The 56,161-nt window shown below is 61.4% G+C and carries 55 protein-coding genes and 2 riboswitches (2 of these 57 running past the window's edge); of the genes, 26 read left to right on the top strand and 29 right to left on the bottom strand.

Translation table 11 applies throughout. The features are described 5' to 3' along the window. The 5 genes from pheT to ACXZ1M_RS00750 form a co-directional block, all read left to right on the top strand. Positions 1–2,383, top strand: the 3' portion of a protein-coding gene (pheT, locus tag ACXZ1M_RS00770) for a phenylalanine--tRNA ligase subunit beta (protein WP_459051346.1). Its footprint begins 44 nt before the window's first position; 2,383 of the gene's 2,427 nt are visible here — the last part of the coding sequence; its start codon lies beyond the left edge, outside the window; it ends in the stop codon at positions 2,381–2,383. A gap of 152 nt (positions 2,384–2,535) precedes the next feature. After that, positions 2,536–2,883 (top strand): integration host factor subunit alpha, encoded by a 348-nt coding sequence (locus tag ACXZ1M_RS00765; RefSeq protein WP_019919772.1) that lies wholly within the window; start codon positions 2,536–2,538, stop codon positions 2,881–2,883. 17 nt (positions 2,884–2,900) lie between these two features. After that, positions 2,901–3,320, top strand: a complete 420-nt coding sequence (locus tag ACXZ1M_RS00760) for a MerR family transcriptional regulator (protein WP_459051345.1) — start codon at positions 2,901–2,903, stop codon at positions 3,318–3,320. A gap of 132 nt (positions 3,321–3,452) precedes the next feature. Further along, positions 3,453–4,085, top strand: coding sequence for a response regulator (locus ACXZ1M_RS00755; RefSeq protein ID WP_373987435.1), 633 nt, complete (start codon positions 3,453–3,455; stop codon positions 4,083–4,085). Between the two features lie 101 nt (positions 4,086–4,186). Continuing rightward, positions 4,187–5,737, top strand: coding sequence for a CHASE3 domain-containing protein (locus ACXZ1M_RS00750; RefSeq protein ID WP_459051344.1), 1,551 nt, complete (start codon positions 4,187–4,189; stop codon positions 5,735–5,737). Here ACXZ1M_RS00750 and ACXZ1M_RS00745 read toward each other — a convergent pair. Beyond that, positions 5,634–6,410, bottom strand: a complete 777-nt coding sequence (locus ACXZ1M_RS00745) for a Crp/Fnr family transcriptional regulator (protein ID WP_459053946.1) — start codon at positions 6,408–6,410, stop codon at positions 5,634–5,636. The two genes, ACXZ1M_RS00750 and ACXZ1M_RS00745, sit on opposite strands and share 104 nt — an antisense overlap. Before the next feature lie 193 nt (positions 6,411–6,603). On the opposite strand from ACXZ1M_RS00745, the gene ACXZ1M_RS00740 reads away from it, so the two are divergent. The 9 genes from ACXZ1M_RS00740 (at position 6,604) to ACXZ1M_RS00700 (ending at position 17,948) form a co-directional block, all read left to right on the top strand. Then, the gene (locus ACXZ1M_RS00740) at positions 6,604–7,272 is read left to right on the top strand and encodes a response regulator transcription factor (RefSeq protein WP_459051343.1); all 669 of its coding nucleotides are present in this window, start codon (positions 6,604–6,606) and stop codon (positions 7,270–7,272) included. Next, positions 7,269–8,255, top strand: a complete 987-nt coding sequence (locus tag ACXZ1M_RS00735; protein ID WP_459051342.1) for a sensor histidine kinase — start codon at positions 7,269–7,271, stop codon at positions 8,253–8,255. The genes ACXZ1M_RS00740 and ACXZ1M_RS00735 overlap by 4 nt, the downstream gene beginning before the upstream one ends. A gap of 112 nt (positions 8,256–8,367) precedes the next feature. After that, positions 8,368–8,796 (top strand): type IV pilin protein, encoded by a 429-nt coding sequence (locus ACXZ1M_RS00730; protein WP_459051341.1) that lies wholly within the window; start codon positions 8,368–8,370, stop codon positions 8,794–8,796. Next, positions 8,784–9,428 (top strand): prepilin-type N-terminal cleavage/methylation domain-containing protein, encoded by a 645-nt coding sequence (locus tag ACXZ1M_RS00725; protein ID WP_459051340.1) that lies wholly within the window; start codon positions 8,784–8,786, stop codon positions 9,426–9,428. Before ACXZ1M_RS00730 ends, ACXZ1M_RS00725 begins: the two co-directional genes overlap by 13 nt. Next, complete coding sequence (locus tag ACXZ1M_RS00720; protein WP_459051339.1) at positions 9,425–9,862, top strand: type IV pilus modification PilV family protein; 438 nt, start codon at positions 9,425–9,427, stop codon at positions 9,860–9,862. Before ACXZ1M_RS00725 ends, ACXZ1M_RS00720 begins: the two co-directional genes overlap by 4 nt. A 1-nt stretch (position 9,863) precedes the next feature. Further along, on the top strand, positions 9,864–11,078 hold the full coding sequence (locus tag ACXZ1M_RS00715; protein ID WP_459051338.1) for a PilW family protein: 1,215 nt from the start codon (positions 9,864–9,866) through the stop codon (positions 11,076–11,078). Then, entirely contained in the window at positions 11,075–11,659 is a 585-nt protein-coding gene (locus ACXZ1M_RS00710; protein WP_459051337.1) for a pilus assembly PilX family protein, read from the top strand. Before ACXZ1M_RS00715 ends, ACXZ1M_RS00710 begins: the two co-directional genes overlap by 4 nt. Positions 11,660–11,668: 9 nt before the next feature. Continuing rightward, entirely contained in the window at positions 11,669–16,219 is a 4,551-nt protein-coding gene (locus tag ACXZ1M_RS00705; protein ID WP_459051336.1) for a pilus assembly protein, read from the top strand. Positions 16,220–16,277: 58 nt separating this feature from the next. Continuing rightward, positions 16,278–17,948, top strand: a complete 1,671-nt coding sequence (locus ACXZ1M_RS00700; RefSeq protein ID WP_459051335.1) for a peptide chain release factor 3 — start codon at positions 16,278–16,280, stop codon at positions 17,946–17,948. Positions 17,949–18,054: 106 nt separating this feature from the next. Here the strand turns inward: ACXZ1M_RS00700 and ACXZ1M_RS00695 are convergent, their stop codons facing one another. Genes ACXZ1M_RS00695 through xth form a run of 3 tightly spaced genes read right to left on the bottom strand, consistent with a single transcriptional unit; the run spans position 18,055 to position 20,491 of the window. Beyond that, entirely contained in the window at positions 18,055–18,948 is an 894-nt protein-coding gene (locus ACXZ1M_RS00695) for an NAD(P)H-hydrate dehydratase (protein WP_459051334.1), read from the bottom strand. After that, positions 18,945–19,709, bottom strand: coding sequence for a histidine phosphatase family protein (locus ACXZ1M_RS00690; protein ID WP_459051333.1), 765 nt, complete (start codon positions 19,707–19,709; stop codon positions 18,945–18,947). The genes ACXZ1M_RS00695 and ACXZ1M_RS00690 overlap by 4 nt, the downstream gene beginning before the upstream one ends. Then, positions 19,709–20,491: an exodeoxyribonuclease III gene (gene xth, locus ACXZ1M_RS00685; protein WP_459051332.1), complete on the bottom strand. Its 783-nt coding sequence runs from the start codon at positions 20,489–20,491 to the stop codon at positions 19,709–19,711. Before xth ends, ACXZ1M_RS00690 begins: the two co-directional genes overlap by 1 nt. Positions 20,492–20,681: 190 nt before the next feature. On the opposite strand from xth, the gene ACXZ1M_RS00680 reads away from it, so the two are divergent. The 3 genes from ACXZ1M_RS00680 to ACXZ1M_RS00670 are packed head-to-tail and all read left to right on the top strand — an operon-like array spanning position 20,682 to position 23,208. Beyond that, positions 20,682–21,068, top strand: coding sequence for a GntR family transcriptional regulator (locus tag ACXZ1M_RS00680; RefSeq protein WP_459051331.1), 387 nt, complete (start codon positions 20,682–20,684; stop codon positions 21,066–21,068). Beyond that, on the top strand, positions 21,065–21,784 hold the full coding sequence (locus tag ACXZ1M_RS00675; RefSeq protein WP_459051330.1) for an ABC transporter ATP-binding protein: 720 nt from the start codon (positions 21,065–21,067) through the stop codon (positions 21,782–21,784). Before ACXZ1M_RS00680 ends, ACXZ1M_RS00675 begins: the two co-directional genes overlap by 4 nt. Then, positions 21,781–23,208, top strand: coding sequence for a hypothetical protein (locus tag ACXZ1M_RS00670; RefSeq protein ID WP_459051329.1), 1,428 nt, complete (start codon positions 21,781–21,783; stop codon positions 23,206–23,208). The genes ACXZ1M_RS00675 and ACXZ1M_RS00670 overlap by 4 nt, the downstream gene beginning before the upstream one ends. Here ACXZ1M_RS00670 and ACXZ1M_RS00665 read toward each other — a convergent pair. Together ACXZ1M_RS00665 and ACXZ1M_RS00660 are read right to left on the bottom strand one after the other, a co-directional pair. Continuing rightward, entirely contained in the window at positions 23,205–23,915 is a 711-nt protein-coding gene (locus tag ACXZ1M_RS00665; RefSeq protein WP_459051328.1) for a hypothetical protein, read from the bottom strand. The two genes, ACXZ1M_RS00670 and ACXZ1M_RS00665, sit on opposite strands and share 4 nt — an antisense overlap. A 79-nt stretch (positions 23,916–23,994) precedes the next feature. Beyond that, positions 23,995–24,339, bottom strand: coding sequence for a hypothetical protein (locus ACXZ1M_RS00660; protein ID WP_459051327.1), 345 nt, complete (start codon positions 24,337–24,339; stop codon positions 23,995–23,997). Positions 24,340–24,435: 96 nt separating this feature from the next. Here ACXZ1M_RS00660 and ACXZ1M_RS00655 point away from each other — a divergent pair, with 96 nt between their 5' ends. Beyond that, a complete protein-coding gene (locus tag ACXZ1M_RS00655) occupies positions 24,436–24,870 on the top strand; it encodes a cache domain-containing protein (protein WP_459051326.1) in 435 nt (144 codons plus the stop codon). Positions 24,871–24,876: 6 nt separating this feature from the next. After that, positions 24,877–26,529, top strand: a complete 1,653-nt coding sequence (locus ACXZ1M_RS00650; RefSeq protein WP_459051325.1) for a methyl-accepting chemotaxis protein — start codon at positions 24,877–24,879, stop codon at positions 26,527–26,529. Between the two features lie 11 nt (positions 26,530–26,540). On the opposite strand, the gene ACXZ1M_RS00645 is transcribed toward ACXZ1M_RS00650, so the two are convergent. Genes ACXZ1M_RS00645 through ACXZ1M_RS00635 form a run of 3 tightly spaced genes read right to left on the bottom strand, consistent with a single transcriptional unit; the run spans position 26,541 to position 27,587 of the window. Then, entirely contained in the window at positions 26,541–26,987 is a 447-nt protein-coding gene (locus ACXZ1M_RS00645) for a hypothetical protein (protein ID WP_459051324.1), read from the bottom strand. Positions 26,988–27,014: 27 nt separating this feature from the next. Further along, on the bottom strand, positions 27,015–27,251 hold the full coding sequence (locus ACXZ1M_RS00640) for a hypothetical protein (protein WP_459051323.1): 237 nt from the start codon (positions 27,249–27,251) through the stop codon (positions 27,015–27,017). Positions 27,252–27,260: 9 nt separating this feature from the next. After that, positions 27,261–27,587, bottom strand: a complete 327-nt coding sequence (locus ACXZ1M_RS00635) for an ArsR/SmtB family transcription factor (protein ID WP_459051322.1) — start codon at positions 27,585–27,587, stop codon at positions 27,261–27,263. A gap of 154 nt (positions 27,588–27,741) precedes the next feature. Between ACXZ1M_RS00635 and lpxO the strand changes: the two genes are divergently transcribed. Further along, positions 27,742–28,641: a lipid A hydroxylase LpxO gene (lpxO, locus tag ACXZ1M_RS00630; RefSeq protein WP_459051321.1), complete on the top strand. Its 900-nt coding sequence runs from the start codon at positions 27,742–27,744 to the stop codon at positions 28,639–28,641. 231 nt (positions 28,642–28,872) lie between these two features. Here the strand turns inward: lpxO and ACXZ1M_RS00625 are convergent, their stop codons facing one another. The 18 genes from ACXZ1M_RS00625 to gcvT all read right to left on the bottom strand — a co-directional run bounded on the left by ACXZ1M_RS00625 (position 28,873) and on the right by gcvT (position 43,421). Further along, positions 28,873–29,283, bottom strand: coding sequence for a hypothetical protein (locus tag ACXZ1M_RS00625; RefSeq protein WP_459051320.1), 411 nt, complete (start codon positions 29,281–29,283; stop codon positions 28,873–28,875). A gap of 170 nt (positions 29,284–29,453) precedes the next feature. Next, positions 29,454–29,840: a hypothetical protein gene (locus tag ACXZ1M_RS00620; protein WP_459051319.1), complete on the bottom strand. Its 387-nt coding sequence runs from the start codon at positions 29,838–29,840 to the stop codon at positions 29,454–29,456. Between the two features lie 655 nt (positions 29,841–30,495). Then, positions 30,496–30,849 (bottom strand): CPCC family cysteine-rich protein, encoded by a 354-nt coding sequence (locus ACXZ1M_RS00615; RefSeq protein WP_459051318.1) that lies wholly within the window; start codon positions 30,847–30,849, stop codon positions 30,496–30,498. 57 nt (positions 30,850–30,906) lie between these two features. Continuing rightward, a complete protein-coding gene (locus ACXZ1M_RS00610) occupies positions 30,907–31,263 on the bottom strand; it encodes a hypothetical protein (RefSeq protein ID WP_459051317.1) in 357 nt (118 codons plus the stop codon). 111 nt (positions 31,264–31,374) lie between these two features. Beyond that, entirely contained in the window at positions 31,375–31,866 is a 492-nt protein-coding gene (locus tag ACXZ1M_RS00605; RefSeq protein ID WP_459051316.1) for a hypothetical protein, read from the bottom strand. 55 nt (positions 31,867–31,921) lie between these two features. Then, the gene (locus ACXZ1M_RS00600; RefSeq protein WP_459051315.1) at positions 31,922–32,305 is read right to left on the bottom strand and encodes a hypothetical protein; all 384 of its coding nucleotides are present in this window, start codon (positions 32,303–32,305) and stop codon (positions 31,922–31,924) included. 76 nt (positions 32,306–32,381) lie between these two features. Further along, positions 32,382–32,900 (bottom strand): hypothetical protein, encoded by a 519-nt coding sequence (locus ACXZ1M_RS00595; RefSeq protein WP_459051314.1) that lies wholly within the window; start codon positions 32,898–32,900, stop codon positions 32,382–32,384. A 262-nt stretch (positions 32,901–33,162) separates the two neighbouring features. Continuing rightward, entirely contained in the window at positions 33,163–34,164 is a 1,002-nt protein-coding gene (locus ACXZ1M_RS00590; protein WP_459051313.1) for a hypothetical protein, read from the bottom strand. A gap of 262 nt (positions 34,165–34,426) precedes the next feature. After that, positions 34,427–34,930 (bottom strand): hypothetical protein, encoded by a 504-nt coding sequence (locus ACXZ1M_RS00585; RefSeq protein ID WP_459051312.1) that lies wholly within the window; start codon positions 34,928–34,930, stop codon positions 34,427–34,429. A gap of 6 nt (positions 34,931–34,936) precedes the next feature. Next, positions 34,937–35,359: a hypothetical protein gene (locus ACXZ1M_RS00580; RefSeq protein ID WP_459051311.1), complete on the bottom strand. Its 423-nt coding sequence runs from the start codon at positions 35,357–35,359 to the stop codon at positions 34,937–34,939. Between the two features lie 72 nt (positions 35,360–35,431). Then, positions 35,432–35,794: a hypothetical protein gene (locus ACXZ1M_RS00575; RefSeq protein WP_459051310.1), complete on the bottom strand. Its 363-nt coding sequence runs from the start codon at positions 35,792–35,794 to the stop codon at positions 35,432–35,434. A 73-nt stretch (positions 35,795–35,867) separates the two neighbouring features. Next, positions 35,868–36,134 (bottom strand): hypothetical protein, encoded by a 267-nt coding sequence (locus ACXZ1M_RS00570; RefSeq protein WP_459051309.1) that lies wholly within the window; start codon positions 36,132–36,134, stop codon positions 35,868–35,870. Positions 36,135–36,815: 681 nt separating this feature from the next. After that, a complete protein-coding gene (locus ACXZ1M_RS00565; protein WP_459051308.1) occupies positions 36,816–37,241 on the bottom strand; it encodes a hypothetical protein in 426 nt (141 codons plus the stop codon). A gap of 81 nt (positions 37,242–37,322) precedes the next feature. Beyond that, the gene (locus tag ACXZ1M_RS00560; RefSeq protein WP_116991045.1) at positions 37,323–37,658 is read right to left on the bottom strand and encodes a hypothetical protein; all 336 of its coding nucleotides are present in this window, start codon (positions 37,656–37,658) and stop codon (positions 37,323–37,325) included. Positions 37,659–37,904: 246 nt separating this feature from the next. Continuing rightward, positions 37,905–38,690 (bottom strand): hypothetical protein, encoded by a 786-nt coding sequence (locus ACXZ1M_RS00555; RefSeq protein ID WP_459051307.1) that lies wholly within the window; start codon positions 38,688–38,690, stop codon positions 37,905–37,907. Positions 38,691–38,876: 186 nt separating this feature from the next. After that, on the bottom strand, positions 38,877–41,771 hold the full coding sequence (gene gcvP / locus ACXZ1M_RS00550; protein ID WP_459051305.1) for an aminomethyl-transferring glycine dehydrogenase: 2,895 nt from the start codon (positions 41,769–41,771) through the stop codon (positions 38,877–38,879). 108 nt (positions 41,772–41,879) lie between these two features. Beyond that, on the bottom strand, positions 41,880–42,260 hold the full coding sequence (gene gcvH / locus ACXZ1M_RS00545; protein ID WP_459051304.1) for a glycine cleavage system protein GcvH: 381 nt from the start codon (positions 42,258–42,260) through the stop codon (positions 41,880–41,882). Between the two features lie 33 nt (positions 42,261–42,293). Further along, positions 42,294–43,421, bottom strand: coding sequence for a glycine cleavage system aminomethyltransferase GcvT (gene gcvT, locus ACXZ1M_RS00540; protein ID WP_459051303.1), 1,128 nt, complete (start codon positions 43,419–43,421; stop codon positions 42,294–42,296). Between the two features lie 61 nt (positions 43,422–43,482). After that, positions 43,483–43,583, bottom strand: a riboswitch (glycine riboswitch). A 6-nt stretch (positions 43,584–43,589) separates the two neighbouring features. Next, positions 43,590–43,676: riboswitch (glycine riboswitch) on the bottom strand. Between the two features lie 131 nt (positions 43,677–43,807). Between gcvT and ACXZ1M_RS00535 the strand changes: the two genes are divergently transcribed. Further along, entirely contained in the window at positions 43,808–44,368 is a 561-nt protein-coding gene (locus tag ACXZ1M_RS00535; protein WP_459051302.1) for an ATP-dependent Clp protease proteolytic subunit, read from the top strand. Between the two features lie 62 nt (positions 44,369–44,430). Here the strand turns inward: ACXZ1M_RS00535 and ACXZ1M_RS00530 are convergent, their stop codons facing one another. Further along, entirely contained in the window at positions 44,431–44,622 is a 192-nt protein-coding gene (locus tag ACXZ1M_RS00530; RefSeq protein WP_459051301.1) for a hypothetical protein, read from the bottom strand. Between the two features lie 123 nt (positions 44,623–44,745). Next, positions 44,746–46,227 carry a methyl-accepting chemotaxis protein gene (locus ACXZ1M_RS00525; protein ID WP_459051300.1) on the bottom strand — a complete coding sequence of 494 codons (1,482 nt, stop codon included), beginning with the start codon at positions 46,225–46,227 and terminating at the stop codon, positions 44,746–44,748. 217 nt (positions 46,228–46,444) lie between these two features. Between ACXZ1M_RS00525 and ACXZ1M_RS00520 the strand changes: the two genes are divergently transcribed. From ACXZ1M_RS00520 to ligA, 5 genes are all read left to right on the top strand, one after another. Beyond that, positions 46,445–49,162 (top strand): DUF1631 family protein, encoded by a 2,718-nt coding sequence (locus tag ACXZ1M_RS00520; protein WP_459051299.1) that lies wholly within the window; start codon positions 46,445–46,447, stop codon positions 49,160–49,162. 347 nt (positions 49,163–49,509) lie between these two features. Beyond that, positions 49,510–50,139: a phosphatase PAP2 family protein gene (locus ACXZ1M_RS00515; protein ID WP_459051298.1), complete on the top strand. Its 630-nt coding sequence runs from the start codon at positions 49,510–49,512 to the stop codon at positions 50,137–50,139. Between the two features lie 94 nt (positions 50,140–50,233). Beyond that, positions 50,234–53,761: a chromosome segregation protein SMC gene (gene smc, locus ACXZ1M_RS00510; protein ID WP_459051297.1), complete on the top strand. Its 3,528-nt coding sequence runs from the start codon at positions 50,234–50,236 to the stop codon at positions 53,759–53,761. After that, positions 53,758–54,924, top strand: coding sequence for a cell division protein ZipA C-terminal FtsZ-binding domain-containing protein (locus ACXZ1M_RS00505; RefSeq protein ID WP_459051296.1), 1,167 nt, complete (start codon positions 53,758–53,760; stop codon positions 54,922–54,924). The genes smc and ACXZ1M_RS00505 overlap by 4 nt, the downstream gene beginning before the upstream one ends. 12 nt (positions 54,925–54,936) lie before the next feature. Further along, positions 54,937–56,161, top strand: the 5' portion of a protein-coding gene (ligA, locus tag ACXZ1M_RS00500) for an NAD-dependent DNA ligase LigA (RefSeq protein ID WP_459051295.1). It continues 1,118 nt past the right edge of the window; 1,225 of the gene's 2,343 nt are visible here — the first part of the coding sequence; it begins with the start codon at positions 54,937–54,939; the stop codon falls past the right edge of the window.

The raw sequence follows: 56,161 nt of genomic DNA, 5'->3' as shown, positions 1-56,161 counted from the left end.
GATGACTTCGGACGAGCTGGCCCATCTGTTGACCATGTCCGGCCTGGAAGTGGAAGAAGTGGAGGCCGTGGCGCCGCCGTTCTCCAACGTGGTGGTGGGCCTGGTGCGCGACATGGCCAAGCACCCGAACGCCGACCGCCTCAACGTCTGCCAGGTGGACGTGGGCACCGGCACGCTGCTGAACATCGTCTGCGGCGCGCCGAACGTGCGCCCGGGCCTGAAAGTGGTGTGCGCCATGGCCGGCGCCGTGCTGCCGCCGGGCGCCGATGGCAAGCCGTTTGAAATCAAGGTGGGCCAGCTGCGCGGCGTCGAGTCGCAAGGCATGCTGTGCTCGGCCAAGGAACTGAAATTGTCGGAAGAGGGCAGCGGCCTGCTGGAACTGCCGGACGACGCGCCGGTCGGCCAGAACTTCCGCGATTACTACGCACTGAACGACCTGAAATTCACCATCAAGCTGACCCCGAACAAGGCGGACTGCCTGTCGGTGCTGGGCGTGGCGCGTGAAGTGTCGGCCCTGACCGGTGTGGCGCTGCACGCGCCGACCTTCCGCGCCGCCACCGTCAACACGGATGAAAAGCTGCCGGTGAAAATCTCGGCGCCGGACCTGTGCGGCCGTTTCTCGGGCCGCGTGATTCGCAAGCTGAACGCCAAGGCCGTCACCCCGGACTGGATGAAGCAGCGCCTTGAGCGCAGCGGCCAGCGCCCGGTATCGGCGCTGGTGGACATCTCCAACTACGTGATGCTGGAGCTGGGCCGTCCGTCGCACGTGTTCGACCTGGACAAGATCCACGGCGGGCTGGACGTGCGCTGGGGCCGCAAGGGCGAATCGCTCAAGCTGCTCAACGGCAGCACCGTCGAGATCGACGAATGGGTGGGCGTGATCGCCGACGACAAGGAACTGGAATCGCTGGCCGGCATCATGGGCGGCGACGCCACCGCCGTCTCGCTGGACACCACCAACATCTACCTGGAAGCAGCGTTCTGGTGGCCGAGCGCCATCCAGGGCCGCGCCCGCAAGTACAACTTCTCGACCGACGCGGCGCACCGCTTCGAGCGCGGCGTCGACTACGCCACCACGGTCGAGCACATCGAGCGCATCACCGCGTTGCTGCTGGAAATCTGCGGCACGCCGGCCACCCAGGTCGGCCCGGTGGATGACCAGATCGCCAAGCTGCCGCAACGCGAGCCGGTCAAGCTGCGCACCGCGCGCGCGCAGAAGGTGATCGGCGTGGCGCTGGACGACAAGGTCATCGCCGACATCTTCACCCGCCTGGCGCTGCCGTTCACGCTGGAAGACGGCGTGTTCTCGGTGACCGCACCGTCGTACCGCTTCGACATCGAGATCGAGGAAGACCTGATCGAGGAAGTGGCGCGCGTCTACGGCTTCGAGAATATCCCGACCGTGGCGCCGGTGGCCGCCAACACCATGATCATCGCGCCGGAAAACACCCGCTCGCTGTTCGCGGTGCGTCACCAGCTGGCCGACCTCGGCTACCAGGAAGTGGTCAACATGAGCTTCGTGGAAGCGGCCTGGGAGCAGGATTTCGGCGGCAACGCCAACCCGATCAAGCTGCAGAACCCGATCGCCAGCCAGATGAGCGTGATGCGTTCGACCCTGGTCGGCAGCCTGGTGGCCAATGTGCGCTACAACCTGAACCGCAAGACCAACCGCGTGCGCGCGTTCGAAATCGGCGCCATCTACCAGCGCGACGACAGCGTGGCCGACGGCCCGCTGACCGTGGGCGGCTACCACCAGCCGAAACGCGTGGCCGGCATCGCCTACGGCGGCGCGGCGGACGAGCAGTGGGGCCAGGACAACCGCGCGGTCGACTTCTTCGACGTCAAGGCCGACCTGGAGCACCTGTTCGCACCGGTGCAACTGCGTTTCGTGAAGGCGGAGCACCCGGCGCTGCACCCTGGCCGCTCGGCTCATGTGTTGCTGGATGGTAAAGTCATCGGCTTCATCGGCGAGCTGCATCCGCGCTGGCTGCAGAAATATGAGCTGCCGCATGCACCGGTAGTGTTCGAGGTCGAAGCGTTTGCCTTGCAGCAACGACCTGTGCCAAAGTATGATGAGATTTCCAAGTTCCCAGGCGCCACCCGCGACTTGGCCGTGGTAGTCAAGCAAACGGTTCCGGCACAGGATTTGCTGGATGCATTTAATGCTGCTGTGCAAGCAAGTCCACAGGGCAAGATTGTGCAAGCCATTGTTTTGTTTGATGAATATCGTGGTAAAGGTTTGGAGGCGGACGAAAAATCGCTTGCTTTCCGCTTTAGCTTGCAAGATACTCAAAACACGCTGCAAGACGATGTGGTGGAGGCCGTAATGGCAGCCGCCGGCGACGCCGCCAAGCAACAACATGGCGCGCGCCTGCGTACTTGAGCGCAACTAAAGCGTTACCTTTTTGACCAATCGGGAGTCCGGCGCATGCCGGACTCAGTCATTTTTATATAAGGCAGGGCTGGAAAATTAATAACAACGACGTTGATTCCGCCGTACTCCAATCCGCATTGGCTGCCGATCTGCACCGGGCCATGCAGGTTGCCAAGGTGCGCCAGGATGCTGAAAAAGATTTGCCGACGCTGACCAAGGCGGAACTGGCCGAACTGTTGTTCGAGCAAGTGGGCCTGAACAAGCGTGAGGCCAAGGACATGGTGGAGACCTTCTTTGACGAGATCCGCAACGCGCTGGAGCGCGGCGAAGCCGTCAAATTGTCCGGTTTCGGCAACTTCCAGCTGCGCGACAAGCCGCAGCGGCCGGGCCGCAACCCCAAGACCGGCGAAGAAATACCGATTACCGCGCGCCGCGTGGTGACCTTCCACGCCAGCCAGAAACTCAAGGGCATGGTCGAAGAGAGCAATCCGATGGCGCGCGCCGCCTGATTGGGAACTGAGCTGCCATGAACGATCGTCTCGCCAAGTCCGAACTGGTCGTCCTGCCGCCGATCCCGGCCAAGCGCTACTTCACCATCGGCGAAGTGAGCGAGCTGTGCGGCGTGAAGCCGCACGTGCTGCGCTATTGGGAGCAGGAGTTCACCCAGCTCAAGCCGGTCAAGCGCCGCGGCAACCGCCGGTATTACCAGCACCATGAGGTGCTGCTGATCCGCCGTATCCGCGAATTGCTGTACGAGCAGGGCTTTACCATCAGCGGGGCACGCAACAAACTCGATAGCAGGGCATACGATAGCGCCGCCACGGAGTATGATGGCGGGTCCGGCGTCAACGGCGCGCCGCCATCGGCCGTTGTTCCTCCGCTGGACCGCGACTTTATCCGCAGCGAGCTGCTGTCGATACTCGGTCTCTTAAGGACGACTGAATAGCAGCGCACCGCTGCCGCAAGAAGCGGCTGGCGATATGATTGCTGCTATACTTTCAATATTATTCGATTATCAGCGACGCTGATGCACGGTGGCGGACAGCCCGGCATTGATCGGGCACGACGAGAGGAAAGAATGATACGCGTTGCCATTTGTGACGACCATCAAATTGTAAGAGCAGGGTTTAAACAGATTTTTTCGTCCTCGGATGATTTCGAGGTGGTGGCGGAAGCCGGTACCGGGCGCGAGGCCTTGGATATCGCCCGCCGTGAAATTTGCGATGTGCTGCTGCTCGATATCGCCATGCCGGATCAAAGCGGCATCGATACCTTGCGCACCATCCGCCAAGGCCAGCCCGACCTGCCGGTGCTGATCCTGTCCGGCTATCCGGCGCAGCAGTACGCGCTCAACCTGTTCAAAATGGGCGCCAACGGCTACCTGAACAAGGAGTGCGAGGCCGATGAACTGATGACCGCCGTGCGCACCGTGTACCAGGGCCGTCGCTACGTCAGCTCGACCGTCGGCGAACTGCTGGCGCAGAGCTTCGACCGCGATCCGAATACGGCGCTTCATACGGAACTGTCGGACCGCGAGTTCCAGGTGTTCCTGCGCCTGGCGCGTGGCGCCACGGTGTCGGACATCGGCGTGGCGCTGTCGCTGAGCATCAAAACCGTCAGTACCTACCGCACCCGCATCATGGAAAAAATGGGCATGCAGTCGAATTCCGACCTGACCTACTACGCCATGAAAAATAATCTGTTGGATTAAAGCGCACGCTTGCAGTGTGCGCGAGCGCACTGATTTTTCTTCCAGTCTATAATTTGAGTGGCATGGCCCCATTGGGCATGCGACCAATCGGAAGGAAATGGATGTATTTCACCGTCGAAACGGCGCCGTATCTACGCTTGCCGCTGTACAAGACCGTCCTGGGCGTGACTTGTGCGTTGCTGCTGATCGTCAACGGTTTCAGCCTGTTCCACAATTTGCAGGCGCTGCGCGGCGCCCAGGTGCTGCTGAGCCAGACCGCGCGCGTGGCCGACCGCCTGCAATACCTGAACGTGCTGGTACTCGATGCCGAGAGCAGCATGCGCAGCTATTTCCTGTCCGGCCGCGACGCCTATCTCGGCCCCACCCGCACCGCGCTGACCGATAGCGAAACCGAATTCAAGGAACTGCAGAAGCTGCTGGCGGACAATCCGTCGCAGCTGAAGAACCTGGCGCAATTGCAGACGCTGGTGCGCCGCCGCCTGGGCATCATGACCCAGGCCATCGACGTCTACCGCGATGGCGGCCTGCAGGAAATCGTCAACATCGCCAAGCTCAGCGACGACCGCTCCAGCATGGATGAGATCCGCCTGCTGGTGGTCATCATGGAGCAGGAACAGAACGAAACGCTCAACGCGCGCAGCGCCCTGTTCTACGAGCAGTACCACAAGGCGGTGCTGCTGGGGATGGGTATCAACGCCGTCGCCATCGTGGTGCTGATCATGTTCTACCAGCTGGTGCGGCGCAGCTTCGCGCACCGGGCGGCGGTGGAGCACGCGCTGCAAAGCGCCAACGAAAACCTGGAGTCGACGGTTCAGCAGCGCACCGAGCAGCTATCGGTATTGTCGCGCCATCTGATCAGCATCAGCGAGGAAGAGAAGGTGCGCTTGTCGCGCGAATTGCACGACGAGCTGGGCGCCAACCTGACCTCGATCAGCATGGATATCGCCGCCGTCACCCAGCAGTTGCGCAACACCCATCCGGAGCTGGCCGAACAGCTCAAGCGCGCACGCGGCACGCTGGTGGAAACGGTGGAAATGAAGCGCCGCATCGTCGAGAATTTACGGCCGAGCCTGTTGGACAACCTGGGCCTGTGCGCGGCCATCGAAAGCTATTGCGAGGAATTCAGCCGCCTGTCGCAGGTGCGCTGCGACTGCAGCGTGGCGGCCGACATGGAGGCCATGACGCGCTATTCCGGCGACCTGTCGATCGCGCTGTTCCGCATCGTGCAGGAATCGCTGACCAATATCCGCAAATACGCCAAGGCCAGCCGCGTGACGGTGACCTTGAATCGCAGCGGCGACGGCTTGATGTTGCGGATTATCGATGATGGCATCGGCATCGCGTCCGACACCATCGTCAAGCCGATGTCGCACGGCTTGCTGGGCATGCGCGAGCGCGCCTTGCTGCTGGGCGGCAGCCTGAACATCCGGCGCGGCCGCAACGATACGGGGACTTGCATTGAAGTGGCGATTCCGCTGCGCGGCGTGGAGCCGATGGCGGCGCCGGAGCACCGGCGCGTGGCCTTGCCGCCGGCGTTGACCGAGGTGATCAGCAGCGCGCTACATCAACCCGCAGACGATCAAACTCCGTCTTCGCTACCTTATAGCACTCGCCCGCATACGCCTCCAAGCCTGAGCGATCAAGCACAGTGATGTTGCCGCGACGGTAGGTGATCAGGCCGTCGTCCTGCAGCTTGCCGGCGGCGGCCGTGATGCTTTCGCGGCGCACGCCGAGCATGATGGAAATCATTTCCTGGGTCACCTTCAGCGAGTTCGATGGCGAACGGTCGAGGCGGTCCAGCAGCCAGCGGCACAGCTTTTGTTCGATCGAGCTGTGGCGGCCACCGACGGCGTTCTGCGCCATTTGTGCGAACAGGGCGGTGTTGTAGCGCATCAGCAGCGCCGGCAGGGCGCCGCCCTTGGCGAAGGCGTCGCGCAGGTGCTGGGCTTTCATGCGGTAGCCGTAACCGGCCGCCTGCACCACGGCGCTGCACATGGCGCGCTCGCCTTCGAACAGCGATACTCCTACAACGCCTTCATGGCCGACCACGGCGATCTCGGTGGTGGCGCCGTCTTCCATGACGTACAGCAGAGACACAATGGCGGTGGTCGGGAAGTGCACATATTCCATGGCATTGCCGAATTCAAACAGCTCTTTGCCAAACGGCAGTTGGACCAGTTCCAGGTGTTCAAACAGGGATTCGAGGACTTCGCGCGGCAGCGCGGCCAGCAATTCGTTCTGCTGGGCGCCGCTGTAGGTGACCGCAGGCCGGGGCGCAATTTTGTAGGCGTTTTTCTGAATTGCGGTGACTTGGGTGTTGTTCATCATGATCCTCACAAGCTAGTTACGTGTTGACGTAACTTTATGAGGATTGTTAATTGGCGAACATAAGATATGGGGACGCCCCAACGTAGGCGCAGGACAGCTCGGCTTGTAGGCATGTTCCTACAAGGGGGCCTGTCTTTCTCGTGAAGGCAGCGGCATAATGGCATAACTCCTGACGACGCGGCGCACGATTATGCATGTACTGGTGGTGGAAGACGATGCGGTATTGGCCGACGGCTTGAGCCGCGTGCTGGGCAGTCACGGCATGGTGGTGGAGGTGGTCGGCAACGGCGCCCAGGCCGATCAACTCCTACAGCGCGCGGTGCAGGCCGAGGTGGTGGTGCTCGACATCGGCCTGCCCGGCATGGACGGTTTCGAGGTGGTGCGCCGCCTGCGCGCGCGCGGCAGCGCCGTGCCGGTGTTGCTGCTGACGGCGCGCGATGCGGTCGAGGACCGCGTGCGCGGGCTGGAGCAGGGCGCCGACGATTACCTGGTCAAGCCCTTCGCCACCGCCGAGCTGGTGGCCCGCGTCAAGGCGCTGGCACGCCGCCACACGGCGCCGCAGGCCACGCTGGCGTTGGGCCAGTTGTCGCTGGACTTGGCCGCCAAGCGCGCGCGCGTCGGCGACAAAGTGGTGGAGCTGTCGGTGCGCGAGTGGGCGGTGCTGGAGTATCTGTTGCAGCACGCCGCGCGCGTGGTGTCCAAGCAGCAGATCATCGACGCCATCCTGCCCTGGGGCGACGACCTGACCCTGAACGCGGTGGAAGTCTACATCTCGCGCCTGCGGCTCAAGCTGGCCGACGCCGGCGTCACCATCCGCACCATACGCGGTTTCGGCTACATGCTGGAGGCAGCCGCATGACCAGCATCCGGCTGCGGCTGCTGCGCTGGGTGATCCCGCCGGTGCTGTTGATGAATCTCGGCGCCGGCGCCCTGGCCTACATGCTGGCCTCGCCGCACCTGCGCGAGGCGGTGCTGCGCACGCTAGTGCTGGTGGAGATCGTGTTCGCGCTGGCTTGCGTGGGCCTGATCTGGTTCTCGGTCAGCAACGGCCTGCGGCCGCTGAACCGCCTGCGTTCGCGGCTCAACCAGCGCGAGGGCGACGATCTGGCGCCGATCGCGGCCGACGACGTGCCCTACGAGCTGGAGCCGGTGGTGGGCGCCTTCAACGGCTTGCTGGCCAAGGTGGGCGAGGGCGCGCAGGCGCGGCAGGATTTCCTGGCGAATGTGGCGCACCAGCTGCGCACGCCGCTGGCCGGCCTCAAGACCCAGCTCGAATGGCTGGGCGCGCGCCACGACGAGCCGGAAACCGCGCAGTCGGTGCGGCTGATGCTCTCCGCCACCGAGCGCATGATACGGCAGACCAACCAGCTGCTGGCGCTGGCGCGGGCCGAGCCGCACCAGTTCGAGAAAGCCCGCCTGGAGCCGCTGGCGCTCGATGCGCTGGTGGCCGAGGCGGTGCAATCCTTCGTCGACCAGGCCACGCTGAAGGACATCGACATCGGCTTCGACCTGCAGCCGGTGACCATCACCGGCGACCGCTTCCTGCTGCGCGACCTGATCGACAACCTGATCGACAACGCCATCCGTTACACACCGCCGCACGGCACCGTGACGGTGACGGTGCGCCCCGGCTTGCTGACGGTGGAGGATAACGGCCCCGGCATTCCGCCGGCCAAGCGCGAGCAGGTATTCAGCCGTTATGTGCGGCTGGACGACAAGACCCACGGCAGCGGCCTGGGCCTGGCCATCGTGCGCGACATCGCCGTGGTGCACGGCGCGCGGCTGACGCTGAGCGCTCCGCCCAGCGGCCAGGGAGCCCTGTTCAGCGTGAAATTCAGCTAAATTTGCAGGATCTGTGCGTTTGTCAGGAATTTGTCAGGGTTTCCTCAGGGAAATGCAAGGCTGGCGCGCTACACTGTTTCTTGTAGGATTCATTTATACAAGGGACAGGGCCATGAACAAACATCTGCAACGCGGTTTCACGCTGATCGAGATCATGATTTCGGTGGCCATCATCGGCGTGACGATGGCGGTGGCGGTGCCGGCCTACAGCGATTACGTCACCCGGGGCCGCCTGAATGAAGCCTTCACCGCACTCGGCGGCGCGCAGCCGGCGGCCGAGCAGTACTGGGCCAACAACCGTACCTATGTGAACTTCGACGGCGCGCCCAGCTTCCCCGGCACCACCGCCAATTTCACTTACGCGCTCAGCAACGCCACCGTGTCTACCTACACGCTGACCGCCACCGGCACCGGCAAGATGGCCGGCTTCGCCTACACCCTCAACGAGAGCGGCGGCCGCGCCACCACCGCCAGCCCGACCGGCTGGGGCACCAGCGCCGTGTGCTGGGTCGACCGCAAGGGTGGAGCATGTTCAAACTAGGCCCGCCACCGGGACGTCGCGGCAGCGCCGGCTTCACGCTGGTCGAGCTGCTGGTGACGATCACCATCTTCGGCATCATGCTGGCGATCGGCATACCCAACGCCAGCAGCTGGCTGCTGACCAACCGCGCGCGCGGCGCGAGCGAGTTTTATGCCGAGGGCTTCAGCATGGCGCGCCGGCAAGCGGTGGCGCACAACGCCTTCAGCCGTATTTCGCTGACGCCCAACACCAATACCGGCCAGATGGACTGGCAGGTGGACCTCTGCTTTGTCGGCCTCAACAATACCTGTGGGGCCGACGACGACAGCTGGTCCACCACGGCGGCGCCCGCCGCCAACGACCCGGAGGGCGCGTCCGGCTTCCGCTCGATCTACCGCTCGGCCGACGCGCTGCCGTCGTCCGAGGTGCTGCAGCCGACCACGCTGCCGGTGGGCGCGTCGCAGGTGTATTTCACCGCCACCGGCTGGGTCAACACCACCTTCGACGACAGGCTGACCCAGCTGCGGCTCGACCCATCGACCAACTATGCCCATGAGGTGCCGGTGGTGGCGCTCAGCATCACGCTGGCCGGCGTGGCCACCAAATGCGATCCGACGCTGGCGGTCAGCGACAACCGGGCCTGCCCACCATGAACGCTTACGCCAAACGTCCACATCCTCGCCGGCGCCAGGGCGGCATCGCCTTGCTGGAGGCGATGCTGGCCATCGTCATCCTCGGCATCGGCCTGCTGGGCACGGTCGGCTTGCAGGCGCGTGCCTACTCGGCGCTGTCGGACGCCGGCATGCGCGCCGAAGCCACGCTGGCGGCCGAGAAGCTGATCGGCGTGATCAACGCCGACGTGCCCAATGCCGGCATGTATGGCCTGGCCGAAGGCGGCACCCCGAACGTCAAGCTGGCCGAGTGGGCCGCCGAGACGCGCAAGAACATTCCCGGCGCCGTGCTGTCGGTGCAGGTGCGGGACCAGCCGGCGCAAAGCCGCTACCAGGTCGATATTTCCATCCGCTGGCGGCTCAAGGCCAAGAGCGAGCCGAACCGCCACCGGGTCACTTCCTTTATCGCGCGCTGACATGAAAACCTTCACCCAACGCCGCCACGGCGGCTTCTCGCTGGTGGAACTGAGCGTCAGCGTGGCGATCGGCCTGCTGGCGCTGCTGTTCGCCACGCGCCTGGTCATCAGCGGCGAGGCCAACAAGGACGCCGCCGTCGGCGGATCCGACTCGATGCAGAACGGCATGCTGGCCATGTTCTCGCTCAGCAACGACGCCGGCACCGCCGGCTGGGGCTTGAACGACCGCACCGTCAACGGCTGCAACACCGTCTTCAGCGACCAGCGCGGCTATGCGCTGATGACGGCCAAGCAGGGCGGTGTCGATGTCACGCCGCTGGCGCCGGTGGTGATCCAGTCCAACGGCACGGCGCCGGACGTGATTTCATTCAACAGCGGAAGTTCGAATGCCGGTGTCGGCTCCATGCTGATGACGGCCGATTACGGCGGCGAGAGCTTCGTGGTCGGCGCGCAGGGTGCGCCTTACGGCTACAACCCCGGCGACGTGCTGGTGGTGGCGCCGCAAACACCGGACCGGCAGTGCACCATCATGCAGATCTCCGGCTTCAACCCGGCCAACGGCCGCAGCGCCGAGATGCTGCTGGGCGGCGGCAGCCAGTACCGCTACAACGCGGCCGCCAGCATGACGCAGGCCTACGCCAAGAACGTCACCTTCATGTACAACCTGGGCCAGCCGGACCAGCTGCACTTCCACACCTGGTCGGTGCAGAACGCCATCCTGCTGCTGCGCGCCACCGACCTGGCCGGGGCCGAGGAGAGCGGCGTTTCGGTGGCCAGCAACATCGTCTCGATCAAGGCCCAGTATGGCTTCGACAACCGCGCGCTGCCGAATTACGATCCTAACCCGGCCGGCAACGGCACGCAGATGCTGCCGACCGCCAACGGCGGCATGCAGATCACGCGCTGGAGCGCGCAGATGATGGACGCCGACAACGACGGCATCGCCGGCGCCCCCGGCGACTACCAGCGCATCGCTGCCGTGCGGATCGCCGTGGTGGCGCGCAGCAAGACCGTGGAAAAGCCGGACCGCAACGGCGACTGCAGCGCCACCACCGTGCTGCCGACCGTGTTCGCCAGCGCCGTGCCGTCCGGCGTGGCCGCCGTGCCGATGCAGGTGGCGGTGGCCGTGGCCGGCGACCCGGTCAACTGGAAGTGCTACCGCTACCGCGCCTTCGAGACCATCGTCCCCATCCTCAACTCCCAATACCGGCCATGATTACGCACACTTTCCGGCGCCAGCGCGGCATCGCCTTGCCCATCATGCTGATCATGCTGGCGGTGATGATGGTCAGCAGCATCTACCTGCTCAAGTCCAGCACCTCGAGCACGCTGACCACGTCCAACCTGGCGTATGAGGCGGCGCTGACCAAGGCGGCCGACGCCGGCCTGCACGCCGGCTTCACCTACCTGCGCAACGTGCCCAACAAGAACGACTTGCTGGCCGATCAGCCGGCCGCCGGCTACACGGCCACGCTGCCGCAGAACTGGACCGCCAGCAATCCGAATTTCTGGAACGGCGCCACCACCATGCCGGCCGATGCCGACGGCAACCGCGTGCAGTACGTGATCCACCGCATGTGCATGCTGGCGGGCGCCTACGACAACCCCAACAACCGCTGCCAGACCACGGCGCCGCGTCCCGGCACCACCGGCCCGCGCGCGCTGGGCGAAACCATGAAGATCGACGCTTCCAACCTGGCCGTCGCGGCGCAGATCCACTATGTGGTGACGGCGCGCGTGTCCGGCCCGCGCGGCGGCAATGTGGTGACGCAGGCCGTCATCATGAAAGGCCCTTGAGGAAACATCATGAAGAAGCTACTTTCCCTATTGACGATGTTGGCCATGCTGGCCGCCTGGCCGGCATCGGCCGCGCCGACCCAGATCGCCCAGGTGCCGCTGCTGAACATCACCGGCACCGGCAGCGTCAAGCCCAACCTGATGCTGTTGTTCGATAACTCCGGCTCGATGGAGCAGACCTACACGCCGGACTACGTCAACGACGGCCTGTGCCGCAGCGGCGCCACGCTGCAGGCCGGCACCATGGCCTGCAACGTCGGCCATCCGCCGTTCATGAGCCCGGACTTCAACAAGCAGTACTACAATCCGGCGATTTTCTACCAGGTGCCGATCAAGGCCGACGGCACCTTCTATTCGCAGCAGACGGCCGCCGCCACCACCAACTGGACGGTGGTGAGCAACGACGGCTTCGGCGCGCGCCGCGCCGACTTGTTCGGCAATACCGGCACCGACAACATCAACCTGATCACCGGCTACCCGGACCTGAAGTGGTGCAACTCCGGCGGCGCCTGCCAGTTCAACACCTCGACCTACACCTACCCGGACGCGACCTACAAGACGGCGACCGACATCACCACCGGGCCGTATTACTACACCATCGGCGTCGGCCAGTTCTGCACCGACGACACCATGAAAAACTGCAAGTCGACCTCGATCGGCGCGGCGGCGCCGGCCGGCTATCCGGTGCCGGTGCGGGTGCGCTGGTGCAGCGACCGCCTGCTGACCCAGTGCCAGGGCAAGCGCGTCGGCGCCTTCATCTACCCCGGCTATTCGTCGCCGTCGGGCGCCATCGCCTCCTACGGCACCATCGCCATCGGCGCCTCGGCCGGCGCCAGCTCGCTCAGCATCTCCAGTATCGTGATTGCCGAAGCGGGCGGCAACGTCACCATCACCAGCGGCGCGATGACCGCCAGCACCGGCACCAACACCGCGCTCAAGCAGCAGACCCTGGCCAGCACGGTGGCGGCCAACATCATCGCCCGCAGCACCACCAACCAGTACTACGCCTGCGTGCGCACGCCGACCGGCCAGCCCAGCGTGCCGGCCTGCAGCGTGTTCGGCATCACCCTGTCCGCCGACAACGTGGTGGCGGTGGTGCCGGTGACCTGCACCGGCACCAAGAACGTCAGCAACTGCGTCACCGTCAACGACAATTCGCGTTCAGGCTGGGGCTTCACCGTCACCGCCACCTCGGCGCGCATCGCGCCGGCGTATGTCACCTTCAGCGGCACCACCTCCAGCAGCGGCTCACCGGCCATCGGCACCACCAAATACAACGGCACCAATCTTTTCAGCAGCCTGGCGCTGGGCCAGAGCAAGACGGCGGCGCAGGTAGCCGCCTTGTTCATCACCCAGATCGGCACCGGCGGCACCTACAAGGCCTACGCCGGCAGCAACAGCAACTGCGTCAACAGCCTGCCGAACAACAGCGTGTGCGTGGTCGACAGCGGCGCGGCGACCAACACCGGCGCCATCGCCATGGGCAGCTTCACCAACCCCGGCTCGCTCAGCGCCAGCACCACGGCGGCGGTGATGGACACCATCCCGACCACCACGGCGGCGCTGTCGGCCGGCTCCGGTGCGCCCAATCCCTTCGTGCGCGTGAACATCGTCAGCGGCCGCACCTACCCGAAATCGGTGGACCGCATCGACTGCGCCGGCTCCACCTGCACCTACAACGAGGAGATGACCAACTTCGCCAACTGGTATGTGTACTACAAGAGCCGCCTGCAAATGATGAAGACCTCGGTCGGCATCGCGTTCTCGCCGATCACCGCCAACTACAAGGTCGGCTACGTGAAGCTGTCGGCGGCCGGCGCCGGCGGCGCCATCGACATCAAGCCGGCCGACTTTACCGGCAGCGCGCGCAGCACCTGGTACAGCACCTTGTACGGCACCACCACCTCCGGCTCGACGCCGATCCGCACGGCGATGGACAACGTCGGCCGCATGTTCGCCAACCTGTCCCCGTACAACTACGCGACCGGGCAGGAAGTGGTGCAGTACCCGTGCCAGCCCAACTTCATGATCCTGACCACGGACGGTTACTGGAACGGCAGCAGCACCGCCAACGTCGTCAACAACGACAACGTGGAAAATACGGCGCGCTTCTGCACCATCGCCGGCGGCTGCACCGACAAGCGCGCGCAGGCGCAGCCCTCGATCTCCGACGTCGCGCTGCATTGGTACAACGGCGGATCGAGCACCGGCACCGTGTCCTTGCGGCCGTCGCTGGAGCCGGACATGACCCGTCCCGGATCGGTGCCCGCCGCCGCCGGCGAGAACACCCACCTGCACATGAACACCTACGCGCTGGGCCTGGGCGTGGACGGGGTGATGACCTACGAACCCAATTACGACACCGCGCCCAAACCGGGCGGCGATTTCTACAACCTGATCACGCAGGCGCCGAGCGGCTGCCCGTGGAACGCCGGCGGCGCCTACGTCTGGCCCGATCCGGACACCGGCAGCACCGCCAGCACGGTGCAGGAGCGGGTGGACGACCTGTGGCACGCGGCCATCAACGGCCATGGCAAATACTTCAGCGCGCAGGACCCCAAGGACGTGGTCAGCGGCCTGCGCGAGGCGCTGTCGAATATGCAGGTGCGCACCGGCGCTGCTGCGGCGGCGGCGACGTCGACGCCGAACATCACGCTGACCGACAACGACATCTTCTCGGCCACCTTCACCACCGTGCACTGGTACGGCGAATTGACCGACCGCAAGATCGACACCACCACCGGCGATGTGATGAAGACGCCCAGCTGGAGCACCAGCAGCACAGTCGGCAAATCCATCGCCACCCGCAAGATCAAGATGATGCAGCCGGGGCAGGCGCCGGGCACCGATCCGGTGGACTTCACCTTCAATAATATGGACAGCACGACCAAGGCGTGGTTCGCCAACAAGTGCGGCACGCTGAGCCAGTGCACGCTGTTGTCGACCACCGACAAGACCATCGTCAACAGCGGCACCAACATGGTCGACTGGCTGCGCGGCGTGCAGACCTACGCCGACGACAACCTGTTCCGCGCCTACAGCTCGGCCACCGACGCCAACGGCACCATCGTGCCGATCGTGATCGGCGACATCGCCTCGTCCAAGCCGGCCTATGTGCGCGAGCCGCACAACAACTACCCGGATCTGGCCTACACCGACTACAAGACCGACTACGCCAACCGTCCCGGCACGGTGTTCGTGGCCGCCAACGACGGCATGCTGCACGCCTTCGACGCCGCCAACGGCAATGAACGCTGGGCCTATGTGCCGCGCATCGTCATGAGCAAGCTGTCGGCGCTGGCCGGCACCACCTACGGCACCAACCACCAGTTCACCGCCGACGGCTCGCCCGAAGTGGCGGACGTCAAGATCAACGGCCAGTGGCGCACCATGCTGGTCGGCGGCCTGAATGCCGGTGGGCGCGGCTACTACGCGCTGGACGTGACCGACCCGGCTGCGCCGAAGGTGATGTGGGAACTGTGCGCCGATGCCGCCGTCTGCCCGCAGCACAACGAACCGGAACTGGGCCTGAGCTTCGGCAATCCGCAGTTCGGCATCTGGCAAGGCAAGTGGGTGGTGTTCCTCACCTCCGGCTACAACAACATTCCCGGCACCGACGGCGTCGGCGTGGGCACTGGCACGGGCATGCTGTTCATCGTGGAAGCGGCCACCGGCAACGTGCTGGCGCGCGCCAAGACCAATTCCGGCGACACCACCACGCCGTCCGGCCTGGCCAAGATCACCGCCATCAGCAGCGACCCGCTGGCGGACGCCAAGGTCACCTACGTCTACGGCGGCGACGTGCTTGGCGCGATGTGGCGCTTCGACCTGACCGCCACCAGCGGCGCGATCTCGGTGCTGAAGATGGGCGATGCCGGCGCCACCAAGCCGATCACCACCCGGCCCGACGTCACCCAGTGCGGCGTGCCGGTCACCAGCACCGACAGCAACGGCGTCACCAGCACCCGGACCACCGCCACCCGCATCGTGTTGTTCGGCACCGGCAGGCTGCTCGACGTGCCGGACACCACCAACACGGCGGTGCAAACCCTGTTCGCGCTCAAGGACAGCGGCAACGCCATGGGCACCATCCCGACTTCCAGCCTGGTGCAGCAGACGCTGAGCGTGCAGGGCTCGTCGAGCAACCAGACCACCTACGCGGTGACCAACAACCCGGTCGACCTGACGCAAAAGGACGGCTGGTACTTCAACTGGAACCTGAACCAGGGCGAGCGCATGAACCTCGATCCGCAGATCGTCAGCGGCGTGGCGAACGTGATCACCAACATCCCGTCGTCGTCGTCGGCGTGTTCGGTGGGCGGCACCAGCAACCTGTATCAGGTGGACGTATGCACGGGGCAGGGCGTGAACGGCGACCCGGCCGGGACCACGCTGTCGAATACCTCGGCGGCGGTGGGCTTCATCATTGTGCGGCTGCCGAGCGGGCAGCTCAAGCTGATCACCACCTTCGCCGACGGCAGCAACTCCACCGTCCGCACCAAGGAGCTCGACACGGCGGAGGCGCACCGGGTCGGCTGGCGTCGTATAAAGGGACAATAACGGGTATAATCGAGGGTTCGCAGAACCGCTTTAGCTTGCCCTAGATTAGATCGCCCACATGGCCAACGATACCGAAAACACAATCCCCGACAACCAAGACGACGATGCGTCGACAGCCGCCAGCGCCAAGACGCCGGCGCTGATCGCGCGCGAAGTGCAGCGCCGCCGCACCTTCGGCATCATCTCCCACCCGGATGCGGGTAAAACCACGCTGACCGAAAAGCTGCTGCTGTTCTCGGGCGCGATCCAGATGGCCGGCACCGTCAAGGCCCGTAAATCGGGCCGCCACGCAACCTCGGACTGGATGGAGATCGAGAAGCAGCGCGGCATTTCGGTGGCATCGTCGGTGATGCAGTTCGAATTCCGCGACCACGTGGTCAACCTGCTGGACACCCCGGGCCACCAGGACTTCTCGGAAGATACCTACCGCGTGCTGACGGCGGTCGACTCGGCGCTGATGGTGATCGACGCCGCCAAGGGCGTGGAAGCGCAGACCATCAAGCTGCTGGACGTCTGCCGCATGCGCAACACGCCGATCGTCACGTTCATGAACAAGATGGACCGCGAAACGCGCGACCCGCTGGAACTGCTGGACGAGCTGGAATCGGTGCTGAAGATCCAATGCGCGCCGGTGACCTGGCCGATCGGCATGGGCAAAAGCTTCCGCGGTGTGTACCACCTGCTGAACGACACCATCATGCTGTTCAAGGCTGGTGAAGAAAAGGCCGACGGCGCGTTCGAGATCATCGAAGGCATCGACAACCCGCGCCTGCAGGAGATGTTCCCGCTCGAGATGGACCAGCTGCGCATGGAAGTGGAGCTGGTGAGCGGCGCCTCGACCCCGTTCAACCTGGAAGAATTCCTGTCGGGCGTGCAGACGCCGGTGTTCTTCGGTTCCGCGATCAACAACTTCGGCGTGCGGGAGATTCTGTCGGCGCTGGTCGACTGGGCGCCGGCGCCGCGCGAGCGCGACGCCACGGTGCGGGCGGTCGATCCGAAGGAAGAGCCGTTCACCGGCTTCGTGTTCAAGATCCAGGCCAATATGGACCCGGCACACCGCGACCGCATCGCCTTCCTGCGCGTATGCTCCGGGCGTTTCGAGCGCGGCATGAAGGTCAAGCACCTGCGTTTGGGGCGTGAAGTGAAAGTATCGTCGGTGGTCACGTTCATGGCATCGAGCCGTGAACAGGTGGAAGAAGCATACGCCGGCGACATCATCGGCCTGCCGAACCACGGCAACATGCAGATCGGCGACTCGTTCTCCGAAGGCGAAATGCTGACCTTCACGGGTATTCCATACTTCGCGCCGGACTTCTTCCGCTCGGTGCGCATCCGCAACCCGCTGAAGATCAAGCAGCTGCACAAAGGTCTGCAGCAGCTGGGCGAAGAGGGCGCGGTACAGGTCTTCAAACCGGTGCAGGGTGGCGAACTGGTACTGGGTGCGGTCGGCGTGCTGCAGTTCGAAGTGGTGGCGAGCCGCCTGATGAACGAATACGGCGTCGACGCGGTATTCGAAGGCACCAGCATCAGCAGCGCGCGTTGGGTATCGAGCGACGACAAAAAAGCGTTGCTGGACTTCGAAGACCAGCTCGGCCACAACGTCGCCTACGACGCCGCCGGCAACCTGGCCTACCTGGCGACATCGAGTGTCAACCTGCGCCTGACGCAGGAACGCTGGCCGAAACTGCAATTCCACGCCACCCGCGAGCACTCCGCCAAGCTCGTCTAAAATCCGGGGTCAACATTCGGGGTCAGTTCCGACATTCGGACACGAGCCCAACCGTAGCGGCTGCTACGGTTGGGCTCGTGTCCGAATGTCGGAACTGACCCCGAATTTAGTTGGTGGCAAGGGCGCGGAGCAGGGCCGGGATTTCGGCGCTGATTTCGCGCGCCAGGTAGCCTAGCGGCCCGTGTTTGAGGGCCAGTTGTTCTCCCGCCATCGCGTGCAGGGCCACGCCCCAGGCTGCCGCTTGTTCCAACGAGGCGCCGCGCGCCGCCAGGCCGGTGATGATGCCAGCCAGTACGTCTCCCGATCCCGATATTGCTAAACCCGTGTTGCCGCCTTCGTGGCGCCATTGCTGCGCGTTGACGTCGGCGATGACGGTGATCGCGCCTTTTAGCGCTACCGTGGCATGCCAGCGCTGGGCTGCGAGCCGGGCGGCGGCTTCCGGCTGCGCCTGGATGTCTTGCTTGTCGGCACCGGTCAGGCGGGCCAGTTCGCCGGCGTGAGGCGTTAGCAGGGTAGGACTCTGGAAGCGGAAGCCGGCTGGATCGGATTCGGCGCCGCGGCTGACGATGGTCATGGCGGCCGCGTCCAGAATCAGCGGCCCATCGATGCAGTGTGGGAGCAGGGTGCGTACCAGTTGGCAGCAGGCGGTGTCGTCCTGCATGCCGGGGCCGATCAGCACCGCGCTGGCTTGCCGGCAGAGCTTGTGTACTTCAGCGGCGTTGTCGGCAATGAGGCCGCCGTCCGGCGTTTCCGGCAGGCCGATGACACGCGCTTCGGGGACGGCAACGCCGATTTGTGCTGCTGCGCTGGCGGCTGTGGCGATGACTAGTTTGCCGGCGCCGGCGCGTAGGGCTGCTGTGGCGGCCAGTAGCACGGCTCCCGGCATCTCGCGCGATCCTGCAACGATCATCACGTAACCGCGTTCATTTTTATCTGCGTTGGGGCCAGGCATGGCCAGCGGCCAGTCCCGCAACAGGCGTGCGCTGATGTCGTTGTTCATGATTTCGGTGCGGTTGGCTGGTCTTTCTGGGCCGTGATGGGCGTTCCGGTCTTTTCCAGGGGGGCTACAAAGTTGGCTTGCACCAGTTGCAGCTTGCCGTGTTTGCCGACGGAGGAATCGAATCGATATTCGGTGATGCCGCAGTTGGGTACATCTCCGGCCCGGTCGATGGCCAGGATGCCATCTTCATCGAGTCGCTCCAGCAGGTAGCGGAAGCAGTTGACGATGACCTGATGCGCGACGATGAGTACACGTTCGCCGTGGTATTCGCGCGTTATCGTGTCGATAACGCTGCGCAGGCGCAGGATGACGTCGCACCAGCTTTCGCCGCCCGGTGGCCGGAAGTAGAATTTGCCGACGTGGGCGCGCTGCTCAGCCAGCTCCGGGTATTTGTCGCGTATCCCAAGCGGAGTGAGTCGGTCGACGATGCCGAATTCTTTTTCGCGCAGCCTTTCGTCGCCCACGACGGCCAGCAATTGGTCGCGGCTCAGGTGGTCGATGACGATTTTCGCCGTGTCGCGCGCCCGGACGTAGGGGGAAAACAGGACCACGCTGGGTTGTGCTTCCGGTCCCATAGCCTGGAACCAGCCGCTCATGGCGTGGGCTTGTCGGTGTCCCAGTTCGGAGAGGGGGACGTCGACGTCCCGGTCGGCGATGTCGATCAACAGTTTGTTGCCGGCTTCGGCGGCGTCGCGCGCGACGTTGCCGGCGCTTTGGCCGTGCCGGACCAGCCAGAGTTGCTGCGGCCATTTTTGTTCCATCAGCGACCTCCCAAGTCGAGTTCCACCCACGTCGGAGCATGGTCGCTGGGCTTCTCGCGCCCGCGCGCTTCGCGGTCTACGCCGGCTGCTTTCAGTGCCGGCGTCAGGGATGGACTGAGCAGCAAATGGTCTATGCGTAACCCGGCGTTGCGCCCGTAGGCATTACGGAAGTAATCCCAGAATGTGTAAATGACCTCGCCCGGATGTTTCTCCCGCAGCGCATCGCACCAGCCTTGTTTTATTAAGCGGTGAAAGGCTTCCCGGACTTCCGGGCGGAATAAAGCGTCATCCACCCAGCGCTCAGGCTTATAAACATCGAGCTCGGTGGGCATGACGTTGTAGTCACCGGCGAGAACTGCGGGAGCGCCGCTTTCTATTATCTTTGCCGCGTGCAGAATAAAACGTTCAAACCATTTTATTTTGTAATCGAATTTAGGTCCGGGTGCGGGATTGCCATTCGGTAGATATAAGCCGCCGATTAAAATGCCTTCCACCATCGCTTCAATATAGCGGCTTTGCACATCGTCGGGATCCCCAGGCAGGCCGCGTCCCGTTTCCAATGGCTGTTGGCCGCGCGCCAATATGGCGACGCCATTCCAGCTTTTTTGTCCATGCCAGATCGCGCCGTAGCCGATGTTATTAATAGCCGACTCCGGGAATTTCTCCTGCGGAGCTTTAAGTTCTTGCAGACAGACGACATCCGGCCCGGCCTCTTCCAGCCACTGGAGCAGGGCAGGCAGGCGGCTTCCGATGCCGTTGACGTTGAAGGTGGCGATACGCATGCATGAAGTATAAGCATCCCATCCGCTGCCGCCGGTGCGGGAACGCACGCAACGCAAGGGCTGGAGCCCCGGATTCAGACCAAGAATTGGCACGATCAAACCAGTTCCTGGTGTCGAATGAAGAAGATGCTTGACATGCCGTCCAACGTAGTCTACTGTATTAATCAACTAATACACCGATACGAATGCCATGACCACACATACGGCTTCACTGTTCACGATAGCGACCGGTTCGTCCGATCCTATTTACAGGCAATTAATTGAGCAGGTGCGTCGATTAATTGCCGCCACCGTTTTAAAACCCGGCGATGTTTTACCGTCGGTGCGGGATGTTGCTCTTACATTAGCAGTCAATCCCATGACGGTTTCCAAGGCTTATAACATGATGGAAACCGAAGGTTTATTAAGCCGCGCACGCGGCATCGGCATGCTGGTGGCTGAAGTGCAGTCGTCGGCCGGACGTGAAAACCTTTTAATACCGACCCTGGAACGTGCCGCTGCCGAGGCCCGTCAGCTGGAAATGGACAATGAAACCGTGCTGCAGTTATTCGCTAAAATTCTTGGAGAAACTAAATGAAGCCCTTCGTCGTTGAGATGAGTAATTTGCATAAAGCCTTCGGCCAGCAGCAGGTATTACAAGGCGTGAATTGGTCGATTGAATCCGGTAAGGTTATTGGCCTGCTCGGACGTAATGGCGCCGGTAAATCAACTTTATTGGAATGCCTGCTCGGATTACGCGAGGCGGATGTCGGCGGCAGCCGTCTGTTCGGCCAGCCGGTGGAGGCGCTGAGCGACGAAATCCGCGCCAACATCGGCTACGTGCCGCAGAAATCCGAGCTGTTCGAGTGGTTGACGCCTTTGCAACTTCTGGACTATTTCAAGGCCCTGTATCCGCGCTGGAATCAGGCCAAGGTGGACGGCCTGATGCAGCGCTGGGGCTTGGCGGGCGAGGCGGCGAATAAGCAAATCAGCAAGCTTTCCGGCGGCGAGAAGCAGCGCCTGTCCATCATCCGCGCGCTGGCCCATGACCCAAAACTGTTGGTGCTGGATGAGCCGGTCGCCAGCCTGGACCCGGTCGGCCGCCGCGATTTTCTGCAGGAGCTGATCAACGGCGTGATCGAGCGCGACACCACGGTGGTGTTCTCCACCCACATCCTGTCCGATCTGGAGCGGGTGGCGCTGGATGTGGCATTCTTGCAAGGCGGCAAGATCGTCCTGCAAGGCGCCCTGGATGAGTTGCTTGAAGGTAAAAATCTCAGCCTGGAAGACCTGTTCGTCGAGGTGACCAAATGAACCCAGCCTATCGCCAGAGTCTGCTGCACTTGATGCGCGACCGCTCCACCAGCGGCATGCTGATACGCCTGAGCTGGTTTATCGCCGCCTGCCTGGTCGGGCAGGTCATATTTGGATATTACTTTGGCAACCCGGTGTTTGGCGACGCGTTGATGTTCTTCCTGCTTAGCAGCCTGGGCTACATGTGGTGCGGCGCGTATCTGAAAAGCGCCGTGCTGCAAAATCAACCGGCGCATGCGCTGGTGCCCGGCATGCGACGCTGTTTGATGCAGTTGACTGCCGGTTTGTTCCTCGCCAGCACGCTGGCGACCTCGGTGCTGTGCTGGCTGCTGCTCGGCCACTTCGGCTACGGACTGCTGACGGGTGGTGTATTCACCATTTACGTGATGTACGCGCAGCGCTATCAATGGCTGAACCTGCTGCCGTCGGCGGTGATTGTCGCCTCGATTTCCATCGCCAAGCATCCGCTGGATAAGTTGATTGCGGCGGGAGACCGCTTCGGCGAACCGCTGGTGACGCTGATCGGCGTGGTGCTGCTGGCGCTGGTTGGCGCACACGCCATGAAGACCGTATTTCCGCACGGCGGCGACCGCCACTGGACGTGGTACGCCTGTTACACCCGTCAACTGGCGCGCTCCAAGGGCACGATCGTGATCGGAGAGCCGGGCGGCGGCGTGCGCTGGCTGGCCTGGCTGCGCGGTCCCTACAACGCGGCGTTGCGTGCCGACAGCCGCCACGGCGCCAGCCAGGGCAGGCAGATGATGCACGTCCTGGGCGTCAAGGCGCATGACGCCGGCGCCATCGCTTATGCCTTGGTGTCGGCTGTGCTGATGGCGTTTGTGGCGCGCTATCTCGCCGATAAAAGCGGTCCAGGTGTGATTCTGTTCACCAGCACCATGATGCAGGGCATGCTGATGACGAGTGTGCTGCTGTACGCCTGCACGGTCAGCGCGCAAGCGGTGCGGTTCAGCGGCGAACAGGGCCTGTATCGCCTGACGCCGGCCGCCCCCGCTGCCGCGCGCTTCAATCGGGTGCTGTTGGGCATGCTGCTGTTCCGCTGCCTGCGCCTATGGTTGATTTCCACGGTGGCCGTCGTGTGTATCGATGTGGTCAGCCTCGGGCGACTGGAATTGCGCGGCATTACCTATGCGCTGGCGATGCTGACGCTGCCGTTTGCCTGTCTGCTGATGCGCGACTATGCCAGCGCGCCCACCGTGCCGCGCGCGCTCTTGCCGATGGCGATGAGTTTGTTGATCGTTGCCGCGTACATCGCGCTGGCGGTGGTGGAGCAAGCACATCCGGATTTGCCCTTGTTCTGGTTCGGCAGCGGCGTGGCGCTGGTGACGGCGCTCGTGCTGCGGCTACGCTGGCAGCAACTGGTGGCGTCGCCCACGCTGCTGCCCGCCGGCCGCATGGCGGTCTAGTTGGTTTGCAGGACCAGGCCCAGCGTGATCACTGGTTCGCTGGCGCCGCGCGTTAGCCGATTGCCCCAGGTGGCGTCGATTTGCAGGTGATCGGGTATCAGCGCATGGGCAAAGCCGAACTGGTAGCGCGAACCGTTGCGCTGCTGGCCGAAGGTTTCGGCGATGAACGAATTGCGCTCGTTCAGCCTGAACTCGGCGCCGATGCCCCAGGTGGCATCGGTCCGCCGCTCTGTGTGCGTGCGCATTGCGCCGGCATTCAGGTGCAACAGCACGCTGTCGTCGCGCAGCGAAAAGCTGACCGGCACGTTGGCCGAGATATCGCCATCAAGCCCGCGTCCAGTCCGAAATTGATTGGCCAGCACCAGGCCCACGCCCCAGTCGCCGGCTTCCAGTGGCTTGAACACGGTCTTGGCCTGAAGTCGACCGTAGTGGGTGATGCGCGTGCCGATTTTCACCCATGCGCCGCCGGCCGCAAGTTCCCACGTACCGCCCACGTTGCAGGCCGGTGTCAGCCAGTATTCGCGCGCGGCATCCGAGCGTAGGGCATAGGTCTCCAGCTGACATTGGCCGGGCGTGACAATGGCTGCATCGTCCACCGTCATCGGGCGGCCGGCGAGGGCGGGCAGGGTGGCGAAAGCAAGGATGCAGGCGCAGACGGCGTCTCCGGCCGCGCGGCGCGACCGGATCAGGGTGTTCAGCAAGATCATCAGGTTGTCAGTTTCTGGTAGGCGCTGCTAGTGTAGCGTCATCAGATGAAGCTGTGATGACAGCCTGACCTTCCAGCAGTCAGGATTCACGCGTGCCGCGCCCCAGCCATAAAACGTCCACAATCGCGCCCACCCAGCAGACGATGCACACCAGCGAGGCCAGGTTGGTGGCGGTATTGTCGATGCCGGAAGCGTGGATGCGTTCGACGATCGCGATCGGATCCAAGCCCAGCCTGCCGGTCTCGATCTCCTCGACCAGCTGCGATGCCAGTACCAGCACGCTGCGCAGCAGATAAAACGCCGCAGCCAGCGTCGGCACGATGAACAGCAAAGCCCGTCGCCCGCGCGACGGCCGCAACGCCAAGTGGCCCAGTCCGGGAAAAATCAACGCCGATATCAAGACCGCCTTGGTGCTTGCTTTCATGTCGCTCCTGTTGTTACTTTGTGACTATTGATCGAACGCAAGATTGCGTCGCGGCAGCCAGCGTAGATTACAACATCTTGGCTGTCAGGGGGAATCATGCGCGAGTTCATGGCGATGGGGTTGATGGTGTGCTGCGTGGCGCAGGCCGCGCCCAATGAAAAGGACGCGGTGGCGCTGGCCGAGAAAGGCGCCCAGTTCGTGCGCACGCACGGCAAGGCCGAGATGGTGGCCCGCATCAACAGCAAGGATGCACAGTTCAACCAGGGCGCGCTGTACCTGGCGATGCGCGACCTGAACGGCATCACGGTGGCGCATCCGACCACCGCGCTGATCGGTAAGAACCTGCTGGAGGTGCCGGACGCCGACGGCAAGCTGTTCCGCCAGGAGATGCTGGCCCTGGCGAAAGGGCCGGGGCACGGCTGGGTCGACTACAAATTCCGCAATCCCGAGTCGGGCAAGGTCGAGGCCAAGCGCACCTACGTGCTGCGCGTGGACGACGTGGCCCTTGAAGCCGGCATCTACAAGCACTGAGCGGCCGTGCTGAACCTACCTTACCAAATGCTCAGCAAACTGCGCATCGGTCCCAAGCTGCTGCTGGCGCCGGGTGTCGTGCTGATCTTGCTGATCGTGCTGTCGGCCGGCGCCTATCTTGGCCTGCTGCGGCAGAACCAGTCGCTCGACAACATGGTGCAGCAGCGCGCCGTGCGGTTGAAGGCGGCGGCCGACCTGGTGTCCAACGCCCACAAGGCGCACACGGAAATCTACCAGCTGCTCACCTGGATCAACGCCAGCTTCTCGGCGCCGCGCGTGGATGCGCTGGTGCGCGACATCCATCTGCGCCACGCGGCGCTGGACCGTCAGTTCGCGCAACTGGAAATGGCGACCCAGTCCGATCCGGCGGAACGGCGCTTCGTGGTGCAGTCGCAAGCTGCGCACACGGTCTACGTCAAGGCGATGCAGGATGTGATCGAACTGGCGATGGCCGACCAGTCGATGGCGGCCAACGCCATGTCCAAGGCCGAACGCGCATTCGACGTGGTGGCGCTGCGGCTGGAGGAGCTTTCACGGCTGGAGCAAAGCCTGAGCGAAAGCGCGTATGCGGACGCTGAAGCCGACTTCCGCGTGCTGTCGACCTGGATGCCGATCGTGGTGGCCTTGTCGATTGCCTTGTCGTTGTTGGTGACGATGGCGGTGCGTAGCGCCATGCTCAAGGAAGTGCGGGAGATCGGCGCGGCGGCGGTGGATCTGGCCGAGGGCAATCTGACGGTACGCCAGCGCGTGTACGGCAAGGACGAAATCGCCGAAACCTCGCGCGCGCTCGACACCAGCATCCGCAACCTGAACACTACCTTGAAGACGATATTGGCGTCGGCGCAATCGATCGACAACGCTTCACGCGAAATCGCGCAGGGCAACTCGGTATTGGCACGCCGCACGCGCGCGCAGGCCGGTACGCTGGAGGAAACCGACGGCGCGATGCGTGAGATGAGCGGGCAGGTGGCGCAGAATGCCACGCACGCCGAGCTGGCGAGCCAGCTGGCGCACTGCGCCAACAGCTTCGCGGCGCGCGGCGGCAGCGTGGTGCAGCGGTTGGTGGTGACCATGGCGTCGATACGCGGTAGCTCCCGGCGGGTGGTGGAAATCGTCGGCGTTATCGACGGCCTGGCGGTGCAAACGCACATGCTGGCCTTGAGCGCGGCGGTGGAAGCGGCGCGGGCCGGCGAGAACGGTCAGGGCTTTGCCGTGGTGGCCGGCGAGGTGCGCACGCTGGCGCAGCGGTCGGCGTCGGCCGCGCAGGAGATCAAGCTGCTAATCGCCGATTCGGTGGCGGAGATCGACATCGGCACGCGTTCGGTGGAAGAAGCGGGCCTCAACATGGCGGAGATTGTGGACTCGGTACGGCAGGTGGGCCAGATCATCGGCCAGATCGGCGAGACCAACAGCGAGCATGCGCAAAGCGTGCAGGGCATGCAGCAGGCCATCGTCAGCATGGATGAGATCACGCAGCAAAACCTGGCGCTGGTCCAGCAAGCGGCTGCCGCCGCAAGCACCTTGCAGCGGCAGGCGGTCTATTTATCGGAAGCAGTCGCCATCTTCAAACTGGACGAAGGCATCGAACCACCCGACGCCACCCGTCCCGCCGGCAGCGCCCGCGTCGTCCGCTTGCGCCTGGCGTCGGTACGCAGCTAGCTATTGCAGAGTCAGGCTTTCACCTGGGAGCCTACTGGCTGATTGCGTGCTTCTTCATTGCGCCAGCGGTCTCCCTGTTTCTGGATGTAGTTGGCATAGACGTAGTTCCACGGCATAGCGAGCGGGATGATGATGGCGACCATGCATTCCATGGCGGTGCCTATGATAGCGTCGTCCATCGTGCCGCTTTGCCATGCGGGCAGGGCGACGATCAGCAGCCAGATTGATTTCCAGGTCAGTTCCCACATCAGCACGGGCAGCATTTGCAGCGGGTAGCGGATGCCGAGCACGCACAGCAGGCTGAAGGCCGCCAGCATGCACTTGACCACGCCCTGCGACAGGCCCCAAGGTTCGGCGTGTTGAATCACGCTCGGCCACACAACCAACGCCAGTCCCAGCGCGATGATGAAGTACACAACTCTCAGCGAATACAGGCGAAACAGCGATACTTGCGGCATGATGAGACTCCTCGGGGTAGGGTGGGATTACTCGACTTCTTTCAGGATTTTTTCGATAGCGATGATGCGGGTTTTCAGTTCGGCCAGTTCAATGGCGGTTTGCTCCTGCGCCGCCACGGCGCGCGCAGCGATCAAGCGGTAGGCTTCTTCACCCTCCGCCTGCAGCTTGGCTTTCTTGATGCTGGCGATGAAGCGCATGCCGAAGATCAGGAAGATGGTCGCCAGCGGCATGAAGATGGTCAGCAGGTAAATCGGTTCAGACATATTGCGCCTCTATTTTTCAGGATTGGTCGTCAAGGTTTGTACTGCTTCGGCAATCATGGCCGGCGTCAGGTCGATGGCAAACGGTGCGGCTTCAAAATAATTGAGCGCCTTGCCATCAGCCGACAGTTCCAGCTGGCTGGTGACCAGGCCCGCTTCCTCCAGCTTCTGCAAATGCAGATGCAGCAGAGGGCGGCTGATGTTCAACTCCCGCGCCAGCTGACTGACGTAATTCCGTCCACCCACCGCCAGCACCGCCACCACCCGCAACCGATGCGGATTCGACAGCGCTGCCAACGCTGCCAATAACTGATCGCCGGTGAGGTTTTTTGATTTCATGTGTAAAGAATATCTGACAGGTGTAATGAAGTCAACGCCTTTTTCACGGATGTTGAAAATTTGCTTATTCTGGGGCGCGCAGCGCGCCGCCGCGAACGACAGTACAATGATTATTAAATAACGTTTGTGAGGGTGGTATAGGAGGGTACGAGATATGAAGTATGTCGCCGTAGGTTTTCTGTTTCTCTGCGTGTTGCACGTCCATTTTCGCGGCAAGGTGCGCCTGCCGTTCATGCGTCAGCTGTTCGACCACTCGTCGTTCATGGCGCCGATCAACCTGTTCATGCAGTTGTTGTCGCGGGTGCCTGCGCAGCCGTATCTGAAGGAGGGGCCGTGGGAAGATCTGGCGCCGCTGCAGCAGAACTGGGAAGTCATCCGGGCCGAGGCGGTGAACCTGCTGGCGCTGCAAAAAATCAAAGCGGCCGAGCGCAACAACGACGCCGGCTTCAATTCCTTCTTCAAATCCGGCTGGAAGCGGTTTTATCTGAAGTGGTACGCTGCCGGCCATCCTTCCGCTGAGCGCCTGTGCCCGCAGACGGTGGCACTGCTGCGCCGTATTCCGTCGGTCAAGGCAGCTATGTTTGCCGAGCTGCCGCCCGGCGCCAAACTCAACCCGCACCGCGACCCGTATGCTGGCTCGCTGCGCTATCACCTTGGTCTGGCGACGCCGAACGACGACCGCTGTTTCATTGAAGTCGATGGCCAACGTCATAGCTGGCGCGATGGCCAGAGCGTGATCTTTGACGAGACGTACATCCACTGGGCCGTGAACGGCAGCGAGACCAATCGCGTGATTTTGTTCTGCGATATAGAGCGTCCGATGCGCTTTCGCTGGGCTCAGGCGGTGAACCGCTGGCTGGGCCGCACGCTCATGACCGCTGCCAGTTCGCCCAACGAAACGGGCGACCAGACGGGCGTGATCAGCAAACTGTTCACGATCTCGTATGTCATGGGGCGGTATCGGCGTCGCTACAAGGCGTGGAATAAAACGGCCTATCAGGTCACGAAGGCTGGCCTGATCATCGGAGTGGTGGGGTTAATTATCTGGCTGTAGAGAATCGGGCGAGGACTGACACGTTGTTTCGCGCACTTTCCTTAGCCTGGGGCGCCGGTGCCCGCATGAGTACGCGGCCTACTTCAACTTCAGCGATGACTGGAGATGGGCCGTGTCGATGTGTCAGGCGGGATATTTCAGCACTCGTATGCAGACTGCACCAGTCCGCTTTCGCCCCATCTCGGACCTTCGCATTTTAGGGCGTCTATCGAAACATTTATAGCATCCGCTTTAATCTTCAAATAAAACCCACTCATATCGTTCTCCATCAATGACTTCTTCACTAGCACCAGGTACGTAATGGCCGTGAACAGAGACGGAGTAACTTGAAAGATTGGGAGAGCCTTGGATTCGGTTCAAAAAACGGAAATACAACTCTTCCACTCGACCCGGTAATTCGGGTGCCATCCCTTCCATCATTTCCCTTAGGTTGTACGGCGAATACATGTAAGGAAAGACTACATTGCTGTTCAATACGGCATCGATTAGCGGCAGCAACATTCTACGATAGCCAAATTGGCGTTGTTCTTCATCCGAAGCGCTTTCTATCAGATCCTTTAGCTCCAGCGCTTCTCGACGTAGCGCTTTAGAATCCACTTCGAGCAGGCGGCCATCTGAATTTTTCTTAACAAGCTTCTTCATGATTTTCTAATCGAGACAGAATTACGAAATATTCTGTGGATGGCTGGTTCTGGCCGTAGTCCGTCATCGGAGAGTGAGCAACCACGGGGATACACGCGCATGTCAAGCTCTATTTTTCTGTGCACACGTCTTCTGAATTTTAGTTTCTTCTTGGACTACTGGCCGGTTGCCTAGTAAAAACGCTCTCGTTTCTGGCCATATGGCGTTGAAACGCCGACGTAACCTTCTACGTGGTCTGACATGATTACAAAGATTATGCTCTTGTTGTCAATCGAGCCAGAAAATCGGCTATAAACTGGAACTTTCGCCTCGTGTTTTTTTTCATCCTGTGTTTCCCAGCTAATTTGAAATTCTTCAGGAATTCGCATGGGAGCGGAATAGTTCTCAAATGCCGCAACGGACCCTGCTGAAGGTACAGTTTCGTTTACAATCGCCTCCCCATAAGTGTATCGAACATTGAATACCTTCCCAACACTTCTATGTACCTCAATTTGGAGTCCGTGATACACCTTATCATTTTTCCCAGCTATGGCGCAACCACCCAGTGAACTCAGCATTTCCGCCCCCATTAGTGCTAAAATACTTCTTCGCAGATTTCGTGGCACGCTCTCTCCCTTACTTTTTGTACTTCATCACACGCTGTATTTCCGGGTTATTCAACAATTGATCAAACGGCGCGAGTCTTAGATAACGAATTGCGAAGGGTCCGGAAGTTGATTAGTCGGCATGCTGCCATCGGAAATGACCGGCGGCTTATGGCCGGAAGCTGCGTCACTCTGTTGTTACACGTACTGGAGCAGTCAATGCGCGCAAGACACCTGACCGAATGAAGAAAACGGCAGCAACAACCGAGAAAATACTAAAGCACCAGAATAAAGCGACAAATGCTAGCGCCTCACCTGGCCGGACGGCCGAGGAGACGGCCAAGAGTGCACTCAACGAATACACGACACTCAACGTATAGCGCGCAAAGCGAGACCCTTTGAGCAACCACAAAAACAATCCAGTTAAGAATATCAACCTGACTACACTCTTCTCTGGAGGCGCCCCCATTACCCAAGTCAGAATCTCGACTAAAATCGTAATGCCGAATATCAATCCAAGCAGTTTAATTGATGTGTTCTTATTCAAAAAATTCTTCCTCTACAGTTCCTAACGTGTGAATTTCCAACGTCGGCTTCTGGCCGGATACAGTCCAAACCTGCAAATTCATCAGCTGCGGAGCCAATAGTAAAGGTCATTTTTCGAAGTCATGTGTTGAGGGTGCGCTCCACTATTTTGCGAGTCAGGAACGTCTACCCTACGTTCCCACAGCGGGAACCAGTCGCTATTACGGAGTTCATCGGCCCTCGGCTGCCGGACGTTTTTAGCCATGGCACGGTCACATGCACCAAACTGAATAAAGTTGACCTGAGCTTCTATCAAACTCGCTGGATTCGGCCCACCTCCCTGACTGGGGAAGTAGAGTTGGAAGACGTCGTCCTCCCAAAAACAAATCGCGCAAATATCATAGGAGCCAGGAAACTCGCCAAACACCTCATACCCGCAACAAGGACATGTGAACATAAACGCCTTCAAAAATACTTGTGACCGTCGGCTTCTGGCCGTTAACGGCTTGGAAGCCTAGTCCCAAAACTTCCACCAAGGCTTGTTACGCTCCCCTTGCAGCATAGGCATGGTTGCGCCAGATTTATGCCCGCAAACATTCAGCTCAAACCCTACCCACACGTATTCGTGGGAGTGAATTCCTGAGCCGTCGGGATCAATACTCAGGCCGTTGCTGTCGGGCAGATTGGCCAGTATCTCTTGGGCATCAAATGGTTGATCCACAAACACATAGTGCGTTGGCGCTTTCGGATTTTCCAGCCCGACGCGACAAACCCGAATGCCTTTGTTACGAAGGGTTTCTATTACCGGAAGCACTGCCTTAGGAACCGATTGAGGCAACAACCAGTGCGATACAAGCTTTGAATTATGCATGACGGGATTCACTCGAAATTTGCTGTATTCGGCTAGGTCTGCTTTTGGCCGAACGCGGCCTACGACCTCGGGATAGCAGTTCTTCGCAATGGCAGGCACCGAGATTATTTTTTAACAACCACAGCCACCGTCGACAGGAAAACTTACCTGCTGACCATTTGCGCGGACGCGTGCGAAACAAGAATAAGCAATATATTCACAACCAGGCGTCTCCCAGCAGGTCTGAGACACCTTACAACTCAGTGCTGCGGACGCCGATTCAGAACGAAATTTATACATAGTCGAGTCGCCTTCTTGAGGATCCGCCATACCTGTCTTTTTTCGATGGCTTATTTCTTCAACGAGTGATAAGCGTTCTGTTCTCCCATTGATCTGCATCGCTGCACTCGATTGGTTAGACGAATAGTCCCAAGCAAGGGCGGTTAGAGAAGAGTTCGTACGACTGTTAAAAGCGCACCCACAACCCTCAAACTCTTTCTCCACCGATACTGGAAGACTTTCTACAAGCAGCTTGCCATCTTTGGTCTTCACCAACACTTCGCTGGCCATACATAATATAGACGCGCCCAGAGAGATTATTAATGCAAATATGTATTTCAGCATAGGCCTATGGTGACGAGCTCAAAGGTTTATAAGTCGGCTTTTGGCCGGCGGCGGACTAGCGCTGCCAAATCAATTCCAAGTCACCATCGACGAACCCAATGGCAACCGCTCTTTTGTCTTTCAGCTTTGAGATTAAGATCGAAGGCTTCGCCAACGCGTTGGCCAGCAGTCGCTTGGTATCGTCCAAGCATTTTTCCCATCCCTCGTCAGCAAACGCTCGGGGAATAGAAATAAAGTGAGGATTTGCCACCCAGACCTCGCCGCATGCCCAGTCCGTGTCGTTCAGATCGAACTCGTCAGCCCCAACTAGTTCAATTCCATATCTCGCGTCTGTAGAGTCTAATTCGAAGAGATTAAACGAAAACGCGACAAGAGTGCTTGGTAACTCTGGAGCAAGCACAGATGCGAGCCAGCCATCAAATTCTTCGGGAAAATCCATGTTCAGTTTTGATTAATTTTGGTGTGCAATGTCTGTCCGGTGTTGGCCGAATTCTGCCTGTACGTCAACACCCAACTCAACGTCGGCGTTGCGAATCGATAGCCTCCGCCGAAGCATCCAGCTCGACTTGTTGGAAAAACCATGGTTCGCCCTTCGTGCAGCTTAGCATGAGGTACCTTCTAGAAAATAAAAACCGGTTCACACGAGAACGTAACTCCTCAATTCGGCAAGACCAAAACGGTTGTTCGTGAACACGCAGGTTCCACTGGTCATTCGTACCGTAAAACCCAAAATTCAATTCGAGCTCAGTCTGAATTTCAACGCTTTGAAGGAATCCGAAATAGTCGGGGGTGGTAACGATGTCTAGAATCTTGCCTTCGTTGTCGATTAGATGGAACCAATTACTTACACCATCAAAGTAGTCGTAATTTGTCACAAGAACAGTAAAACCATTGCAAGAAAATTGGGCGGCGATTTCTTCCCCGTCCACCACTACCCAAGTCGAATGTCCATCGCGAACCAAACGTCGCTTGTAGTCCCCGAACGGGTACCAAGCGGGAAGTGCTAACAGGGAATATTGCTCAACAGGTTTCATGTGTATTGCGCGAATTAAGGGGAACGCCAAACTTGATCGGCTGCTTCTGGCCGGATACGGCCCACATGGTCAGAATAGCATCTTGCCAGCGTGCAAAGCTAACGATTTGTCACGCCCTGACAGAAGTCGCCCCGTTGTCGACCTTTACAGCTCAACAAAGCGGACGTTTAACTTGGAGTTGAGGCGCCGGTGAACAGCGATGCAAACTGAAGGGTCAACTCATCGAGAAAACGAACAAACGGCAACGCACCGTTTGGCTGTTTTATCCTATCGCATCCAGCCGGCGCCGGGCTGCTTCTCCATTTTTTTGCTCATAGTGCTCACGCTGAGCCATCAGGTCCAAGACAATAGGTGTCCTCGCTCTGATTTCACCGGCTGGTGAACGCCCAACTGCCGCGAGGCCCACCAAAGCTGGCGTCTCATCCCCGACATTCGCTCCGGCATAGAGATGCGCGCCCTCAATGTAGGCGGCCTCTGTGTCGGACACGAATTCCGCCAATGCGATGCGGAACTCTAGTTGGGCATCCCAGAGCCCCGCGACGTAGTCGCGAGCCATGTCCACCAAGTTGTGATGGTCGCCGATTTCCGCCAGTTGCGCGGCAACCCTCGGCTTGAATTTCTTGTCCTCGACCAGTTCCGCAGCGCTGGTGTAGACGAAGACTTTGTGCTCGATCGACATTGCGCCTCCCGAGTCGTATTTCTTGCGCGGGTGGAATTCAACAAGGTGCACGGCAGATGCCTTGTGCAGCATGTAGTTGCGCAGTTCGTAGATCACGCGATATCCGAGCCTCGCATCGTATTGCCGCGATCGCGCGGCAGCCAGGTCGAAGAGCGTTTCGCCGACGAGCGTGTTCAACTTGTCGACGTGGACCAGCGACTGATCGATGAACATTCTGCCCAAGGCGACCAAGTTCGCGACATGTCGATTAATGTCGCTCTTTGCCAGCTGGAACTCGACGGTCGCGATCGGCAACGTCTTCATCAGCCTCTCCGCGTCGTGGACGGCTTTTTCCAGCGTCGCGAGATTCTCAACGACAAAGTCGAACTTCTCCTCGATGACCACGAGCTGCATGAGGCAATCCCTGGCCAAGGTGATCTTGTCGAAAGACTCCTTCGATATGGGAACGAAGCGATCCTGCACGAGGACCAGCTTCATCAATCCATATTCGAGAAACTCCGAGGCGACGCTGGTCTCGTCGACGGCGCTTTGAGCTAGTGGTGGCAAGGTGGCAGGATCCGCCGGATTGGTGGGAACAATGGTCATTGCAAGGTGAGGATGGGGAAAGATGATTTTGTATCTGAGTTATTTGGAGTCCTTACACTGCTGGGCGGCAGCTCAAATAAGCAGCCAGCTACTAACCAACCATCTGGAAGCGCTAACTCGTTCCAGCGCTCCAGAATCATGCGGTTATTATGGTTGGCAAGTATGTCCGAGCGAAATTTCTCTTGCATATATCTTTCATAAAATATCCGATTCCAAACCATTGATGTCCGGTCTTGGCCGTTTTCGGTTCTAACGCCAGATTTCAGGAGCTAGCCTTCCTGATTTCATTAAAGACGTATACTAATGCGGCTAATCCAACAACAATAAAGGTGAAAAATGTCAACTTCCTCCCGGGAGGTAAGCGGGCTACATCGTTTGATTCAGCTATATTAGGATGTTTATCCCGAAGTTTAATCAATACAATAAGCCCTACTATATTCAGAAATAAAAGAGCAACGCCAACCCATCCGGAATAGCCTTTGGATTTTGCGTAGGCCCAAAATACGCCCAAGATTGCCATGACTTCGGCATACATCAACATGGGCGGCGCGCCACCCGGCCCCCATACGTTTCCGGTCGATGAATTTTTGCCAAGCACATATATGGCTGCAAAACAAACAGCCGACACGCCAATTGCGGCGTTTCCTATCTTTTTATAGCTAGCGAGCACAATTTTCCCTCGTTCTAGATTGATCTGGTATCTATATATCTGACCGCTTCTGGCCGAAAGCTGGCCCAAGTTGCTTCTGGCCGAAAGCTGGCCCAAGTTGAGCTACGCCTGATGTTCATGTGCGACCTTCAGCTGACCACCTGCCGCAGGCAACCATACAGTACCAGAATCAGAGCAGACGTCGAAGAATCCGACCTTATGTTTTGCGGCGAGTCGATGAAGATCAGAATAAGCTTGGTTGACTTTATCCCAAGAAAATCCAATGTAGATAACCTGTTTGCCGATGCAGTAGTCTGCCAGCGATGACTCATCTTCGGGCAACTCGTCGAGTGCGTAGGGGCCGTTTAATGCCGGGAAAATCGTCACTATTTCTTTGAATAAATTGCTTAGAGATGGCGCAGTTACGCTTGGGTCATCGTAAGAATGTTCTTCACCCCACTCGGTCTGGCTATCAAACCAGTCGAGAAATTCGCTTCTACCAACTGGCGCGCACTCAGGCAGAAACACCATTAAATTGTAGCTCATCGGCGAAAAACCCTAGTAATAAATTGTTGATTGTTAAATCAAAGACCGCTTACTGGCCGCAAACAGTCTGCCTTAATCTGCTTGGCGCAATTGCATAGCGATACGAAGTCGTACAAGTCCGCCAACAAAGAAACCTAGGGCCAGAGTGAAGATTGTGAGCACTAGAGTGATTGCTGAGTGACTCAACGATTCTTCAGTCGCATAGTACTGCTGCGGTAGCCACACGAAGAGCAGTGCCAAGCCACCAAAAACTGTAGCACTGCCCAATGCAGAATGACCAAAAACGATTCCTAAAATGAGTGCCGTTCCTGCTACGAATAAGAGAATGGAAAGTGCAGTTGGAACCAACTCTGTCTGAGCTGGGCTGGCATTGGTTCCAAACATCGAAGCTAATGCGATGAACAGAAACGCGCTGATAGCAGCAATCACCTTCATATAATAATTTCCTCAATAACTCTCAGATGCGGCAGGTCTGCTTATGGCCGTTTTCTGTCCAATGGCTTGTAGCTCATAGAAAACAGAGCTGCGAACCGACGGGGACCTTGTCTTTTTGAATATCTTGCAATAAGAGAACAGATTTTTTCACAACTGGAAGCTGTCGGCGAAGAAACAGCACTACAAATCCAACTGCTTCGAACGTTTCACCATCGGGCGTAACAATCTTTACAGGTGTCGGCGTTCCGCTTTTTAGTTCGATAACTTCGTGAAACACAACAGCAGCCCCTCTACCCGTTATTTCGAAAACTTCAACTATACGAAACGGTAGATTTTCCATTTTTGTCTTTTAGGTTCTCTGTACTGTCTGTCAGCGACGGCTTTTGGCCGAGCGCGGCCGATGGCATTCAGGATACCAGCTTGCTCATCTGCAAAACTCACATATTCTCACGCTTGGTGGAAAGCGTCCCAGAACGGTCCTCGCGTTAGCAAATTGCTGAGCGAATTGACCGAATCTCTTGGACTGGATCGTGCGGCCGACAATAGCCGGCATGACGCACGCTTCCAACAGCCCTATGGTCCGCGTTAATGGTCACGGTCAGGGTAAACTGATCACCCCATTGCAGCTTGTAGTAGATGATTCTAGGCCAGGGTGGAGGTGCGAAGTCAAGCATGATGTGTGCCGTCGTAATTTCCTCAAGTGGAATTCGCGAGACCTCTGCCAGCTTTACGAGCAGGTTGCTATAGCGCGCCAACACAGGGGCGAACTCGGACGCGGGCGGGTGAATGGATGACGTCAGCAAGTTAAGTAATACCGTGGTCTGACCATACTTCTCTGCCAGCGAACGAAGTTTGCCGATTGCCCAATAACCATCCAGCTCATTGTTCCGGCTGGTGAATGAACCGCACAAACCGTTAGCAATATTCGTAAGGTGCGCCCCTGTAGGCATACGTTAACCTCCGTTCAGCTAATTTGATTGATTCCGTCGAATCGCGAGGGACCGCTTCTGGCCGGACGCGGTTACTGGCCTTGATGCTCCAAGAACTCGCTGGCCTCTTGCCGCAAATCCGCAGATGCCAAGGGATGTGTCAAAACTGAGAGCAGGACCTGTAACCAACCCGAACGCTCATCTGCCGAAAGTTCAGAATTCAAAATCCGATTAACCATCCAGATGCTTAGGTAAGCCGGTTGCCTTACAACGGAATCCCTCAAGTAAGACTCATACCCTGGTATTGCCTCAAGTTCGTGAACTAAGGGCCCTGGCGAACCAAGTTCGGCTTCTGGATAGCGCTCAATCAGCCCAAGTATTGCCGGTATTACTGGCGAACGCAATGCGGGGGGCAGCGCTTGTAACTGGTCAAAAATTTCGTATAGTCGGCCAACATTTTCCGGCTCATCGGATGGAGCAAACTTCTCAAGCTCCAGAATCACGTTTTCAGTAATCAATCTCTATACATTCCAATATGCAGTGGGTTCAATCTAGCTCCGGCTGCTAATGGCCGATAGCGAACGAGGTTAAAGCAGCGCTCAGCGAAAAACGCCAACCACGTTATAGACAAACCCGCCGAACATCAGAGCCATCGACAACCACATTGCTGGCAGCAGGCGAGGAGGGAACAACTTGGCGTAGGCATTGCGCTCCGCGCTGTCGTCGAGACGGACCGGCATACGCGCAACGCGGAAGAAGTCGCCGTAGGGGACGAAGGCCCAGATGCAGCAATATAGGCCTAGGCCAGCGCGCATCAGGGCGTGGCCCAGCTGGCCGCCCAGAACCAAAAATACGGCATTGGCGACCAGTGCGATACCGACAATGGAAGCGGCTACGGAAACAAGGGTCGCACGGTTCGGTTGAAATCGCATCATCTTTACTTTCAATGGTTCTACGAGCAACGCCACATGACAGCGCCGCGAACAAAGAAAACATACTCTTCAATTCTCACACGTCACCGTTCAATTTTCAGCGTTCAAAGACGATGTGGACGTATATGTATGCGATTGTAGGTCCGCTCTTGGCCGAACTCGGCCGACGGCCGCAGCATAGCAGTTTGCTCATCTGCAAAACTCACGAATTCTCTCTCTGGGCTGAAACCGTTCCTTGCGGACCTTTGCTTATTTACATGGACGCTTGGCTTGGTCGAATAAAGCGTCCATTTCGGCTTGGGTCATGGTATCAGGCATAGGCTTGACTACTGGGAAGCCGTTCGCGTCCATTTGAATTGGTTCAAGCACCCTCTCATTTGGACAGGCGGGTACTGATGACGGCAGCGAGGCGGCAAGTGTGAATAATTGCTCGCGCAATGGAGTGCCGACGACGTTCGCGTCAATCCAGAGTTCGTACCAGCGCCGATGCTCAAGCCAAGATAGGTGTGAAACTGCCTTGCCAGCAGGTGTTTGCAGCACACTAAGCCGCGCCGGCAAGCCATGTATGCGTTCGGGCTCATCTATAGGATTACGCGACGTTACGCTGCCATCGGCTGATAAATCGTGTTCAAACAGGGTGATAGTATGCCCCTCTGGTGTTAGAAAACCGCGATAAAGGCGTGAGGGTACTTGACCTACGGACTCGCTTGCTCCACCTAGGCTAACAAAATGAGTGAATTGTGTGCTGGACAGGTCAACTGGCTGAAACGCCAAGTTTGCCTCTGCTTTGGTAAGCGGGCTGAATGCGATGCGGAAGCGGTCCAGATTGGCGTCGCATACTGTCAGATATCCGTTCGTCCGCGCCTCAAGCGCCTGCTGCGCTTCGGTCTCTGCATAGCCAGGGGCGTCGGGCGCTAAGCCAAGCCCGCAAGACTGCGCGCCTCCTAACGACGGCGCGGCTCGGATAAATGCGGCACATAGTGCAATGGTAGTCACGAGAATACCTAAACCAACCGCTTTTCTGCTTATTTTCATGCTTAGCCTTGGTGAACCCCAAACCCTGCTGGTCCTGTGCCCCTTGAGACTGCTGCCCTGGTGACATGAGGATAGCATTTTGCTTATCTGAAAGACGCGCAAAATGTCACATTGTTGAGTTTATGAAAAGCTTAAGTAAAAAAAATCCCGGCGCAGAGGCCGGGATTCTTGGGAGCGAAGTTCGATTTACTCGTAATCGCTGATCGGTGCGCAGCCGCAGAAGAGGTTGCGGTCGCCGTAGACGTTGTCGGCGCGGCCGACTGGTGGCCAGTATTTCTGCTTGCGCAGCGATGGCACCGGATAGGCCGCCACTTCACGCGAATACTTGCGATCCCAGACGTCCGCCGTCAGCACTTCGGCCGTGTGTGGCGCGAATTTCAGCGGGTTGTTCAGCTTGTCGAACTCGCCGCTTTCCACTTTGGCGATTTCGCCGCGAATCGCGATCATGGCGTCGATGAAGCGGTCCATCTCGGCTTTCGATTCCGATTCGGTCGGCTCGATCATTAGCGTGCCCGGTACCGGGAACGACATGGTCGGGGCGTGGAAGCCGAAGTCCATCAGGCGCTTGGCCACGTCTTCGTTCGAGATGCCGGTGGCGTCCTGCAGCGGACGCAGGTCGATGATGCACTCGTGCGCCACCAGGCCGTCGTGGCCCGAGTACAACACTGGGTAGTGCGGCGACAGGCGGCGGGCGATGTAGTTGGCGCTGAGGATCGCGGTTTCGGTCGCGGCGGTCAGGCCTTCCGCGCCCATCATGGCGATGTACATCCACGAAATCGGCAGGATCGATGCCGAGCCATACGGCGCGGCCGATACCGAACCGATGCCGGCGTTGTCGCGGATGTAGCCGTTCGAACGCTGGTTGGGCAGGAACTTTGCCAGGTGCGCGCCGACGCCGATCGGGCCGACGCCCGGGCCGCCACCGCCGTGTGGAATGCAGAAGGTTTTGTGCAGGTTCAGGTGCGAGACGTCGCCGCCGAACGCGCCCGGTGCGGCCACGCCCACCAGTGCGTTCATGTTGGCGCCGTCGACGTAGACCTGGCCGCCGTGGCTGTGAACGATGTCGCACAGTTCGCGGATGCCTTCTTCGAACACGCCGTGGGTCGAAGGGTAGGTGACCATGACGCAGGCCAGGTTCTTCGAGTGCAGTTCGGCCTTGGCTTTCAGGTCGTTCAGGTCGACGTTGCCGTTTTCGTCGCAGGCGGTGACCACCACCTGCATGCCGACCATCGATGCCGATGCCGGGTTGGTGCCGTGCGCCGACGATGGGATCAGGCAGATGTTGCGGTGGCCTTCGCCACGCGACTGGTGGTAGGCCTGGATCACCAGCAGGCCGGCGTATTCGCCCTGCGAGCCGGCGTTGGGCTGCAGCGAGATGGCGGCGTAGCCGGTCACCGCGCACAGCATTTCTTCCAGCGAGGCGATCATTTCGCGGTAGCCGACGGTTTGCGCTTCCGGCGCGAACGGGTGCATGGTCGAGAATTCCGGCCAGGTCACCGGGATCATTTCGGCGGTGGCGTTCAGCTTCATGGTGCAGGAACCCAGCGGGATCATGGTGCGGTCCAGCGCCAGGTCCTTGTCGGCCAGCGAACGCAGGTAGCGCAGCATCTCGGTTTCCGAGTGGTAGCGGTTGAATACCGGGTGCGACAGGTAGGCCGAGGTGCGCGCCAGCGCGTCCGGGAAGGCGAGGGCCACGGCGGCTTCGACGCTGTCGAAGTCCGGGCCGTGGGCCGGGCCGCCGACCGGGTGCGAGAACACGGTCCACAGCAGCGCGATGTCTTCGCGGGTGGTGGTTTCGTCCAGCGATACGCCGACGTGGGTGGCGTCGATCACGCGCAGGTTGACGCCGTGCGAGTGGGCCGATGCGTGCAGCTGCTCGGCGTTTTTGACGGCCACGGTCAGGGTGTCGAACCAGGTGTCGTTGGTGACGGTGTAGCCCAGGGTTTTCAGGTTCGAGGCAAGCACGCCGGTCAGGCGGTGCACGCGCTGAGCGATCTGCTGCAGGCCTTGCGGGCCGTGGTAGACGGCGTACATCGAGGCCATCACCGCCAGCAGCACCTGCGCGGTGCAGATGTTGGAGGTGGCTTTTTCGCGGCGGATGTGCTGCTCGCGGGTTTGCAGCGCCAGGCGGTAGGCCTTGTTGCCTTGGGCGTCGATGGTGACGCCGACCAGACGGCCCGGCATCGAGCGCTTGAATTCGTCGCGGGTGGCCATGTAGCCGGCGTGCGGGCCGCCGAAGCCCAGCGGTACGCCGAAGCGCTGGCTGTTACCCACCACCACGTCCGCGCCCCATTCGCCTGGAGGCGTGAGCATGGTCAGCGCCAGCAGGTCGGCGGCGGCAACCACCATCGCGCCATTGACTTTGACGGCTTCGACGCCGGCTTTGTAGTCGCGCACGTTGCCGTTCACGCCTGGGTATTGCAGCAGCACGCCGAAGCACTCGCCCACGCTGGCCAGTTCGGCCGGGTGGAAGGTCTTGACCACGATGTCGAGCGGCTTGGCGCGGGTCTGGATCACTTCCAGGGTTTGCGGCAGCACGTCGTCGGCCACGTAGAACACGTTCGATTTCGATTTGCTCACGCGCTGGATCAGCGTCATGGCTTCGGCGGCGGCGGTGCCTTCGTCCAGCATCGACGCGTTGGCGATGCCCATGCCGGTCAGGTCGGTGATGGTTTGCTGGAAGTTCAGGATCGCTTCCAGGCGGCCTTGCGAAATCTCCGGCTGGTAGGGCGTGTAGGCGGTGTACCAGGCCGGGTTTTCAAAGATGTTGCGCAGGACGACGTTCGGCGTCAGCGTGTTGTAGTAGCCCTGGCCGATCAGCGACTTGAGCACCTTGTTTTTCGAGGCGATTTTTTTCAGCTTGTTCAGCGCTTCGTTTTCCGGCAGCGGCTGCGCGTAGGCGCCCAGCGGCAGGGCTTCCTTGTTGCGGATGTTGGCGGGAACGATGGCGTCGATCAGGGCGGCGCGCGAGGCGTAGCCGAGTACCGACAGCATGGCTTGCTGTTCTGCGGCGTCTGGGCCGATGTGACGGGCGATGAAGGCGTCACGCGCTTCGAGTTGGGTCAGGCTGGTGCGGGTCATGATGTGGGCGAGGGCAGAGAGAGAAGAAAGGGCTGTCGTCCCCGCGCAAGCGGGGACCCATGCTGAGCTAGCGTTCTATAGCCCCCGCCTGCGCGAGGGCGACGGCAATCAGGCGCCGGTGTTCTTGCCGTAGGCGGCAGCGTCCAGCAGGCCGTCGATGGCGGCGGCGTCGCTAGGCTTGATCTTGAACAGCCAGTTGGCGTAGGCGTCGGCGTTGATCGATTCCGGCGCGTTGACCACGTCGTCGTTCACGGCCACGACTTCACCGGCGACCGGTGCGTAGATGTCCGAAGCGGCTTTCACCGATTCCACCACGGCGGCGTCGTTGCCGGCTTCGTAGGTGGTGCCGACTTTCGGCAGTTCGACGAAGACGATGTCGCCCAGCGCGTCCTGCGCGTATTCGGTAATGCCTACAGTAACGGTGCCGTCGGCTTCAGCGCGTACCCATTCGTGGGATTCGGTGTACTTCAGGTCTGCAGGAATGTTCATGTTGTAGTGCTCCAGAGGGGTGAGAGGTATGAATTAAACAGCCAGGATCTTACCGTTGCGTACGAACGGCAATTTAACCACAGACGCGGCCAGTTTTTTGTCGCGGATTTCCACGTGCACGGTGTCGCCGACGTTCACGCCGTTCGGCACGCGGGCCAGGGCGATGGCCTGCTGCATGGTCGGGCTGAAGGTGCCGCTGGTGATTTCGCCGGTGGCGTCGGTGCCGGCCACGATGACTTTCTGGTGGGCGCGCAGCACGCCGCCTTTTTCGCGCAGGATCAGGCCCACGAACTGGGCGTTCTGGCCCATGGCTTGCAGGGCGGCCTTGCCGATGAAGTCGCGCTCGGACACCAGGTCGATGGTCCAGGCCAGGCCGGCGTCCAGCGGGTTCACGGTTTCGTCCATGTCCTGGCCGTACAGGTTCATGCCGGCTTCCAGGCGCAGGGTGTCGCGCGCGCCCAGGCCGGCCGGTTTCACGCCGGCGGCGGCCAGGGCGTTCCACAGTTGCTCGGCCTTGTCGGCGGCGACGCCGATTTCAAAGCCGTCTTCGCCGGTGTAGCCGGTGCGGGCGATCATGGCCTCGCCGAAGGCGGCGCTTTGCGCGAAGGCGACGTTGAACGGCTTCATCTCGGCCGTGCCTTCCTTCGATTCCGGGATCACTTCCCACACTTTGGCGCGGGCGTTCGGGCCTTGCACGGCGATCAGCGCCATGCTGTCGGCCAGCGCGCCGTCGCGGCGCTGGGTGATGGTGACGCCGCTGTTGCTGGCGGCGTTCTGCGCCTGCATCCAGGCCACGTCTTTTTCAGCGGTGCCGGCGTTGACCACCAGGCGGAACCAGCTCTCGTTGATGAAGTAGACGATCAAGTCGTCGATCACGAAGCCTTGCGGGTTGAGCATGCAGGAGTAGAGCGCTTTGCCCGAGACTTGCAGCTTGTCGACGTTGTTGGCCAGCAGGCCGCGCAGGAAGGCGCGGGTGTTGTCGCCCTTGATGTCGACCACGCACATGTGGGCGACGTCGAACATGCCGACGTCGGTGCGCACGGCGTTGTGTTCTTCGATTTGGGAGCCGTAGTTGACCGGCATGTCCCAGCCGCCGAAATCGACCATGCGGGCGCCGGCGGCGCGGTGTGCGTTATTGAGGGGGGTAGCTTTGAGCGTCATGGCACGGTCCAAATCGAAAAGAGGTTAACAGGGAATGCCGGAATAGCAGATTCCATCATGTTGCAACCCCTCTGTCCTTGGTACCTGAGAGATAACGGAACTGACCGTTCCGCACGCCCCTTCGGTGGGTTGCTGTGGCAACCGCTCTCCAGAGTTTGAGTCATGCTGACCCCTTGACCGGTCCTTTTGCCTGAGAGTTTTTGGGTAGTGCCCCTTCGGCGGCAACGCTGGATTGCCCTCTCCCGATCAAGACTCGGGAATATATGTCAGAAGGGCTTGATTGTCAATCTTGCGGGGAGGCGGGGCGCTGCGCACGAATGGGCAACGGAAAAGCCTTTGAAACAACAATTTGCTAGAATGAAGCACACTTATTCGAGAGCCCACCCATGAGCCAGGACCATAACAATTACGAGGGGCACGCGTGGTTTACGCTGTCCGGGGATGTCAATAGCGACATGGTGCGCCGCGTTTTCGACGCCGTCGCCGACATGACCGAAGACCGCATCACCACCGCCCACATCCTGATCCAGTCCAACGGCGGCTATGTGAGCGACGGCATTTGCCTGTACAACTACCTGAGCAAGCTGCCGATCAAAATCGTCACCTATAACGCCGGCGCCGTGGCTTCCATCGCCGTGATTTTGTTCCTGGCCGGCGCCGAGCGCTATGCCAGCGATACCGCGCGTTTCATGGTACATAAATCGCACGCCAGTGCGCCGCACGGCGCCCGTCCGGACGCGTTGCGCATTATCGTGGAAGGTTTGCAGGCGGACGACGCCCGCACGGAACAGATCCTGCGCACGCATGTCTCGCTGACCGAAGAGAACTGGCGCACGCACGAATATTCGGATTTGCACCTGACCTCGGCCGAGGCGCTGAAAGTAGGGATGATCAACGGGGTCGAAGACTTCATCCCGCCAGCCGGCCAGCGTGTGACCAACATCTAACGCCAGCAGCAGGGTTGGCCCCCTCGCGGGGGCTGACCCTTTCGTTTGGGCGAAACGCAGACTTAGCGATTGCCCGACTGCTTGCCGTCGTTTTTGTGACTTTGACGGCCGGCTTCCACATGCTGCTCGTGCGTGCCGCCCTGAGTTCCGCTACCGCGCGAGGAGCCGCCCGACGACCCCGCTCCGCCCGATTGCTTGCTGCTGCCTTGGTTGGAGCCCTGCTTGCTACCGCTGCCTTTTTGATTCGTGCTCATTTTGATTCCTTTACGAAAGTGAAAGAATGCCAGCGACGCCGGGGCGTTTCTGGTGGGGCAATGATGCGTTTTCACTTGCGCGGTCGGTATCGGAGTTCCCCTTGGTGGCGTGTAGGAGATTGGCTAGAACTCTTCCCACTCCACTTCCTTGCGCTCGGAGCGGGCAGGGCGTGGCAGGGCGGGTGGAATGCGTGATGCGGGCCTGGTGCCTTGGCCCGGCGCCGACCTTGGGCCCGACGGCGCGGAAGGCGCCGCTCCCGCCGCCGTTGCTGCCGCCGCAGTCGACACGACGCCAGCCGCTACCTCGTCAGGTACCGCAAACACCTTGATGGCCGCACTCAACTTGCCGGTTTCCCCGCGCATGGCGTCGGCCGCCGCTGCTGCCTGTTCGACCAGCGCGGCGTTCTGCTGGGTCGCCTGATCCATCGCCGAGATGGCCTGGTTCACCTGCTCCAGCCCCGCCGTCTGCTCGGCGCTGGCGTCGGCAATCTCGCCGATCAGGCCGGTCACCTGCTTGACGCTGCCCACCACCTCATCCATGGTCTTGCGCGCCTGGTCGGCCAGCTCGGTGCCGCGCGTCACCTTGTCCACCGAATCGTCGATCAGCTCCTTGATCTCCTTGGCCGCCGCCGCGCTGCGCTGGGCCAGGCTGCGCACCTCGGAGGCCACCACCGCAAAGCCGCGCCCCTGTTCGCCGGCGCGCGCCGCCTCCACCGCCGCGTTCAGCGCCAGGATATTGGTCTGGAACGCGATGCCGTCGATCACGCCGATGATTTCCGCGATCTTGCGCGAGCTGTCGTTGATCGAGGCCATGGTGCCGACCACCTCCGCCACGTCGCCGCCTCCGCGCACCGCCACGGCGGAGGCGGACAAGGCCAGCTTGTTGGCTTCCACCGCGTGCTCGGCGTTCTGCCGCACGGTGGCGGTGAGTTGCTCCATCGATGATGCCGTTTCCTCAAGCGCCGAGGCCTGCTGCTCGGTGCGGCCCGACAAATCCTGGTTGCCGGCCGCGATTTCCGTCGCCGCCGCGCCGATCGCGCGTGCGCCGCTCTGCACCTGGCCGACGATGCCGAGCAGGCTGTCGTTCATCTCTTGCATGGCCTGCAGCAGCTTGCCGGTCTGGTTGCCGGGCTGCGGCGGTATGCGCGTGCCGAGGTCGCCGGCGGCGATGCGCTGAGCCATCAGCATGGCGTCCTGCAGCGGCGCCGAGATCGAACGCGCCACCCACAGCGCCAGCAGCGCGCCGCCGGCGACCAGCGCGCTCAGCAGGGCGTAGGTCAGCAGCTGTGCGCGGATGTACAACTGCTGGGTTTTCTCCGCCGCTTCCTGGTTCGACTGCATGGCGCTGACCAGCAATTTGCTCAGCTGTAGGTTGAGCGCCTTGGCGCGTTCCGTCTCATTGGCCTGGGCGTCGGCGTTGTCGTTGCGCGCGGACAGGATGGTGCTGGCCTGCGGCAGCCATTTGCCCGACAATTCCGAGGTAACATGGTTGATCGCATCCATCCGCGATAGGGCGCTCAAGCCGATCAGCGCAGTCAGGCTGATCACCAGGGCAAAGGCGGCCAGCAGCTTGCTGGAGGTTTCCAGGTTGTGCAGGAGTTTCATGAGGGTTCCTTGATGGCGGGAAAGGTGAGTTTTTTATATTAGGGAAACTTCAACCTTGTCCTTTTGCGCCGCATCAAGCCTGCGCTTGCGCCGTCCGGAGTTGCGGGGAATCAGCAAAATACGCGAAATATTGCATATTCTTAGTTTCATGGTATTGCTTTGTGGAAATGTCGTGTAACAATGCAGGGATATAGAAATAAATCGAGCAGGTCCGCCCATGATTGCAACTTCCACAACATCCGCCACGCCGAAGCAACCGGTGTCGCCGCGGCATGCCTTGTTGGAGGAGTTGATCGGCATCGCCGTCAAGCACGCGGGCGACCAGTATCTGGATCTGGCGAACAAGCTTGCTGGCGCGCTGATTGATGCCACCGATGGCGATACCCGTCTGATTCAGCAGCGCCTGCGGGCGGGGAATCAGCTGCGTAACCGGAATTTCGCGTTTTTGCATCTGGCCACCAGCACGCTGGAGAAGGCTTTGCGGCGCGAGATTGCCGAGTTGGCGCCGACGCCCAAGAAAGCGCCGCGCGATGGCGGTTTGTCGCTGTCGCTGGTGCCGTTCGAGGAGATGGATAACAAGGTGGCGCTGAGCGGGGTCAGCAAGCCGTTCGAGAGTTTGTACGCCGATCAGTTGCAGACTTTGAATGTGCGGCTGGGCTTTCTGCTGGAGCGCGATATCCTGCGCACCGGTCAGAATCCGTTCCGGCCGGAGGTGTTTTTAGTGGCTTTGCAGCAGGCGTGGGCGGAGTTCGATCCCGAGGAGGAGTCGGTGGTGTTGTTGCAGCCGTTGCTCAAGCCGGGCATGTTTATCGAGCTGGGGCCGATGCTGGAAGCGCTGAGCCTGGCTTTGCAGAGCAAGGGCGTGCTGCCGGGATCGGTGGGCGGCTATCAGCGCCGCAAGCTGGATGCCGGCAAGGATGGCGGCGCGGCGGCCAAGGCGCGCACCAACCAGGCGGCGCTGGCGCAGCAATTGCGGCAGTTCTTCGCCGCCAGCGATGTGGCCGGCTCGGCGGCAGGGCAGATTGTCGATGGCATCGCCAGCGGCATGCTGCAGGGCGCGGCCGGCGGTGTTGATTTGACGATTCCGGACTTGCCGGCAGCGGCGCTGTCGGCCGGCGGCGCCTGGGCGCCGAATGCGGAGCGTGCGCGCGGCGCAGGCCAGGGATTCGGCAACGGCGGGACAGGAAGCGCAAGCGTCGGCAGTGGCGTCGGCCCAAGCGGCCAGGCAGTCGGCATCGGCGTAGGCTCGGGCGGCAGCGCGGGCTTTGGGCCGGGAGCGATGGCGGGCATGGGCGGCGGCCACGTGCAAGCGGGCGGCGTAGTGGTGCCGGCGGCTGGTTTCGTGGCCGGCGGTGCGTGGCAGCAAGGGCCGGCGCAGGGCTTTCACGTTGGCGTGATGACCAACGAGGAGGCGCAGCGCGCGGCGCAGATCGGCGCCCGTCAGCCGCTGCTGGCTTATCTGGCGGAGCTGCAAAAGGCGGTACCGATGGTCGCGGTGGGCGCGCCCGGCGGCAGCAGCAGCGGCAGCGGTTTCGGCAGTGGCGTTGGCGGCGGCGTTGGCGGCAGCGGCAGCGGCGGCTCGGCCGGTGGCTCGCCCGGCACGGCGGTGGCTGGCGCATCGGCGGCCGGCAGGGCCCAGTCCGACGCATCCCATGCCGGTGCGACTGCGGCCAATGTGTTCTACCTGCCCAACCTCAAGCACAGCATGCCGCAGGGCAGCTTGTCGCGTAACGATGAAAGCACCATCGACCTGCTGTCGGCCGTCTTCGACACCGTCTTCCGCGACCAAAGCATTTCGCCGGAAACGCGCGAGCTGATTCGTTTCCTGCAAATCCCCGTCCTGAAAGCTGCGCTGGTCGACAAGAACTTCTTCTTCCAGGAAGCCCATCCTGCCCGCCGCTTGCTGGAATTGCTGTCGCGCATGGGTTGGGAGCAGCGCAAAGGCCCGGACGATCCGTTGTACGAAGCCATGCAGCGCAGCGTCGACCGCGTCGGCCGCGACTACGAGCAGGAACTGTCGGTCTTCACCGAAGCCGTCAACGAGCTGGAAGCATCGATCCAGGCCGAGGAAAAAGCCGCCGCCGCCGCCATCGCCGCTCCCATCGCCGCCGCGCTCAAGCAGGAAAAACTGGCCGAATCGAACAAGCTGGCCAAGAACGCCGTCTCCCTGCGCATCGGCACCGGCGAAGTGATCGCCGTGGTGGAAGCCTTCCTGGAACAGCGCTGGGTCTCCGTGCTGACCATCGCGTACAGTATCGAGGACGACAAGCCGGGCGCCGTCAACAACGCCACCAAAACCATGGACGACCTGATCTGGAGCGTCCGTCCCAAGCTGAAGCCGGAAGACCGCAGGCAATTGATCGCCAAGCTGCCCGGCCTGCTGTCGACCCTGAACAAGTGGCTGGATGTGATCAGGTGGCAGGACGCCGACCGCCTGCAATTCTTCGCCGAACTGGCCGAATGCCACGCTTCCATCGTGCGTGCGCCGGTGGAGCTGTCGCCCGAGCGGCAGCTGGAGATCTCGATGCAGGTGGCACAGCAGGCGGCCGAGCGCCGTTTGCAATTGCAAGCCAAGGCCGAAGCCGAGGAGCAGGCGCGCGCCCAACAGCCGCCGCCGGCGCCGGAGGAGGAAGACGCCATCATCGAAGTCGACGGCCTGACGCGCGGCATGTGGCTGGAGTTCGCCAACGACGAAGGTGGCAGCCGCAAGGTGAAGTTGGCCTGGATCAGCCCGCTGCGCACGCTGTATATCTTTTCGACTGCGGCGCGGCAGGAAGCGTTTTCCATGTCCGGCACGGAGCTGGCGACGCGCTTCCGCGAAGGTAGTGCGCGCGCCCTGCGCGCAGAAGGCGTGGTCACGGTAGCCCTGTCGGCAGCCTTGTCCCGCAGCGCCGACAACGACGCAAGCATCGCCCCATCCGCCGCGCTTGCCTAGACAGTCGGCAATGGCTGGGTAGACACCATGGGGTGCTCCTCCCGAGCCATTGCCTGCTTTCGCCTGAAATTGTCTGAGCAATGCCTGAAATGTCAGCCGCTATTCAAGCGGGCTCCCTATGGAGACGGCGTTTTCTCTGTTACAAATGCAGGCATTTTGCAGGCAATTTCAGGCGAAAGCAGGCAGTCGCTGGGAAGGGCGGCGGGCACGTATATGCCCGGCAAATTTTTGCTCGCTTGCGCGCGCGGCGCTGCGGAATGGTTGCCTTGCGGTAATTATTGGCCAAGATAGACATGCATGTGTTCTAATGCGTGCTGCAGTGCAAAATACGAGGAGCAGGACGGCAGATGATGATGTGGTGGCATTGGTTAAGTATAGCGGGCAGCCTGGCGGTGACCGGCCCGATTGGGATCGCGATCATGGTGTGGCTGCTGGCCGGCAAATCCTGGCGGCTGACGGCCATTTGGCTGACGCTGTTCGGCGCCGGCATGGCGCTGGTGGTCGTCACCAAGATGGCCTTCATCGGCTGGGGCGTGGGCGTGGCCTCGGTGGAATTCGCGGGCTTCAGCGGCCACGCGATGCGCGCCGCCGCCGTGTTCCCGGTGGCCGCTTTCCTTGCCTGCCGTCATATGCCGGCAGCGGCGCGCTACGCCAGCACGGCCGCCGGCGTCTTGCTGGCCGTGCTGATCGCCATGTCGCGCGTTTACGTGCAGGCCCATTCGTCGTCCGAGGCGGTGACCGGTTGCCTGCTCGGCCTGGCGGTGGCCGGCATCTTCATCTGGTACGCCAGCACCGAGCACCACATGGCGCTGAGTCGCGTGTTGGTGCTGTTCTGCATCCCCATCTTGCTGGTGGCGCCCAGGGTCGAGCCGATTCCGGCTGAACACTGGATCACGCAGGCCGCCCTGTACCTGTCCGGGCGCGACCAGCCCTACACCCGCCATATGTGGCGACAGCCCAAGCCGCTGCTCGACTGACGGCGGCCCCGCAACGTTGCGCGGTTTACGGCCTTATTCGATGCGCAAAATGGTATTATTGTGAACTTTTACAGCCCACACACCAGATAACAACGTGCGTCTATCATCCATTAAATTGTCGGGATTTAAGTCTTTCGTTGATCCCACCAATTTCCAGGTACCGGGTCAATTGGTCGGCGTGGTGGGTCCCAACGGTTGCGGTAAGTCGAACATCATCGACGCCGTGCGCTGGGTGCTGGGCGAATCCAAGGCATCCGAGCTGCGCGGCGAGTCGATGCAGGACGTTATCTTCAACGGCTCCACCCACCGCAAGCCGGCCGGGCGCTCGTCGGTGGAGCTGGTGTTCGACAACAACGCCGGCAAGGCCGCCGGCCAGTGGGGCCAATATGCCGAAATCGCGGTCAAGCGCACGCTGACGCGCGACGGCACTTCCACTTATTACATCAACGGCCAGCCGGTGCGCCGGCGCGACATCCAGGACATCTTCCTCGGCACCGGCCTCGGTCCGCGCGCCTACGCCATCATCGGCCAGGGCATGATCTCGCGGATTATCGAGTCGCGCCCGGAAGAACTGCGCGTGTTCCTGGAAGAGGCGGCCGGCGTATCGAAGTACAAGGAACGCCGCCGCGAAACCGAGAACCGCCTGCACGACACGCGCGAGAACCTGCTGCGCGTGGAAGACATCCTGCGCGAGCTGAACTCCAACCTGGAAAAGCTGGAAGGCCAGGCCGCCGTGGCGACCAAGTTCCACCAGCTGCAAGCCGACCAGGAAGAGAAGCAAAAGCTGCTTTGGCTGCTGCGCAAGATCGAAGCCGAGACCGAGCAGAAAAAATACTTCCGCGAAGTCGAACAGGCGCAGAACGACCTGGAAGAACAAACCGCCAAGCTGCGCAACGTCGAGCTGTCGCTGGAGCAGATGCGCCAGTCGCACTTCGCCGCCGGCGACCGCCTGCACACGGCGCAGGGCGCGCTGTACCAGACCAACGCCGAAATCGGCAGCCTGGAAGCGCAGATCAAGTTCGTGATCGAGTCGCGCAGCCGCCTGCAAGCGCAGTTGGCGACGCTGACCGCGCAACGCGACCAGTGGCAGCGCCAGGCCACCGAATTCGGCGAGCAGATCGAGGAAGCCGAATTCAATCTGGAAGAACTGAGCGCCAAGGTCGAAGAGTCGCAGGTGATGGCCGAGCAAAAGGCCGAGTCGCTGCCGATGCTGGAGCAGGCCTGGAAAGAAGCGCAGGGCAAGAGCACCGAATCGCGCGCACGCATCATGCAGGCGCAGCAACAGCTGGAGCTGGAGTCCGCGCATCAGCGCAACGCCAACAACATCCTCAACGGCCTGGCCGTGCGGCGCGAGCGCCTGCAGCAGGAGAAGAGCGGCTTGAGCCTGCCGGACAGTTCGCACCTGGCCAATCTGCGCCTGCAACTGGAAGAAAAACAGCAAGCGCTGGAAGAACAGAACTACCTGCTGGAAGAAGCGCACGAGCAGCAGCCCAAGCTGGAGCAGGAACGCCAGGAAGCGCAGCAGCAGGTCAACGCCGAAAGCGCCGCCAACGCCCAGCTGGAAGCGCGCCTGAATGCGCTGCGACAGTTGCAGGAACGCGTGCAAACGCAGGGCAAGGTCACGCCGTGGCTGCAGAAGCACGAGCTGGAATCGCTGCCGCGCCTGTGGCAGAAATTGAATATCGAAAGCGGCTGGGAGCCGGCGCTGGAATCGCTGCTGCGCGAACGCACCTCGGCGCTGCAGATGTCGAACATCGAATGGGCCAAGGCCTTCTTCAGCGACGCGCCGCCGGCCAAGCTGGCGCTGTACGCGCCGTCCACCGCCGTGCCGCCGGCGCCGGTGGAAGCGCCTGGCCTCAAGCCTTTCCTGAATCTGTTGAAGATCAACGATCCGGGCCTGCGCGGCCTGCTGCAGGACTGGCTGCACAACGTCTACATGGCCGAAGACACGGCCGAAGCCTTCGCCGAACGCGCCAAGCTGCCGGCCGGCGGCACCCTCATCACGCGCCAGGGTCACGTCGTCACGCAGAACAGCGTGCGTTTCTACGCCGCCGATTCCGAACAGGACGGCATGCTGGGACGCCAGCAGGACATCGACAACATCACCAAGCAACTGCGCGCGCAGCAAATGCTGGCCGACGAAGCGCGTTCGCGCTCGGTGCGCGCCGAGGCGGCGTTGTCGGAACTGACGCGCCGTTTGACCGAGTACCGCGCCAGGCTGCAAAGCCTGCAATCGTCGGTGCATACGCTGCAGCTGGACGTGGTCAAGCTGTCCGAGGTCGAGGCGCGCTTCAACCAGCGCAGCACGCAGATCGAAACCGACCTGGCCGAAATCGCCGCGCAGGAAGAAGAGCAGACGCAGATCAAGCTGGAGTCGGAGGAGAAGTTCGAGCAGCTCGATATGGAACTCGGCAACCTGCAAGGCGAGCACGAAGACGGCCAGACCGAATTCATGGCCAAGGAACAGCGCCTGGCCGATGCACGCCAGGCCTTGCGCGACCTCGAACGCGCGGCGCAGGAAGTGCAGTTCGCCGAGAAGACCCAGCGCAGCAAGATCGAGGAATTCCGCCGCAGTATCGCCACCGCCACCGCGCAGGTGACGCAGGTGACGGAAAGCCTGGAGGCCGGCCGCATGGAGCTGGAAGGCCTGGAGCAGGGCACGGCCAACGAAGGCTTGCAGGACTTGCTGGACCGCCGCAGCGGCCAGGAAAAAGCGCTGTCGGACGCGCGCCATGAGCTGGACCAGATCGCGCAGCAACTGCGCCTGTTCGAGGAAGGCCGCATGTCCACCGAGCGCGCGTTGCAACCGCAGCGCGACAAGATCATGGAGATGCAGCTGAAGGAGCAGGCCGCGCGCCTGAACCAGGAGCAGTTCGCCGCGCAGCTGGCCGAGGTGCAGGCCGACGAGGCGGCGCTGTCGGAGAAGCTGCATCCGGACATGAAGGCGTCCTACCTGCAGGGCGAGGTCACGCGCCTGACCAATGCGATATCGATGCTGGGCGCGGTCAACCTGGCGGCGCTGGACGAACTGGCCACCGCCGCCGAGCGCAAGAACTTCCTCGATTCGCAGAACGCCGATCTGACCGAGGCGATCAACACGCTGGAAGACGCCATCACCAGGATCGACAAGGAAACGCGCGACCTGCTGCAGGACACCTTCGACCGCGTCAACGGCCACTTCTCCGAACTGTTCCCGATCCTGTTCGGCGGCGGCCAGGCGAAGCTGATCATGACCGGCGACGAAATCCTCGACTCCGGCGTGCAGGTCATGGCCCAGCCGCCGGGCAAGAAGAACGCCACCATCCACCTGCTGTCCGGCGGCGAGAAAGCGCTGACGGCGACCGCGCTGGTGTTCTCCATGTTCCGTTTGAACCCGGCGCCATTCTGCCTGCTCGACGAGGTCGACGCGCCGCTGGACGACGCCAATACCGAGCGCTTCTGCCGCATGGTCAAGCGCATGTCCGAACATACCCAATTCCTCTTCATCTCGCACAACAAGATTGCGATGGAGATGGCCAATCAACTGATCGGTGTGACGATGCAGGAACAAGGTGTATCGCGCATCGTGGCGGTGGATATGGAATCCGCCGCAAACTTCGCTTCCGAGGCACAAGCAGCATGACAGATCTTCAAATGAGCTTAATCGCAGCCGCCGGCGTGTTTGTCGCCGGCGTCTTCACGTACAACAAAATCCAGGAGTACAAGGCCAAGAAAAGCGTGGAACGTGCCTTCTCCTCCGATCATGACGACGTGCTGATGCGCGCCGGCGACGAGCCGGGCGCACCGCTGGCGCCGCACGCGCGCCAGGAGCCGAGCTTCTCGCTCGACGGCACGGAACCCGGCGTGGCCGGCGGCGAGGCTGCCGCCGCTGCGGCGGCACTCGGTGCGGTGGCGGCCGAATTCACCACCGACGGCGAGTCCGGCAAACCGGTGACCGAAGACGAACTGGCGGCGCGCGCCAACGCGGCGTCGGCCGCTGCGGCCGAACAGGCCACGGCGCTGGTCGACCCGCTGATCGACTGCCTGCTGCCGCTGGCGCTGGAAGCCCCGGCGCGCGGCGACAAGCTGCTGCCGGTGCTGCAAACGCTGCGCATGGTGGGCAACAAGCCGGTGCACTTCATCGGCAAAGCCGTCAGCGGCGACTGGGAGCCGGTCAACCACGGCGGCGTCTACACCGAACTGCAAGGCGGCGTGCAGCTGGCCAGCCGCAGCACCGCGCTGAACGAACTGGAATACTCGGAACTGGTGACGCGCCTGCGCGCCATGGCCGACGAAATCGGCGCCGAGCCGGCCGTGCCGGACATGATCGAGGTCATGGCCGAAGCGCGCAACCTGCACCGTTTCGTCGCCGGCCACGACGCCCAGCTGGGCGTCAACCTGCAAACCAACGGTGCGCCATGGTCGGTCAACACGCTGATCGCGGCGCTGGAAAAGCAGGGCTTCGACCTGCGTCCGGACGGCCGCTTCGTCATGCCGGACGGCGAGGGCGGTTTCCTGTTCTCGCTGTCGACCAATGTCACGCCGGCCGAGGAAACCACGGCCCGCCTGACGCTGCTGCTGGACGTGCCCTGCGTGGCGCCGGCGCGCGACGGCTTCGGCGCCATGGTCGCCTGCGCCAAGGCGCTGGTGGCCCGCCTGGACGCCACCATCGTCGACGACTACAACCAGCCGCTGTCGGATGCGGCATTGACCGAAATCGCCGGCCAGGTGCAGGATTTCTACACCGAGATGAATGAAGCCGACATCCCAGCCGGCTCGACCCGCGCGCTGCGTTTGTTCAGTTAAGAAGGCAAGGTAATGACGGAAGTGGATTTCAAAACGCGCATCGAGCAACTCAGCGCGGAGCTGAACCGGCATTTGCACGCCTATCACGTGGAGGACGCGCCCACCATCCCGGACGCGGAGTACGACAAGCTGTTCATCGAGCTGCAACAGCTTGAAGCAGCGCACCCGCAGCTGGCGCTGGTGGACTCGCCGACCCGGCGCGTAGGCGCCGCCCCGCTGCCGCAGTTCGACCAGGTGACCCACACGGTGCCGATGCTGTCGCTGAACAACGGCTTTAGCGATGAAGACATCGAAAACTTCGACCGCCGCGTGCGCGACGGTCTGGATACGGCCGCGTTGATCGAATACGCCGCCGAAGTGAAGTACGACGGCCTGGCCATCAACCTGCGCTACGTGGACGGCCTGCTGGTGCAGGCGGCCACGCGCGGCGACGGCTACACCGGCGAGGACGTCACCACCAATATCCGCACCATTCGCAGCATTCCGCTGCGCCTGAAGAGCGACCATCCGCCCGCCATCCTCGATGTGCGCGGCGAGGTGTTGATGTTCAAGAGCGATTTCGAAGCGATGAACGAACGCCAGCGCGCGGCCGGCCAAAAGGAATTCGTCAATCCGCGCAACGCGGCGGCGGGCAGCTTGCGCCAGCTGGACTCGCGCATCACCGCCTCGCGCAAGCTCAGTTTCTTCGCCTACGGCGTCGGCGCGCTGGAAGGCGCCGAGATGCCGCTGTCGCATTCCGCGCTGCTGGACTGGTATCGCGAACTGGGCCTGCCGGTAGCCAAGGAAGCCAGCGTTGTGCGCGGCTACGATGGCCTGATGGCCTACTACAAGCAGATCGGCGAGGCTCGTCCGGCCATGCCGTACGAGATCGACGGCGTCGTCTACAAGGCCAACCGCCTGGAAGACCAGCGCACGCTGGGCTTCGTCTCGCGCGCGCCGCGCTTCGCGCTGGCGCATAAATTCCCGGCCGAAGAAGCGCTGACCGTGGTGCAGGCGATTGAAGTGCAGGTCGGCCGCACCGGCGCCATCACGCCGGTCGCGCGGCTGGCTTCCGTGTTCGTCGGCGGCGTCAACGTCACCAACGCCACGTTGCACAATGAAGATGAAGTGCGCCGCAAAGACGTGCGCGTTGGCGACACCGTCATCGTGCGCCGCGCCGGCGACGTGATCCCGGAAGTGCTGGCCGTGGTGCTGGAGCGCCGTCCGTCGCCGGAACCGGAAGCCTATGTGCTGCCGA

The organism is Duganella paludis, from assembly GCF_054461335.1.
This window is presented reverse-complemented; position numbering and strand designations above follow the sequence as displayed.

Bases quoted from the DNA above. Each gene is read 5' to 3' on its own strand.
- ACXZ1M_RS00765 (WP_019919772.1), top strand. From the start codon at position 2,536: ATGCAGGTTGCCAAGGTGCGCCAGGATGCTGAAAAAGATTTGCCGACG.
- ACXZ1M_RS00760 (WP_459051345.1), top strand. From the start codon at position 2,901: ATGAACGATCGTCTCGCCAAGTCCGAACTGGTCGTCCTGCCGCCGATC.
- ACXZ1M_RS00755 (WP_373987435.1), top strand. From the start codon at position 3,453: ATGATACGCGTTGCCATTTGTGACGACCATCAAATTGTAAGAGCAGGG.
- ACXZ1M_RS00750 (WP_459051344.1), top strand. From the start codon at position 4,187: ATGTATTTCACCGTCGAAACGGCGCCGTATCTACGCTTGCCGCTGTAC.
- ACXZ1M_RS00745 (WP_459053946.1), bottom strand. From the start codon at position 6,410: ATGAACAACACCCAAGTCACCGCAATTCAGAAAAACGCCTACAAAATT.
- ACXZ1M_RS00740 (WP_459051343.1), top strand. From the start codon at position 6,604: ATGCATGTACTGGTGGTGGAAGACGATGCGGTATTGGCCGACGGCTTG.
- ACXZ1M_RS00735 (WP_459051342.1), top strand. From the start codon at position 7,269: ATGACCAGCATCCGGCTGCGGCTGCTGCGCTGGGTGATCCCGCCGGTG.
- ACXZ1M_RS00730 (WP_459051341.1), top strand. From the start codon at position 8,368: ATGAACAAACATCTGCAACGCGGTTTCACGCTGATCGAGATCATGATT.
- ACXZ1M_RS00725 (WP_459051340.1), top strand. From the start codon at position 8,784: ATGTTCAAACTAGGCCCGCCACCGGGACGTCGCGGCAGCGCCGGCTTC.
- ACXZ1M_RS00720 (WP_459051339.1), top strand. From the start codon at position 9,425: ATGAACGCTTACGCCAAACGTCCACATCCTCGCCGGCGCCAGGGCGGC.
- ACXZ1M_RS00715 (WP_459051338.1), top strand. From the start codon at position 9,864: ATGAAAACCTTCACCCAACGCCGCCACGGCGGCTTCTCGCTGGTGGAA.
- ACXZ1M_RS00710 (WP_459051337.1), top strand. From the start codon at position 11,075: ATGATTACGCACACTTTCCGGCGCCAGCGCGGCATCGCCTTGCCCATC.
- ACXZ1M_RS00705 (WP_459051336.1), top strand. From the start codon at position 11,669: ATGAAGAAGCTACTTTCCCTATTGACGATGTTGGCCATGCTGGCCGCC.
- ACXZ1M_RS00700 (WP_459051335.1), top strand. From the start codon at position 16,278: ATGGCCAACGATACCGAAAACACAATCCCCGACAACCAAGACGACGAT.
- ACXZ1M_RS00695 (WP_459051334.1), bottom strand. From the start codon at position 18,948: ATGAACAACGACATCAGCGCACGCCTGTTGCGGGACTGGCCGCTGGCC.
- ACXZ1M_RS00690 (WP_459051333.1), bottom strand. From the start codon at position 19,709: ATGGAACAAAAATGGCCGCAGCAACTCTGGCTGGTCCGGCACGGCCAA.
- xth (WP_459051332.1), bottom strand. From the start codon at position 20,491: ATGCGTATCGCCACCTTCAACGTCAACGGCATCGGAAGCCGCCTGCCT.
- ACXZ1M_RS00680 (WP_459051331.1), top strand. From the start codon at position 20,682: ATGACCACACATACGGCTTCACTGTTCACGATAGCGACCGGTTCGTCC.
- ACXZ1M_RS00675 (WP_459051330.1), top strand. From the start codon at position 21,065: ATGAAGCCCTTCGTCGTTGAGATGAGTAATTTGCATAAAGCCTTCGGC.
- ACXZ1M_RS00670 (WP_459051329.1), top strand. From the start codon at position 21,781: ATGAACCCAGCCTATCGCCAGAGTCTGCTGCACTTGATGCGCGACCGC.
- ACXZ1M_RS00665 (WP_459051328.1), bottom strand. From the start codon at position 23,915: ATGATCTTGCTGAACACCCTGATCCGGTCGCGCCGCGCGGCCGGAGAC.
- ACXZ1M_RS00660 (WP_459051327.1), bottom strand. From the start codon at position 24,339: ATGAAAGCAAGCACCAAGGCGGTCTTGATATCGGCGTTGATTTTTCCC.
- ACXZ1M_RS00655 (WP_459051326.1), top strand. From the start codon at position 24,436: ATGCGCGAGTTCATGGCGATGGGGTTGATGGTGTGCTGCGTGGCGCAG.
- ACXZ1M_RS00645 (WP_459051324.1), bottom strand. From the start codon at position 26,987: ATGCCGCAAGTATCGCTGTTTCGCCTGTATTCGCTGAGAGTTGTGTAC.
- ACXZ1M_RS00640 (WP_459051323.1), bottom strand. From the start codon at position 27,251: ATGTCTGAACCGATTTACCTGCTGACCATCTTCATGCCGCTGGCGACC.
- ACXZ1M_RS00635 (WP_459051322.1), bottom strand. From the start codon at position 27,587: ATGAAATCAAAAAACCTCACCGGCGATCAGTTATTGGCAGCGTTGGCA.
- lpxO (WP_459051321.1), top strand. From the start codon at position 27,742: ATGAAGTATGTCGCCGTAGGTTTTCTGTTTCTCTGCGTGTTGCACGTC.
- ACXZ1M_RS00625 (WP_459051320.1), bottom strand. From the start codon at position 29,283: ATGAAGAAGCTTGTTAAGAAAAATTCAGATGGCCGCCTGCTCGAAGTG.
- ACXZ1M_RS00620 (WP_459051319.1), bottom strand. From the start codon at position 29,840: ATGCTGAGTTCACTGGGTGGTTGCGCCATAGCTGGGAAAAATGATAAG.
- ACXZ1M_RS00615 (WP_459051318.1), bottom strand. From the start codon at position 30,849: ATGTTCACATGTCCTTGTTGCGGGTATGAGGTGTTTGGCGAGTTTCCT.
- ACXZ1M_RS00610 (WP_459051317.1), bottom strand. From the start codon at position 31,263: ATGCATAATTCAAAGCTTGTATCGCACTGGTTGTTGCCTCAATCGGTT.
- ACXZ1M_RS00605 (WP_459051316.1), bottom strand. From the start codon at position 31,866: ATGCTGAAATACATATTTGCATTAATAATCTCTCTGGGCGCGTCTATA.
- ACXZ1M_RS00600 (WP_459051315.1), bottom strand. From the start codon at position 32,305: ATGGATTTTCCCGAAGAATTTGATGGCTGGCTCGCATCTGTGCTTGCT.
- ACXZ1M_RS00595 (WP_459051314.1), bottom strand. From the start codon at position 32,900: ATGAAACCTGTTGAGCAATATTCCCTGTTAGCACTTCCCGCTTGGTAC.
- ACXZ1M_RS00590 (WP_459051313.1), bottom strand. From the start codon at position 34,164: ATGACCATTGTTCCCACCAATCCGGCGGATCCTGCCACCTTGCCACCA.
- ACXZ1M_RS00580 (WP_459051311.1), bottom strand. From the start codon at position 35,359: ATGAGCTACAATTTAATGGTGTTTCTGCCTGAGTGCGCGCCAGTTGGT.
- ACXZ1M_RS00575 (WP_459051310.1), bottom strand. From the start codon at position 35,794: ATGAAGGTGATTGCTGCTATCAGCGCGTTTCTGTTCATCGCATTAGCT.
- ACXZ1M_RS00570 (WP_459051309.1), bottom strand. From the start codon at position 36,134: ATGGAAAATCTACCGTTTCGTATAGTTGAAGTTTTCGAAATAACGGGT.
- ACXZ1M_RS00560 (WP_116991045.1), bottom strand. From the start codon at position 37,658: ATGATGCGATTTCAACCGAACCGTGCGACCCTTGTTTCCGTAGCCGCT.
- ACXZ1M_RS00555 (WP_459051307.1), bottom strand. From the start codon at position 38,690: ATGAAAATAAGCAGAAAAGCGGTTGGTTTAGGTATTCTCGTGACTACC.
- gcvP (WP_459051305.1), bottom strand. From the start codon at position 41,771: ATGACCCGCACCAGCCTGACCCAACTCGAAGCGCGTGACGCCTTCATC.
- gcvH (WP_459051304.1), bottom strand. From the start codon at position 42,260: ATGAACATTCCTGCAGACCTGAAGTACACCGAATCCCACGAATGGGTA.
- gcvT (WP_459051303.1), bottom strand. From the start codon at position 43,421: ATGACGCTCAAAGCTACCCCCCTCAATAACGCACACCGCGCCGCCGGC.
- ACXZ1M_RS00535 (WP_459051302.1), top strand. From the start codon at position 43,808: ATGAGCCAGGACCATAACAATTACGAGGGGCACGCGTGGTTTACGCTG.
- ACXZ1M_RS00530 (WP_459051301.1), bottom strand. From the start codon at position 44,622: ATGAGCACGAATCAAAAAGGCAGCGGTAGCAAGCAGGGCTCCAACCAA.
- ACXZ1M_RS00525 (WP_459051300.1), bottom strand. From the start codon at position 46,227: ATGAAACTCCTGCACAACCTGGAAACCTCCAGCAAGCTGCTGGCCGCC.
- ACXZ1M_RS00520 (WP_459051299.1), top strand. From the start codon at position 46,445: ATGATTGCAACTTCCACAACATCCGCCACGCCGAAGCAACCGGTGTCG.
- ACXZ1M_RS00515 (WP_459051298.1), top strand. From the start codon at position 49,510: ATGATGATGTGGTGGCATTGGTTAAGTATAGCGGGCAGCCTGGCGGTG.
- ACXZ1M_RS00505 (WP_459051296.1), top strand. From the start codon at position 53,758: ATGACAGATCTTCAAATGAGCTTAATCGCAGCCGCCGGCGTGTTTGTC.